At 70.5% G+C, this 49,659-nt stretch carries 49 protein-coding genes and 3 pseudogenes; 27 read left to right on the forward strand and 25 right to left on the reverse strand.

Features of this window, described 5'->3' with window-relative positions:
- Window positions 1-97 precede the first annotated feature (97 nt).
- Window positions 98-211: pseudogene (locus ABD287_RS16010) on the reverse strand (transposase); the annotation flags it as partial.
- 174 nt (window positions 212-385) lie between these two features.
- On the opposite strand from ABD287_RS16010, the gene ABD287_RS16015 reads away from it, so the two are divergent.
- From ABD287_RS16015 to ABD287_RS16035, 5 genes are all read left to right on the forward strand, one after another.
- The gene (locus ABD287_RS16015; RefSeq protein ID WP_344173895.1) at window positions 386-1,336 is read left to right on the forward strand and encodes a helix-turn-helix domain-containing protein; all 951 of its coding nucleotides are present in this window, start codon (window positions 386-388) and stop codon (window positions 1,334-1,336) included.
- 96 nt (window positions 1,337-1,432) lie between these two features.
- Window positions 1,433-1,984 carry a peroxiredoxin gene (locus tag ABD287_RS16020; RefSeq protein ID WP_344173898.1) on the forward strand — a complete coding sequence of 184 codons (552 nt, stop codon included), beginning with the start codon at window positions 1,433-1,435 and terminating at the stop codon, window positions 1,982-1,984.
- Between the two features lies 1 nt (window position 1,985).
- Complete coding sequence (gene ahpD / locus ABD287_RS16025) at window positions 1,986-2,534, forward strand: alkylhydroperoxidase, AhpD family (protein ID WP_344173901.1); 549 nt, start codon at window positions 1,986-1,988, stop codon at window positions 2,532-2,534.
- 168 nt (window positions 2,535-2,702) lie between these two features.
- Window positions 2,703-4,166: a D-glucuronyl C5-epimerase family protein gene (locus ABD287_RS16030; RefSeq protein ID WP_344173903.1), complete on the forward strand. Its 1,464-nt coding sequence runs from the start codon at window positions 2,703-2,705 to the stop codon at window positions 4,164-4,166.
- The gene (locus ABD287_RS16035) at window positions 4,163-5,650 is read left to right on the forward strand and encodes a D-glucuronyl C5-epimerase family protein (RefSeq protein ID WP_344173905.1); all 1,488 of its coding nucleotides are present in this window, start codon (window positions 4,163-4,165) and stop codon (window positions 5,648-5,650) included. Before ABD287_RS16030 ends, ABD287_RS16035 begins: the two co-directional genes overlap by 4 nt.
- 26 nt (window positions 5,651-5,676) lie before the next feature.
- Here the strand turns inward: ABD287_RS16035 and ABD287_RS16040 are convergent, their stop codons facing one another.
- Complete coding sequence (locus ABD287_RS16040; protein WP_344173907.1) at window positions 5,677-6,774, reverse strand: glycosyltransferase family 4 protein; 1,098 nt, start codon at window positions 6,772-6,774, stop codon at window positions 5,677-5,679.
- Window positions 6,775-6,965: 191 nt separating this feature from the next.
- On the opposite strand from ABD287_RS16040, the gene ABD287_RS16045 reads away from it, so the two are divergent.
- Window positions 6,966-8,978, forward strand: coding sequence for an amylo-alpha-1,6-glucosidase (locus ABD287_RS16045; protein ID WP_344173909.1), 2,013 nt, complete (start codon window positions 6,966-6,968; stop codon window positions 8,976-8,978).
- A 3-nt stretch (window positions 8,979-8,981) separates the two neighbouring features.
- On the opposite strand, the gene ABD287_RS16050 is transcribed toward ABD287_RS16045, so the two are convergent.
- Window positions 8,982-9,203 carry a DUF6158 family protein gene (locus ABD287_RS16050; protein WP_344173911.1) on the reverse strand — a complete coding sequence of 74 codons (222 nt, stop codon included), beginning with the start codon at window positions 9,201-9,203 and terminating at the stop codon, window positions 8,982-8,984.
- 134 nt (window positions 9,204-9,337) lie between these two features.
- Here ABD287_RS16050 and ABD287_RS16055 point away from each other — a divergent pair, with 134 nt between their 5' ends.
- The 3 genes from ABD287_RS16055 to ABD287_RS16065 all read left to right on the forward strand — a co-directional run bounded on the left by ABD287_RS16055 (window position 9,338) and on the right by ABD287_RS16065 (window position 11,330).
- On the forward strand, window positions 9,338-9,778 hold the full coding sequence (locus tag ABD287_RS16055) for a hypothetical protein (RefSeq protein ID WP_344173913.1): 441 nt from the start codon (window positions 9,338-9,340) through the stop codon (window positions 9,776-9,778).
- A gap of 28 nt (window positions 9,779-9,806) precedes the next feature.
- On the forward strand, window positions 9,807-10,136 hold the full coding sequence (locus ABD287_RS16060; RefSeq protein ID WP_344173915.1) for a DUF3817 domain-containing protein: 330 nt from the start codon (window positions 9,807-9,809) through the stop codon (window positions 10,134-10,136).
- Between the two features lie 216 nt (window positions 10,137-10,352).
- A complete protein-coding gene (locus ABD287_RS16065; RefSeq protein ID WP_344173990.1) occupies window positions 10,353-11,330 on the forward strand; it encodes a C40 family peptidase in 978 nt (325 codons plus the stop codon).
- A gap of 64 nt (window positions 11,331-11,394) precedes the next feature.
- On the opposite strand, the gene ABD287_RS16070 is transcribed toward ABD287_RS16065, so the two are convergent.
- The 3 genes from ABD287_RS16070 to ABD287_RS16080 form a co-directional block, all read right to left on the reverse strand.
- The gene (locus ABD287_RS16070; RefSeq protein WP_344173917.1) at window positions 11,395-12,393 is read right to left on the reverse strand and encodes a sigma-70 family RNA polymerase sigma factor; all 999 of its coding nucleotides are present in this window, start codon (window positions 12,391-12,393) and stop codon (window positions 11,395-11,397) included.
- A gap of 609 nt (window positions 12,394-13,002) precedes the next feature.
- The gene (locus ABD287_RS16075; RefSeq protein ID WP_344173920.1) at window positions 13,003-13,146 is read right to left on the reverse strand and encodes a GPGG-motif small membrane protein; all 144 of its coding nucleotides are present in this window, start codon (window positions 13,144-13,146) and stop codon (window positions 13,003-13,005) included.
- A gap of 120 nt (window positions 13,147-13,266) precedes the next feature.
- Entirely contained in the window at window positions 13,267-14,049 is a 783-nt protein-coding gene (locus ABD287_RS16080; protein ID WP_425565647.1) for a SigB/SigF/SigG family RNA polymerase sigma factor, read from the reverse strand.
- Between the two features lie 445 nt (window positions 14,050-14,494).
- On the opposite strand from ABD287_RS16080, the gene ABD287_RS16085 reads away from it, so the two are divergent.
- Window positions 14,495-15,343, forward strand: coding sequence for an MHYT domain-containing protein (locus ABD287_RS16085; protein WP_344173924.1), 849 nt, complete (start codon window positions 14,495-14,497; stop codon window positions 15,341-15,343).
- On the opposite strand, the gene ABD287_RS16090 is transcribed toward ABD287_RS16085, so the two are convergent.
- The 11 genes from ABD287_RS16090 to ABD287_RS16140 all read right to left on the reverse strand — a co-directional run bounded on the left by ABD287_RS16090 (window position 15,278) and on the right by ABD287_RS16140 (window position 28,780).
- Window positions 15,278-16,756: an MFS transporter gene (locus tag ABD287_RS16090; protein WP_344173926.1), complete on the reverse strand. Its 1,479-nt coding sequence runs from the start codon at window positions 16,754-16,756 to the stop codon at window positions 15,278-15,280. The two genes, ABD287_RS16085 and ABD287_RS16090, sit on opposite strands and share 66 nt — an antisense overlap.
- Before the next feature lie 58 nt (window positions 16,757-16,814).
- A complete protein-coding gene (locus ABD287_RS16095) occupies window positions 16,815-18,536 on the reverse strand; it encodes a substrate-binding domain-containing protein (protein WP_344173929.1) in 1,722 nt (573 codons plus the stop codon).
- Between the two features lie 113 nt (window positions 18,537-18,649).
- Window positions 18,650-19,252 carry a GTP-binding protein gene (locus ABD287_RS16100; protein WP_344173931.1) on the reverse strand — a complete coding sequence of 201 codons (603 nt, stop codon included), beginning with the start codon at window positions 19,250-19,252 and terminating at the stop codon, window positions 18,650-18,652.
- The gene (locus ABD287_RS16105; RefSeq protein ID WP_344173933.1) at window positions 19,233-19,613 is read right to left on the reverse strand and encodes a DUF742 domain-containing protein; all 381 of its coding nucleotides are present in this window, start codon (window positions 19,611-19,613) and stop codon (window positions 19,233-19,235) included. The genes ABD287_RS16100 and ABD287_RS16105 overlap by 20 nt, the downstream gene beginning before the upstream one ends.
- The gene (locus ABD287_RS16110) at window positions 19,603-19,992 is read right to left on the reverse strand and encodes a roadblock/LC7 domain-containing protein (RefSeq protein ID WP_344173993.1); all 390 of its coding nucleotides are present in this window, start codon (window positions 19,990-19,992) and stop codon (window positions 19,603-19,605) included. The genes ABD287_RS16105 and ABD287_RS16110 overlap by 11 nt, the downstream gene beginning before the upstream one ends.
- Before the next feature lie 23 nt (window positions 19,993-20,015).
- Entirely contained in the window at window positions 20,016-22,337 is a 2,322-nt protein-coding gene (locus tag ABD287_RS16115) for a sensor histidine kinase (protein WP_344173935.1), read from the reverse strand.
- Between the two features lie 109 nt (window positions 22,338-22,446).
- Window positions 22,447-23,790, reverse strand: coding sequence for a M16 family metallopeptidase (locus tag ABD287_RS16120; RefSeq protein WP_344173937.1), 1,344 nt, complete (start codon window positions 23,788-23,790; stop codon window positions 22,447-22,449).
- Window positions 23,787-25,079 carry a M16 family metallopeptidase gene (locus ABD287_RS16125; protein WP_344173939.1) on the reverse strand — a complete coding sequence of 431 codons (1,293 nt, stop codon included), beginning with the start codon at window positions 25,077-25,079 and terminating at the stop codon, window positions 23,787-23,789. Before ABD287_RS16125 ends, ABD287_RS16120 begins: the two co-directional genes overlap by 4 nt.
- 96 nt (window positions 25,080-25,175) lie before the next feature.
- Window positions 25,176-26,510 carry a DUF1501 domain-containing protein gene (locus tag ABD287_RS16130; protein ID WP_344173941.1) on the reverse strand — a complete coding sequence of 445 codons (1,335 nt, stop codon included), beginning with the start codon at window positions 26,508-26,510 and terminating at the stop codon, window positions 25,176-25,178.
- Window positions 26,511-26,518: 8 nt separating this feature from the next.
- Window positions 26,519-28,246, reverse strand: coding sequence for a DUF1800 domain-containing protein (locus tag ABD287_RS16135; RefSeq protein ID WP_344173943.1), 1,728 nt, complete (start codon window positions 28,244-28,246; stop codon window positions 26,519-26,521).
- A gap of 87 nt (window positions 28,247-28,333) precedes the next feature.
- Window positions 28,334-28,780: a DUF4345 domain-containing protein gene (locus ABD287_RS16140; protein ID WP_344173945.1), complete on the reverse strand. Its 447-nt coding sequence runs from the start codon at window positions 28,778-28,780 to the stop codon at window positions 28,334-28,336.
- A gap of 183 nt (window positions 28,781-28,963) precedes the next feature.
- Here ABD287_RS16140 and ABD287_RS16145 point away from each other — a divergent pair, with 183 nt between their 5' ends.
- The 5 genes from ABD287_RS16145 to ABD287_RS16165 all read left to right on the forward strand — a co-directional run bounded on the left by ABD287_RS16145 (window position 28,964) and on the right by ABD287_RS16165 (window position 32,347).
- Window positions 28,964-29,140, forward strand: coding sequence for a hypothetical protein (locus ABD287_RS16145; RefSeq protein ID WP_344173947.1), 177 nt, complete (start codon window positions 28,964-28,966; stop codon window positions 29,138-29,140).
- A 136-nt stretch (window positions 29,141-29,276) separates the two neighbouring features.
- The gene (locus ABD287_RS16150) at window positions 29,277-29,744 is read left to right on the forward strand and encodes a M67 family metallopeptidase (RefSeq protein WP_344173949.1); all 468 of its coding nucleotides are present in this window, start codon (window positions 29,277-29,279) and stop codon (window positions 29,742-29,744) included.
- Between the two features lie 57 nt (window positions 29,745-29,801).
- Window positions 29,802-30,077: a MoaD/ThiS family protein gene (locus tag ABD287_RS16155; protein ID WP_344173951.1), complete on the forward strand. Its 276-nt coding sequence runs from the start codon at window positions 29,802-29,804 to the stop codon at window positions 30,075-30,077.
- A gap of 88 nt (window positions 30,078-30,165) precedes the next feature.
- Window positions 30,166-31,347, forward strand: a complete 1,182-nt coding sequence (gene moeZ, locus ABD287_RS16160; RefSeq protein ID WP_344173953.1) for an adenylyltransferase/sulfurtransferase MoeZ — start codon at window positions 30,166-30,168, stop codon at window positions 31,345-31,347.
- A 34-nt stretch (window positions 31,348-31,381) separates the two neighbouring features.
- Entirely contained in the window at window positions 31,382-32,347 is a 966-nt protein-coding gene (locus tag ABD287_RS16165) for a PLP-dependent cysteine synthase family protein (protein ID WP_344173955.1), read from the forward strand.
- On the opposite strand, the gene ABD287_RS16170 is transcribed toward ABD287_RS16165, so the two are convergent.
- A complete protein-coding gene (locus ABD287_RS16170) occupies window positions 32,316-33,317 on the reverse strand; it encodes a DMT family transporter (RefSeq protein ID WP_344173957.1) in 1,002 nt (333 codons plus the stop codon). The genes ABD287_RS16165 and ABD287_RS16170 overlap by 32 nt on opposite strands.
- A 63-nt stretch (window positions 33,318-33,380) precedes the next feature.
- Here ABD287_RS16170 and ABD287_RS16175 point away from each other — a divergent pair, with 63 nt between their 5' ends.
- A complete protein-coding gene (locus tag ABD287_RS16175) occupies window positions 33,381-33,602 on the forward strand; it encodes a hypothetical protein (protein ID WP_344173959.1) in 222 nt (73 codons plus the stop codon).
- On the opposite strand, the gene ABD287_RS16180 is transcribed toward ABD287_RS16175, so the two are convergent.
- Window positions 33,559-33,885, reverse strand: a complete 327-nt coding sequence (locus ABD287_RS16180) for a YciI family protein (protein WP_344173995.1) — start codon at window positions 33,883-33,885, stop codon at window positions 33,559-33,561. The two genes, ABD287_RS16175 and ABD287_RS16180, sit on opposite strands and share 44 nt — an antisense overlap.
- A 74-nt stretch (window positions 33,886-33,959) precedes the next feature.
- A complete protein-coding gene (locus ABD287_RS16185; RefSeq protein ID WP_344173961.1) occupies window positions 33,960-34,286 on the reverse strand; it encodes a glyoxalase superfamily protein in 327 nt (108 codons plus the stop codon).
- A 656-nt stretch (window positions 34,287-34,942) separates the two neighbouring features.
- Between ABD287_RS16185 and ABD287_RS16190 the strand changes: the two genes are divergently transcribed.
- The 5 genes from ABD287_RS16190 to ABD287_RS16210 all read left to right on the forward strand — a co-directional run bounded on the left by ABD287_RS16190 (window position 34,943) and on the right by ABD287_RS16210 (window position 40,510).
- A complete protein-coding gene (locus ABD287_RS16190) occupies window positions 34,943-36,949 on the forward strand; it encodes a PAS domain-containing sensor histidine kinase (protein ID WP_344173963.1) in 2,007 nt (668 codons plus the stop codon).
- Window positions 36,946-38,118 carry a response regulator gene (locus ABD287_RS16195; protein WP_344173966.1) on the forward strand — a complete coding sequence of 391 codons (1,173 nt, stop codon included), beginning with the start codon at window positions 36,946-36,948 and terminating at the stop codon, window positions 38,116-38,118. Before ABD287_RS16190 ends, ABD287_RS16195 begins: the two co-directional genes overlap by 4 nt.
- The gene (locus tag ABD287_RS16200; protein WP_344173969.1) at window positions 38,115-38,498 is read left to right on the forward strand and encodes a response regulator transcription factor; all 384 of its coding nucleotides are present in this window, start codon (window positions 38,115-38,117) and stop codon (window positions 38,496-38,498) included. The genes ABD287_RS16195 and ABD287_RS16200 overlap by 4 nt, the downstream gene beginning before the upstream one ends.
- A gap of 171 nt (window positions 38,499-38,669) precedes the next feature.
- On the forward strand, window positions 38,670-39,851 hold the full coding sequence (locus ABD287_RS16205; protein ID WP_344173971.1) for a response regulator: 1,182 nt from the start codon (window positions 38,670-38,672) through the stop codon (window positions 39,849-39,851).
- Window positions 39,851-40,510, forward strand: coding sequence for a hypothetical protein (locus ABD287_RS16210; protein WP_344173973.1), 660 nt, complete (start codon window positions 39,851-39,853; stop codon window positions 40,508-40,510). Before ABD287_RS16205 ends, ABD287_RS16210 begins: the two co-directional genes overlap by 1 nt.
- Before the next feature lie 125 nt (window positions 40,511-40,635).
- Here ABD287_RS16210 and ABD287_RS16215 read toward each other — a convergent pair whose 3' ends face one another.
- Window positions 40,636-41,391: a DUF4360 domain-containing protein gene (locus ABD287_RS16215; protein ID WP_344173975.1), complete on the reverse strand. Its 756-nt coding sequence runs from the start codon at window positions 41,389-41,391 to the stop codon at window positions 40,636-40,638.
- Between ABD287_RS16215 and ABD287_RS16220 the strand changes: the two genes are divergently transcribed.
- Together ABD287_RS16220 and ABD287_RS16225 are read left to right on the forward strand one after the other, a co-directional pair.
- Window positions 41,303-42,358, forward strand: a complete 1,056-nt coding sequence (locus ABD287_RS16220; RefSeq protein WP_344173977.1) for a DUF5937 family protein — start codon at window positions 41,303-41,305, stop codon at window positions 42,356-42,358. The genes ABD287_RS16215 and ABD287_RS16220 overlap by 89 nt on opposite strands.
- A gap of 121 nt (window positions 42,359-42,479) precedes the next feature.
- Entirely contained in the window at window positions 42,480-43,301 is an 822-nt protein-coding gene (locus ABD287_RS16225) for an aldo/keto reductase (RefSeq protein WP_344173979.1), read from the forward strand.
- 82 nt (window positions 43,302-43,383) lie between these two features.
- On the opposite strand, the gene ABD287_RS16230 is transcribed toward ABD287_RS16225, so the two are convergent.
- Window positions 43,384-45,054: a solute symporter family protein gene (locus ABD287_RS16230; protein WP_425565645.1), complete on the reverse strand. Its 1,671-nt coding sequence runs from the start codon at window positions 45,052-45,054 to the stop codon at window positions 43,384-43,386.
- Window positions 45,051-45,425 carry a DUF485 domain-containing protein gene (locus ABD287_RS16235; protein ID WP_425565646.1) on the reverse strand — a complete coding sequence of 125 codons (375 nt, stop codon included), beginning with the start codon at window positions 45,423-45,425 and terminating at the stop codon, window positions 45,051-45,053. Before ABD287_RS16235 ends, ABD287_RS16230 begins: the two co-directional genes overlap by 4 nt.
- A 444-nt stretch (window positions 45,426-45,869) precedes the next feature.
- Between ABD287_RS16235 and ABD287_RS16240 the strand changes: the two genes are divergently transcribed.
- The gene (locus ABD287_RS16240; protein WP_344173981.1) at window positions 45,870-46,334 is read left to right on the forward strand and encodes a hypothetical protein; all 465 of its coding nucleotides are present in this window, start codon (window positions 45,870-45,872) and stop codon (window positions 46,332-46,334) included.
- A 409-nt stretch (window positions 46,335-46,743) separates the two neighbouring features.
- On the opposite strand, the pseudogene ABD287_RS18605 reads toward ABD287_RS16240, so the two are convergent.
- Window positions 46,744-46,911 (reverse strand): annotated as a pseudogene (locus tag ABD287_RS18605) (IS3-like element ISMysp3 family transposase); the annotation flags it as partial.
- On the opposite strand from ABD287_RS18605, the pseudogene ABD287_RS16245 reads away from it, so the two are divergent.
- From ABD287_RS16245 to ABD287_RS16255, 3 genes and pseudogenes are all read left to right on the forward strand, one after another.
- Window positions 46,912-46,998: pseudogene (locus ABD287_RS16245) on the forward strand (ion channel); the annotation flags it as partial.
- A 101-nt stretch (window positions 46,999-47,099) separates the two neighbouring features.
- Entirely contained in the window at window positions 47,100-47,465 is a 366-nt protein-coding gene (locus ABD287_RS16250) for a hypothetical protein (protein ID WP_344173983.1), read from the forward strand.
- Window positions 47,466-47,590: 125 nt separating this feature from the next.
- A complete protein-coding gene (locus ABD287_RS16255; RefSeq protein WP_344173985.1) occupies window positions 47,591-48,511 on the forward strand; it encodes a trypsin-like serine peptidase in 921 nt (306 codons plus the stop codon).
- Between the two features lie 274 nt (window positions 48,512-48,785).
- Here ABD287_RS16255 and ABD287_RS16260 read toward each other — a convergent pair whose 3' ends face one another.
- Complete coding sequence (locus tag ABD287_RS16260; protein WP_344173988.1) at window positions 48,786-49,295, reverse strand: alpha/beta fold hydrolase; 510 nt, start codon at window positions 49,293-49,295, stop codon at window positions 48,786-48,788.
- Between the last annotated feature and the right edge of the window lie 364 nt (window positions 49,296-49,659).

Here is a 49,659-nt window from a genome sequence, read left to right on the forward strand (position 1 = left end):
AACCATGCAGTACCGGCCCGGACTGATCAACGGATTCCTCAACGCCACCGGACTAGCGCCACCCTGACCAAGCCGGACCCTGACCCAAGAACCTCAGTAGGCGATCTTCCACCTGTCCGTCGATGACCCGGCGCCGGTACTTCGGGCACCAGACCACGTGGAAGGCGCACTGGAACACGATGTTGCTGTTCGAGCGCAGCGTCACGGACATGCGTTATTCAAATCACGATGACCAGCATCGGCCGCGAAGGCAACGACGTTCACCACCGTCGTGGGACTACCGTGAACGCCGCGAAGGTTTCGGCCGTTCGGGACCCTGTCGCGGAACTCTCCGCCCTTGCCATCATGGGCCCACAGACGCTAAGTATTGTGAATATTCACAATTGTGGAGGACCTCGTGGAACCTGGCCTGGCAGCGGCGCTTCGCACGGGCCCCTTCCACGTCGCCCTTCGCGAGGCGATCAAGGCGCGTGGGCTGCCGTTGCAGCGGCTCCAGCACCGGCTCAACGAGTCCGGCGTGCATGTTGGACTGGGCACGTTGAGCTACTGGCAGTCGGGCCAGCGTCGCCCGGAACGCAGCGAGTCGCTCCGGGCGGTCACCGCGCTTGAGCAGATCCTCGGTCTGCCGCCGCAGTCGTTGCTGGTGCTGCTGGGACCGCGCCGCCCGCGGGGGCAGGGCGCGGGCCTTCCGCGCGGAGCGAAGCGGTACGCCGACATCTTCCAGACCCCGGACGCGTTGGTGAGCCTGCTCTCCTCGCTCGGCGCGCACGACGGCCGGCTGCATCTGCTCAGCTCTCACGACGTGGTGACGGTGGCGGACGACGGCGGAGTCGGATCCGTGGAGTCGACCCATGTGGTCGAGGCCCATCAGCCCACCGACAGGTATGTGGCGATCTACTGGGGCGACCCGGGCTGCGACACGGAGCTGATGAGCATCAGCGCCATGGACGGCTGCCGGGTGGGCCGGTTGCGCCGGGACCAGGAGTCGGGGTTGATCATCGCCGAGTTGGTCTTCGACTTCCTGCTGCAGGTCGGCCAGAGCCACATCATCCGGTACTGCGTCAACGACGCCCGACCGGCGCCCGCCAAGGAGTACTTCCGGTCTGTGCGGTTTCCGGCGCAGCACATGGTGGTGCAGATCAGGTTCCCGGCGACGCGGCTGCCGGTGTTGGTCTGGCGGTTCGAGCGACCGCAGGAGGGTGGCCCGGACCGGTTTCGCGAGGAGATGCCGATCGGTCCGCACCGGAGCGTGCACATCGCCGCGTCGCGGGTCGAGCCGGGCCTCGTCGGGGTGGCCTGGGACTGGGGTGACCAGTCAGGGCGGGCGCACGAGTGATCGCTGTCACAGCCACGGCGTGGCCTGCCGGCGCCCCGGAGACGGCAGGCAATAATCTGGAACGAATCCAGAATACAACCCGCCGAGGAGGCCCCCGTGCTCACTGTTGGTGACCACTTCCCCGAGTACGAACTGACCGCCTGCGTCGCGCTCGACGCGGACAAGGCGTTCGAGACGCTGACGCACAAGTCCCACCAGGGTCAGTGGCGGGTCGTGTTCTTCTGGCCCAAGGACTTCACGTTCATCTGCCCCACCGAGATCGCCGAGTTCGGCCGGCTCAACGGCGAGTTCGCCGACCGCGACGCCCAGGTCCTCGGCGTCTCCGTCGACAACGAGTTCGTCCACCACGCCTGGCGTAAGGCCCACCCCGACCTGCGCGACCTGCCGTTCCCGATGCTCAGCGACATCAAGCGGGAGCTGTCGGAGACCTGCGGCGTCCTCGGCGAGGACGGCGTCTCACAGCGGGCCACGTTCATCGTGGACCCCAACAACGAGATCCAGTTCGCCATGGTCACCGCCGGGTCGGTGGGCCGCAACGTCGCCGAGGTGCTGCGGGTCCTCGACGCCCTCCAGACCGACGAGCTGTGCCCGTGCAACTGGAACAAGGGCGGCGAGACGCTCGACTCAGCCAAGTTGCTGGCCGGCTGAGATGGCCCTGGACGCTCTCAAGGCGGCGCTGCCGGCGTACGCCAGGGACATCAGGCTCAATCTCGGCTCGGTGCTGGACGCCACCACGCTGACCCCCGTCCAGGCGTGGGGGGCGGCGGTGGCGTGCGCGTTCGCGTCCCGCAACGCCGAGGTGCTGCGGCGCCTCTGCGCCGAGGCCGCGACCAAGGTCCCGGCCGAGGTCATCGAGGCCGCGAAGGCGGCCGGCACGATGATGGCGATGAACAACATCTACTACCGGGCCAAGCACCTCATCGGCGACGACGAGTACCTGGCGCTGCCGGCCCGGCTGCGGATGCAGGCCATCGCGACGGCGCCGCGCGAGTCCGGAGTCGACAAGGCCGACTTCGAGCTGTGGTGCGTGGCGGTCTCGGCGGTCACCGGCTGCGGCGCCTGTCTGGAGTCGCACGACAAGACGGTCCGGGCCGCGGGTTTCTCCCGCGACCAGGTGCACGAGTCGCTGCGCATCGCCGCGGTCGTACACGCCGCGGCGGTGACACTGGACGCCGAGGCGGCGCTCAGTCCCGGCTGACACCCGTCCGCAGGGGGTCGAGGCCGTCCCTGCGGACGGGTGAAACCGCTGATCACCGGCGATTTGATCACCAATGTCATGGTTTGACGCCGTTATCATCCCCCGGACGCCGGCTGCCTAGCGCCGGCGGGTCGGGGGTGCGGCGTGTGGCAGTCGATCGTGACAGGCGTGAGTGTCGTCGCTGCCGCGACGCTGCCGGCGACCTCGGCCCCGGGCGCCGAGCCGCCACGCCCCGTCGCCGCCCCAACCCGTACGGCCGCGCCCACCGCGGACGCGCCGGCAGCCGGCGCGGGCCAGCAGCTCATCACCAGCTACCGCCGCAACGGGTACCGGCCCCGGGCCGTCGCGTTCGCGGCGCTGCCGTACCACGACGAGGGCGTGAGCCCCCGACGGCCGTTCGGGCTGGTCGACAGCGCCGGCGTCCGCGTATACCGGGCCCGGGACGGCCGGATCTTCCAACACCCGGTGGCGCAGGCCCAGTACGGGCTGAAGCTGCTCTACACATATCAGGTCACCAACGACCCCTGGTTCCTCGACCGGGCGAAGCGGCAGGCGCGGCGGCTGGTCGCCATCCACCGCAGCTCGCGCGGGGCGTGGTGGCTGCCGTACCGGTATGTGTTCCCGCTCGCGGGCAACCGCGCCGACCTCATGCGGCCGCCGTGGTACTCGGCGATGGCCCAGGGCCAGGCGTTGTCGTTGTTCATCCGGCTGGCCGCCGTCACCGGGGACGCGTCGTGGCGGGCCGCCGCCGATGTCACCTTCCTGTCATTGACCAGGCCGCCGGCGCCGACGACCGCGTGGGTGACCTGGCAGGACGCGAACCGCTACCTGTGGCTGGAGGAGTTCCCCCGGTACCCGGTGGCACAGCGCGAACGCGTCCTCAACGGACACCTGTTCGCCCTCTACGGCCTCTACGACTACTGGCGCCTCACCGCCAACGCCGTCGCGGCGGCGCTGTTCGACGGCGCCGCGACCACCGCCGCCGTCTACGTTCCCCGCTGGTTCCGGGTCCCGGGTGGAGTGTCGGCGTACTCGCTGCGAACCCGCACCCGCAGCGAGCGCTACCACCACATTCACGTCAACCAGCTGAGACACCTGCACGCGTTGACCGGGGTGCGGACCTTCGCCGGCCTCGGGGAGGCGCTACACAGCGACTTCCCGCGCCCTGACGTGCGGCGCGCGGTAACGTTCCGGGCCGGCCGGCAGGTGCCGTTCACCCGGTACGGCGAGACGATGCGACCGACGCGGCCGGTGCGGTTCACCCGCGCCTCGGCCGCCATGGCGGACCAGCGACGCAGGGTCGGCAGCGTCGTCTACTACCGGATGGCGACAGGCGCGTTCCGGGGTCGCTGGGTGCGGGAGCTGACCGGGCACAGCATCATGGTCGGGGTGGTGGGCCGGTTCGACCACCTGGGTTCCCGTCAGGCGCGGCTACGGCCGGGCGTCCACGTCGGCTACCGGTTCGATGGCGCCCACCGGCGGGCCGGCTCGCGCAGCACCCGGCCGGGCGCCACGGTGACGTACCCGGTGTCGGCGCTGGGTTGGTGGCGGGGGCTGCGCTGCGTGCTGGTGTCGTCCGGTCCGCTGGCTGGGCACTGGGTTCCGCTGTCGGCCCGGGCGACGTTGGCGTGAGAGCCAGCACGACGGGCCGCGTCGGCTGGTTGGTGGGCGCCGCCGCCACGGCGCTCGTGGTTGGGGCGGCGGGTCAGGTGAGCTGGGTGCGGCTGCCGGCGGTCACGGCGACGCCGGCGCCGCAGACCGGCCCGCAGCCCACCGGGGCGGGTTCGGCGTCGCCCGGCCCCCGGCAGCTGTTGCTGTTCCGGCGCGCCGGTCACCTGCCGGTGGCGGCGCCGGCGGCGGCGCTGCCGTACCCGCAGACGGTCCCCAGCCGCCGGGACGTCGGCCTGGTCGACGAGGCCGGGGTGCGGGTGTTCCGGGGCGCCGACGGCCGGACCTATGACCACCCGGTCTTCCAGGGCCAGTACGGCATCCAGCTGCTACAGACCTACCTGACGACCGGGGACCGGTGGTTCCTGGACCGGGCGCTGCTCCAGGCCAGGCGGGTCCGGGACACCGGCGTGCCGGACCGGGGGACCCGGTGGCTGCCGTACCGCTTCGGGTTCGACCTGTACGGCGTCCCCGGGGACGCGCTGGCGCCGCCGTGGCACTCGGGCATGGCGCAGGGCCGGGCGCTGTCGTTGTTCGCCCGGTTGGCGCTGGTCACCGGCGATCCCACCTGGCGGCGGTCTGCTGACGACATCTTCGGCTCGTTGACGCTGGGCCCGACCGACGATGGGCCGTGGGCGACCTGGGTGGACGGGTCCGGGCACCTGTGGCTGGAGGAGTACCCGCGCACGCCGCCCGAGCGTAGCGAGCAGGTGCTCAACGGCCACATCGCCGCCGCGTTCGGCCTGTACGACTACTGGAGGCTGACCGGCGATCGGGACGCCGCGGCGCTGTTCGACGGCGCGGCCACCACTGTCGAGCACTGGCTGCCCCGTGGATTCCGGGCTCCCGGGTCGGCGTCGCGGTACTCGCTGCGCGGCCGGCGACCGCACGAGGGCTACCACGCGATCCACGTCCAGCAGTTGCTGCGCCTACATGCGCTGACCGGTCAGCCGACGTTCGCCCGCTGGGCGGACCTGCTCGCGCAGGACTTCCCCACCCCGCAGGTGACGGCGCCGGTGCGGTTCGCTCCCGGCCGCCACCAGCTCTACCACTTGACCGCCGACGGCGTCCAGCCGGCCGGCAGAACCCACATCTTCGACGCGACGACGGCCACCGCGGACCGTCGTCGGCGCAGCGGCGACGGCGTCTACTACCGGATCGCCAAGGGCCCGCTGACGGGCCGGTGGGCCCGGGAGATCACGGGACGGTCCACGATGACGACCGTGGTGGCGATCACCACGTACAGCCTGCCGCGCCGGCTGACCGGGGCCGGCCCGTCGGCGGCCTACTGGATCGCCGACGGGCGGGCCGACCTGGTGGGCGACCCGGGCCGGCTGGCGCTCGTCCGCGCCACGGGCTGGTGGGACGGACGGCGCTTCGGGCAGCTGGCCGCCGGTTCGCTCGCCGGCGCGTGGGTCCGGCTCTCCGGCCCGGACGCGCTGGCCTGAGCCGACCGCTAACGGTCGGCGTCAGCTCAGCCCATGGCGGCCGGGGCTGCGGGCGTCTCGCTGGCGATGACGGGCACGCGGTGGTTGGCCCACCGGTACACCTGCTCGTACCCACGGGCCATGAGGTCCGGCGAGAAGCGTTCCCGGACGTGCGTCACGCAGTCCGCCGGGTCCAGGTCGCCGACCCGGCGCAGCGCGCCCGGCAGGTCCTCGGGACGGTCGCAGATGAAGCCGGTGACCCCGTGGGTGAGGACCTCCGGGACTGCGCCCCGGTTGAGGGCGACCACCGGGGTGCCCTGGGCCATTGCCTCGATGAGCACCATCCCGAACGGCTCCTCCCAGCGGATCGGCATGATGAGAGCCCGGGCCCGCCCGATCAGCTCCTGGGTGACCTGCCGTTCGGCGTTGACAACCAGCTCGACGTCGTCGTCGAGCAACGGCCGGACGACCTCGTCGAGGTGCCGCTTCTCGCCGTCCTCCAGGCATTTGCCCGCGAGCACCAGCGGCACGCCCGCCTCGCGGCAGGCGGTGATCGCCAGCTCGGGCGCCTTGTCGGGGCAGAACCGGGCCAGCCACAGCACCGGCCCGTCGCCGGGGGTGAGTCGGGCTGAGCCCTGGGCCGGGATTCCGTGGTGGACCACCGCCGACCAGGGCAGGTACGGCGCGAGCCGGCGCTGCGCGTACGAGATGGCCACCAGCCCGACCCGGCGGTCCAGCCGGGACAGGTAGGAGCCCAGCTGTCCACGCGGGTTGTTGTGCACGGTGACGACGGTCGGGACGCTGCGCTGCGGCGCGGTGACCGGGCCGACGTTGGTGTGGTCGTGGACGATGTCGAAGCGTCCACGGTCGATCATCTCGTTGACACGCACCACATGGTCCAGTTCCGGCAGCGCCCAGTTCATCGCGTCGTACTGGATCGGCCCGGTGCTCACAAAGGTGGCCCGGGTGCTGGAGCGTTCGCCGGCCCCGAAGAGGGTGACGTGGTGGCCGCGCTCGACGAGCGCGTCGGTGAGGGAGGCGACGACTTGTTCGAGGCCCCCGTATCCGGTCGGCGGAACCTCACACCAGGGTGGGGCGACCATCGCGATTCTCAGCGGGCGTTCGTTTGCGGATTCGATCTCCATCGTTTGACGCACCTCCTGCGCCGCGACCATCCCCCGAGGCGCGGCGATACCACCAAAATATGATGGATTCGAGGCTCGGCTGTATCGCTTCCCCGAATTGGGCACTTGGCCCGGAACCCTTGGCACGGCAAGGTATGAAGTAACCACAGATGGCGCGTACCGCCGGAAACACCCCGCCGGAGGAGGATCCCGTGCCCGACGAGACCATCAGCATTCTGCAGGGAAGCGCGTTCGTGGTCTGCGACCGCCGTGGCGACTTCCGTGCCGGCCGCGACGCCGCGGTGGGTCTGTTCTACCGGGACGTGCGCCACCTCTCCCGGTGGGAGCTGCGCCTCAACGGCCGCGAGTTGGACGTGCTGTCCGCAAAGACGATCGAGTACGACGAAGCCGCGTTCTTCCTCGTCGAGCCGACCGGCACCATCTACCGCAACCCGTCACTTTCAGTGATCAGGCGACGGGAGGTCGCCCGGGGGATGCGGGAGGAGATCGAGCTTCAGAACCATGGCGTGAAGACCCTGCATCTGGAGCTTAGTTTCCTGTTCGGGGCGGACTTCGCCGACATCTTCGAGGTCAAGGACGGACTCAGCAAGAAGGGCAGCCACTACCGGAGCCAACAGGGCGATATCCTTACTCTCGGTTATCGTCGTGACGACTATTGCCGGGAGACCTACCTGCGCGCGCCGGGCGCCTTCTTCACCGAGGAGTCGCTCACCTTCCGGCTCGCCCTGGAGCCCCGGGAGAGCTGGCACGGGCTTATCGAGGTCGATGTCGCGATCGCGGCGGGCGGCCCGTTGCCGAAACGGGCGCACAGCCCGGACATGCCGGCCAGTCTGCCCCAGTGGCTGGCCGCCGCGCCGCGACTGGAGACCGACTGGCACGACCTCAAGGCCACCTACCGGCGCAGCATCGTCGACCTGGCCGCGTTGCGGTTCTACCCGTACCCGACCAGCCCGGCGTCGTTGCCGGCGGCCGGCCTGCCCTGGTTCATGGCGGTCTTCGGCCGCGACAGCCTCATCGCCAGCTACCAGGCGCTGCCGTTCGTCCCAGAGATGGCCCGCACCACGCTGCGGGCGCTGGCGGCGCAGCAGGCCACCGAGATGGACGACATGCGGGACGCCGAACCGGGGAAGATCCTGCATGAGCTGCGGCTCGGCGAGATGGCGCACTTCCGCGAGCGCCCGCAGTCGCCGTACTACGGGGCCGCCGACTCGACGCCACTGTTCCTCATCGTGCTCGACGAGTACGAGCGGTGGACCGGTGACGTCGAGACGGTGCGTGAGCTGGAGCAGTCGGCCCGCGCCGCGGTGACCTGGATGCGCGAGCACGGCGACGCCGACGGTGACAGCTTCATCGAGTACCAGACCCGCAACCCCGGCGTCGGGCTGGAGAACCAGTGTTGGAAGGACTCCTGGAACTCGATCGTGCTGCCCGACGCCACCATGGCGCAGCCGCCGATCGCGACCTGCGAGATCCAGGGCTACGCCTACGACGCGTTGCGGCGTACGGCCAGGCTGGCGCGGGCGGTGTGGGACGACCCGGCCTACGCCGACCAGCTCGACTCCGACGCGGACGAGCTGCAACGCCGGTTCGATGCCGCGTTCTGGCTGGACGATCTGGGCTTCTACGCGCTGGCCCTGGACCGGGACAAGAATCCGGTCCGGACCCTCACCTCGAACATCGGGCACCTGTTGTGGAGCGGCATCGTGCCGGAGGAGCGGGTGGGGGCGCTGGTCACCCACCTGTGCGGGGAGCAGTTGTTCACCGGCTGGGGCGTGCGCACCCTCGCCGACGGGCAGCAGGCGTACAACCCGATCGAGTACCACAACGGCACTGTCTGGCCGCACGACACCGCGCTCATCGCCGCCGGCTTGTACCGGTACAACCGTCGGGTGGAGGCGAACCGACTGGCGGTGGGGCTGCTGGATGCCGCCAGGCACGTCGGCTTCCGGCTGCCGGAGGCGTTCGCCGGATACCCCCGGCGCACCACCGAGGTGCCGGTGGTCTACCCGACGGCGTGCTCGCCGCAGGCGTGGGCGACCGGGGCGCCGCTGCTGTTGCTGCGGGTGCTGTTGGGGTTGGAGCCGACGGCCGAGGGCTTGTCGGTAGACCCTTTCCTGCCGGACCGGATCGGCTATCTGGCGCTGCGTGGGGTGCCGGGGCGGTGGGGCGCCGCCGACGCTGTCGGGGAGCACACCTCCCGCTGAGGGTCAGTCGTGCCGCAGCCGGTGCGGGTCGACTTCGCGGGCCGGGTGCCGGGCACGGTACTCGGTCTCCAGCTCGGCGGTGCGGCGCAGGTGGGTGTCCCAGGCCGGTTCGGAGCCGTGGCGGAGCGTGTCGAGACGGGTACGGTGGAGGCTGCGGATCTCCCGGAGCAGGTCGTCGTGGCTGAGCGCCGCCGGGTCGATGCCGAGCTCGGCCTCGAAGGTCATCGGGTCCTCCGTCGTGTGTTGTGCCGCGTCGTCGGTGTGCCGCGTCCGTTGCTGCGCGTTCAGCGGTTGCCCGTGCCTGGCGGCGCCGAAACCCGCCTGGGTGGCCGCTTCGGCGGCGCCGCTACTCTCGTGCCATGCGTCGGCTGCTGTCCCCAGCCTGGCTGGCCCGGCACGGGCTGGTCCTGCTCGTGGTGCCGGGGTTCCTCGGGCTCGGCTGGTGGCAGTACCAGCGGGCCTCATCCGGTAACGCCCTGAGCTGGGGTTACACCATCCAGTGGCCGGTGTTCGCGGCGTTCGTCGGGTATCTGTGGTGGCGTGAGGTCCGGCAGGAGCTGCGCGGCACGGACCGCGCCGCGGCGCCGACGCCCACGCTCGCCGACGGCTTCCGCGCCCCGGTGGTGACCAGACGCCGGCCCGCGCGTGACCCGGTCGCCCTGCTGGCGCCTGCTGTGACCGCGACCGACGTGACCGCGGCCGGGGCGTCGGAGCCCGACCGCGAGGTCGACGAGTACAACCGCTACCTGGCCTGGTTGGCCGCCAACCCCGGCGCCCGCGCGGCCGACTATCCCGGCTGACCCGCTGCCGGACGAGAGGACGGACCCCGTGGCCGCTGCCCTTACCCGTTACCGGGCGATCGCCTATGTCGTCGGTGTGGTGCTCATTGTGCTCATGGTGGTCGGTATGCCGATGAAGTACCTCGACGTGTTGGGCCGGGACGAGACGGTCGTGACGATCGTCAGCCCGGTGCACGGGTTCCTGTACATGGCCTATCTGGTCGCCACGTTCGACCTGGCCCGGCGTGGGGGCTGGGGTTTGCGGCGGATGGCGTTGGCGATGCTCGCGGGCACCGTTCCGTTCTTCTCCTTCTACGGCGAGCGGGTTGTCACCGGGTGGGTGCGGGAATCAACTCCCGAGCCGGTGCCGGCGGCGTAGGTCAGCGCTCTTCGAACGCACTGTGCAACGGGCCGATAACGCGCTGCCCAGCACATCTGGAAAACTGGTCCCTGGATAACGAATGGAATACGTTCAGCCCCTGTCACCGGGCTTGTGGCGCGGCTAGCTTTGCGGCACCGGCCCGGTTGTCAGTCGCTCCCCGGGGGTGACGCCGGTCCATCGGATGACATTTGTCAAAGGACCTCTGGCGTGACCATGAAGCCCCCGAGACAGCAGCACCTCCATCTCCGCCGCTCGGCCGCTACGGTCCTGCTGGCCAGCCTGGCCCTGGGCGTTGATTCCAGCGTCGCGGTCGCCGAGCCGACCCGTGCCGAGTTGCAGCAACAGATCGCCAGCCAGTCGGCATCCTTGAAGAAGGTCACCGAGGACTTCAACGAGGTCCGCGAGGAGATCAAGGTTTCCGAGGCGAAGATCGATGCGATCAACAAGCAGCTGCCAGCCCTCTCAGCCGAGGTGACGGTCGCCCGCGGCGAGGTCGCCGAGGTCGCGGCCAAGGCGTACAGGGGTGGTGGCCTTCAGGGCCTGAACATGATGCTCGACGACAGCGAGCGTCACACCATGATCGAAAAGCTGAGCGCGATGGACCAGATGGCCCGCAAGCAGCAGACGGCTGTCTCCACCCTCGGCGCCGCCGAACAGCGGCACGCGACCCGGAAACAGGAGCTTGAGGCGACCCTGGCCCGCCAGAACGCCCAGCTCACGGAGGTAACCTCCCGCCGGACGAAGATCAAGAAGGATCTTGACAAGTTCTATGCCCTGCGGCGCAAGGTTTTCGGCAAGGACAACGAGTCCGGCGGCGGCTACCAGGGCAAGATCCCGGCCGTCTCCGGCCAGGCGGGCAAGGTTGTCACCTTCGCCTACAACGCCATCGGCAAGCCGTACAAGTTCGCCGACGACGGCCCCAGCGGCTACGACTGCTCCGGGCTCACGCTGGCGGCCTGGCGTCAGGCTGGCAAGAGCCTGCCGCACAACGCGCGGATGCAGTTCAACAAGGTCGCCAAGATCAAGCGTTCCGAGCTGAAGCCGGGCGACCTGGTCTTCTACTCCGACCTGGGTCACGTCGGTCTCTACGTGGGCAGCAACAAGGTCATCCACGCGCCCACGTTCGGCGAGACGGTGAAGCTGTCCAGCGTTGACATGATGTCGCCCTACGGCTTCGGCCGGGTGCGCTGACCGGTCACCAAGAAGAGGATGGTCGACACCGTGGGAACCGGTGTCGACCATCCTTTTTGTTCGATCAGGCGGCTTGCAACCCCTCGGCCCGGGCCAGCTCCCGGAGCCGACCGAGCGCCTGGATCTCCAGTTGACGGATCCGCTCCCGGGACAACGAGAACCGCGAGGCGACCTCGGTGAGCGAGTGCTCCCGGCCGTCGTCGAGTCCGTACCGGGCCCGCATGATGCCGGCGGAACGGTCGTCGAGATGGTTGAGCAACCCCTCGATACGTTGACGCTCCAGCGCCGACAGGACCAGGTCCTCCGGCGACGGCGCGTTGCTGTCGGCGACCAGGTCGCCGAGGTTGGTGTCGCCGTCGTCGCCTACCGGCGTGTCCAGGGACACAGTGTCCTGGGACCAGCGCTTCAGCTCGGTAATCCGCTCGACGGTGACACCGAGAGCCTTGGCCAGCTGCTCCGGCTCCGGGTCGCCGCCCAGCTCACGGGTGAGCTGCCGGGCGACGCTGCGCATCCGGTTGACGTCCTCGACCAGATGCACCGGAAGCCGGACGGTGCGCTCCTGCTGGGCGATCGCCCGGGAGATCGCCTGCCGGACCCACCACGTCGCGTAGGTGGAGAACTTGAAGCCGCGCTCGTAGTCGAACTTCTCGACGGCACGCACCAGACCGGTGTTGCCCTCCTGGATGAGGTCGAGCATCGGCATGCCGCTGCGCACGTACCGGCGGGCGATCGAAACGACCAGTCGCAGGTTGGCCCGGATGAACAGGTCTTTGGCCCGGTCGCCGGCCTCGGCCAGCTCCTCCAGCTCCTGCTCGGTGGCGCCATGCCGGCTGACGCCACGGTCGAGCAGGTGCTCCGCGTACAGTCCGGCCTCGATGGCCTTGGCCAGGTCGACCTCCTGCACGGCGTCCAGCAGGGCTGTGCGGGAGATCTCGTGCAGGTAGACGCCGACCAGGTCGCGCTCCTCGGCAACCTCGTCGGTACGCAAGGTGGTTTTCACTCGGGTCTCCACGATGTCCTCGCTCACGTTCTTGCTGTTGCGCCTCGCGTTCGCCACGACCATCAGTCCTCCCCCGGTGCCTCGCGGCGCCGTGGCCGCTGACTTACTCAACGGTCACCTCGACGCGGTGATTCCGGTGCTCCTGCATGAAGGTGTCACGCAGACCTGGATGCTCCCTGAGAGCGAGCTGGCTGTTTGCTGCCGCCGACGCTGGACGAAAATACTCAAATCGGATAGCTGATACCTGACTTACCTGACAAATGGCCTTCAGCGTGATGGGCACATCAACTCCCCAGACTGCGGCAATGCGACACGCGTCACTTCCGTTGGTACGGGGGCATCCGGCTAAAAGTTCACTCCGGAGAGGTGTCATACCCACCGGCCCAGCTCGGCGACCATGAATCGGTGACCGAACTGCCGACCACCGGCGGGCGGACGCCTCGTTCGCACTAATGATCGGCGGCCGACCCGGACAGCTGCGGAGTTCCAGAAGCCGCCTGTCGTCGGCCGCCCCCGGACCGCAACGACGGCGCTCCAGGTCGATCACCAGCCAGGCGGCAGTCTGGCCCGCTCCGTCGATCAGTCGTCGCACACCAGGTGCGGCGAAGGGCCTCACAACGCGGCGGGCCGGCGACGGATCATTCTCCGCTGCCGGCCCGCCGTAACCCGTCGCTAGCTGAACATGCTGACCCCGCCCGGCCCGACCAGGAGACCGACCACGATAAGGACGATGCCCCACAGCACCTGACTACGGAACAGGGCGAAGATGCCCGAGACCACCAGAATCACCGCGAGAAGCCAAAGAATCGTATCCATGAATGCCTAATCCCCCAGGCCCCCGGACGCTAAACCGAACATCGAGGGCGACGCGGGCCCGAAACCAGACTCGCGTCGCCCTCGACGTGCCCTCCGATGGCGATCCGCCGGAGGGAGGCTCTAGAACTCGTCCAGCTGGCCGCGAAGCTTGGCGAGGGATCGGGCGAGCAGCCGGGAGACGTGCATCTGGGAGACGCCGATCTCGGCGGCGATCTCGGACTGGGTCATGCCGCTGAAGAAGCGGAGCATGAGGATGCGCTGCTCGCGCTTCTCCAAGGTGCCCAGCGCCGGGCCGAGGGCGACCCGCAGTTCGGTGACCTCGAACTCGGCGTCCTCGCCGCCGAGCATGTCGCCCAGCTCGGTGGCGCGGTCGCCGTCGCTGGTGGGCGTCGACAGGGAGACGGCGTTGTAGGCCCGGGCGCCTTCCAGCCCCTCAAGGATCTCCTCCTCGCTGACCTGGAGGTGGGCCGCCAGATCGGCGACAGTCGGCGAGCGTCCGAGGGTCTGCTGAAGGGCCCCGGTCGCCTCGGTGAGGCGAAGTCGCAGCTCCTGAAGGCGACGGGGCACCCGGATGTCCCAGGTGCGGTCACGGAAGTGCCGTTTGACCTCGCCGAGGATGGTCGGGATCGCGTAGCCGGCGAACTCGACGCCGCGACTCGGGTCGAACTTGTCGACCGCCTTGATGAGGCCGATGTTCGCCGTCTGGATGAGGTCGTCGATCGGCTCTCCCCGTCCGGCGAACCGGTTCGCGAGGTGCTGCGCCAGGGGCAGGTAGGCCTCGATGACCTGATCGCGAAGCGCGGACCGGGAAGGGTGCTGCGGGGGCAGCGAGGCCAGCAGCGCGAGATTCTCGGTGGCGCGGTCCTGGGCGGCCTGCCGGAGGCTGTCCTGGGTCTTGTGCAACGTCTCGGTCGCGGTCACGGTGTTTTCCTCCCATGTCGCGTGCCAGCGCCCCCGCAGTGGCTCGCCTCTCCAACCGCCAGACCGGACCGATGACGCCTGGCCCGCCCGGCAGTAACCGTTTGGCCCCCGAACCATAAACCAATCGGCCCCCAAAAATCTAGCCGAAAGTACGATGCATAAACCTTGCAATATACGAGAAAAGCTGGACGAAAGCCGCAGGAACGCAGCCGAAACAGGCACACGTTTGCTCGTGCGTCATGGAAATTTCACCCCTCGGTCCATCCGGAAGGCCGATGCCGCACCAGATGTGCGACGCCCACATCCACCGCTATGGGTGAATGACTTACTGTCCTATCTGCACGCTGCGCCGGCGGCGCCACGCCCGCCAACGCAGTGCGCCGGCTCCCAGGTCCGCACCGCGCGCGCCCAACCCCCGAGGTGTCCCATGGCTGAGATCCACCACTTCACGTACGGCTGGTTCAACCCTGTCGTCGCCTTCCTGATGGCGTTCCTGGGGTCGTTGCTCGGGCTCGTGTGCACGGCCCGGGCCCGCGACTCCCACAGCCCCGGCCGGCGGGCCCGGTGGCTCGGCATCGCCGCCGTCTCCATCGGCGGCACCGGAATCTGGCTCATGCACTTCATGGCCATGCTCGGCTTCGAGGTCCCCGACGCCGCCATGCGCTTCGACCTCACCATGACCCTCGTCAGCATGGCGCTCGGCGTCATCCCGGTGGCCGTGGGACTGTTCCTGGTCGGCTGGCGCAACGACACCCCACCGTCCCGGATCATCGGCGGCGGCGTCTTCACCGGCCTCGGCGTGCTCGGCATGCACTACACCGGCATGTGGGGGGTACGGCTCGGCGGCGAGATCAGCTTCGACCCCGCCCTCGTGATCGCCTCGGCCATCGTGGCGGTCGTCGCCGCCACCGCCGCGCTGTGGTTCGCCACCACCGTCCGAGGCTGGGGGCCGATCATCGGCGCCGCCACCACGATGGGCGTCGCCGTATGCGGCATGCACTACACCGGCATGGCGGCGATCGAGGTGAAACTCTCGCCGATGGCCGGCCCGGTCGAAGGCATCAACCCGTTCACCATGATCGTGCCGATCACGCTGCTGGCCGCGGCCGCTCTCATTGGCATCTTCTTCAGCGCGCTCCAGGCCATGACCGAGGAGGAGTTCGACCGCGCCCGTCCCGAACAGAAGGACAACCCTGACGCCGCATGGACGCTACGGCAGGTCACGCTCGCCGCCGCCATGGCTGCGCCCACCGCCGAGCACACCCGGGTCCGGTGACGCCGCGGGCGGCATCGCCCGTCGGGCGCGGTCCCGCAACATCGTCCGCACCGACCACGCGTCCGCCCGACACGATCGCGCCGCCCGCAGATACATCCACCCCGTAGGAACGAACAGCAACTGGCAGACCGCCAACGCCGCGGCGATACCCAACGGCCCCGGCGCCACCCCGGCCAGACCTCGGGTCAACGCGGCGACCACGGCGGCGCCCGCCGACCGGCCGACGCCGTTGACCAGATTGCCGAGACTGTAGACCGTGCCTCGGTGCTCAGGCGGGTTCACCTCGACGATCGAGGCGAACCAGTTCGGCGAGTTCGCCGAGGTCAGGCCGACAGCCAACACCGCCAGGCCCCACGTGAGCGCCGCCGTAGGCTCGGTGACCAGGCTCGCCAGGACCTGCCCGGCGACCGCGGTGGCCGACCCCGGGACCACCGTCACCCTCATCGGGAGGAACAGCACGAACAAATAGAGCGGGACCGCGCCGAGCACGCCGATCGCGGCCACCCGCAGCCGCGCCGCCGGGTCCCGCCGCCCCAGCCGGTCCCCGATCGCTCCCCCGACCAGCGACAACGCGCCGCCGAGCTGGAAAGCGGTGGCGAACACGCTGCCGATGACGATCGCGGTCGGCTCGTCGTACCCCTGCTCCTGTGCCCTGGCCTGAAACAGCCGGGGCAGCCACACCATCGAACCCAGCGCCGCCTGCGCCGTCAGACCCTGGGCGATCAGCCAGACGTTCGTCCGTCGGCCGAGGATCGACGGCAGATCCCTGGGCCCGATCCGCTGTTCGTAACTGCCGCCGGCGGCGAACAACGCCGCAAGCTCAGGCTCGGACCCGCCGCGGGGGACCGGCGCGCTAAGGCCATACGCCGCAGCGGCGACCACCCCAGCGACGGCCAGCGCCAGGAACGGCCGGCTCCAGTCGCGAGCGCCGAGCAGGCCGCTCAACAAGGTGCCGGTCAGGGTACCGACTCCCTGGCCCAGGCCCCAGAACGCCAACGCCAGCCCACGCCGGCGGGGCGGCACCAGATCGCTCACGACCGAGAAACCCACCGAGCCGACAGCTCCGAGTCCCACCGCGGTGAGCAGTTGCGCGACGACGAACCACGGCAACGAGTCCGCGCTCGCGGTCGCCGCGGCGCCGCCGGACCACACCAGCGTGCCCACAACCAGCAACCGCCGCCGGTCGAGCCGGTCGCCGGCGTACGCCCAGCCGACCGACGCGACCGCCGTGACCAGGAACGACACCGCGGCCACCACGCCGACGGCGGCCTCGGAGACGCCCAGGCCCACGCTGATCGGCGACAGCAACGGCGGAACCAGCCCGATGGCGACGTTGTCCAGACAGGACAGAGCGACGAAGGCGGCAACCGTGTATGCCCGCCAGGCACGCGGTAGCCAACCAGGCGACGACATGTCGTCAACTGTGACCGCTGGGCAGCGCCGCTGCCAGCGACCCGCCGACACCGGCCGGTCAGCCAGCCGGGCGGGCGCTCGCCCGCTGGGCCATCGCCCGCAGGAAGATCTCCCCGATCTTGGCCGGGTCGTCCGTGACGAAGGTCGAGCCGCCGGTGGCGTCGCTGATACGTCGCAGCGCGCTCTGATCGGCGTCGCGTCCAATGCCGATCATGGTGATCAGCACCGGACGGTCCGGGTCGGCCAGCCGACGCAGCTGCCGCAGCAGCTCCGACAACTCAAGTCCGTTCGCGTCCTCGTCCCGGCCGTCGGTGAACACGACGACGGAGTTGATCCGGCCCGGCTGCCAGTCCTCGATCATCGTTCGGTAGGCCGCCAAGGTCGTGTCATAGAGGCCGGTGCCGCCGCCGTCGTTCGGGCGTAGGCCGTCGATGGCCTTCGCCGCCGCGGCCCGGTGCGCGTCGTCGAGCTGCCGGACGGGCAGCACCGACAGGTAGTCGCGCGAGCCGTCCAGGTTGGTCGAGAACATCCAGGTGCCGATCGACGAGGAGTCGTCGAACAGCGCCAGCCCCCGCCGCGCGGCCTCGGCGGTGACCTCGGACCGGGTCGCCCCGCCCGCGGAGGGAACGGCTTGCAGCATGGAGCCGGACATGTCGAAGACCGTCAACATCCGGGCCGGCTGGGTCACCGCCGTCCAGGTTGCCAAAACACGATCGATCGCCGCAGCCTGCCCGGCCCCGCCGGCAGCCAGGGCCGGTTTGGTGGGCGCTGCGGTCGGGGTGATGAAACCGACCGGGGTGGCCCCGTCGGCCGACCGCAGACCCACCCGACCCAACGCCTTGCTGAAGGTGGCGCCGGCCAGGGCCCGACGCAGGCCCTGGGCCGCGCCGGCCCGGATCGGATCGATGCCCTGCGGCACGACGTACGGGTAGTCGAGCGCGCCGGCAGCCGGCTGCGGGTACACCGCGGCCAGGGGCGTCGAGGGGTTGGCAGCGTTGTAGCCGATCACCTGATGCTCGGCCAACGGCGCTGCCCCGATGCCGGGGCGGGGGTCGCCGGCCGCGGCGGTGAGTCGCTTCAGCAACGTGGCCGGGTCCGACGCCCGGCCCTGCGCCAGCGCGCGCATCGCCCGCGCCATGGCGGGACCGGCGGAGGCGGCGTCACCGCCCGCGCGCGCCAGCGCCAACAGGCCACTGAGACTGGCGGCGTCGCGGCTCGGCTCGACCACGCCGAGGCTCAGCGGGTCGTCGACGGCAAGCTGGCCGACCACCGTCTGCCAATTGATCTGGTTGCCCGGCCAACCGAGCCGGCGGGCTACCGGCTCCGGCATGGCCAGCACGACGGGGCTCTGCGCGACCGGGTCGGCCGTGGGCGGGAAGCCGTCGATCGCGGCGGCGAGACGTGCCGGCCAGGTCGACGAATCGGGAATCCAGACATCGGGGACGGACGCGACGCCGCTCGGCGCCCCGAGGCTGTCGAGGATGACACCGTGCCGGGCGGCGATGGCGCCGGCGACCTCGGCCGGGTCGGCCTGGACGACCTGAACCGCGACACACAGCCCGTTCACCTCGGCCCCGTCGACCGTCCAGCGGTCGGCGGCGGCTTGAACGGCGGGGGCGATCTGCGCGGCGGCGCCGACCCGCAGCCGGGCCTGGCCGCGACAGTCGGGGCCCGGATTGGCCGCCACCACAGCCCAGGTGCCGCCGACCACGACAGCGACCCCCACGACCGCGGCGACAACCGCGGGCGAGTAGGAACGGAGCTGGTGACGGCCTGGCACGAGCCTGATGGTCCGGCCGCCGCCAGCCGGTAGCCAGAGGTGGGCCGCAACAGTTATCGAATAGAGATCTATCTATCTGTTAGTTCGTGATAACACGCCGAAACGGCTGGTCATCAGGGCTGTCGAGCCATTGACGTCACATCCGAGCGGGCCACCTGGTCCATCACATGCTCGACCAGGGTGATGAGCACATCCTTACTCGAACGACGGTCCCGGGCGTCACACAACACCACCGGGACCTCCGGGTCCAGATCCAGCGCGTTGCGGACGGCCTGCGCGGCGAACCGCTGCTCGCCGTCGAAACAGTTCACCGCCACCAGGAACGGCGTCCCGCGACGCTCGAAGTAGTCGACCGACGGGAAGCAGTCCGCCAACCGTCGGGTGTCCGCCAACACCACCGCGCCCAACGCGCCATGCGCCAGCTCGTCCCACAGGAACCAGAACCGGTCCTGCCCCGGGGTGCCGAACAGGTACAGGACGATGTCCGAGCCGACACTGATCCGGCCGAAGTCCATCGCCACCGTGGTCGTCGTCTTCTGCTCGATGCCCGACGTGTCGTCGGTGTCGACCCCCACGCTGGTCAACACCTCCTCGGTGTGCAGCGGACGGATCTCGCTGACCGCGCCGACCAGGGTCGTCTTGCCAACGCCGAAGCCACCCGCGACGAGGATCTTCAACGCCAGCGGAACCCCGTGCTCAGAGCGCCCGAAGCCCATTGACCACCGCCTTGAGAACGTGTTCGTCGGGCAACCGCCCCAACCGGGGAGCCTCGTGCAGCGCGATGAGGCGCTCCGCCGCCAGATCTCCCAGCAAGACCTGGACCACGCCCAACGCCAGATCAAGGTCAGCGGCCAGGTCCGCGACGGTGATCGGCGCCACCGCCGCCGCCAGGATGGCCAGGTGCTCCGGTTGGAGGTCCACCGTCAGCGCCCCGCCCAGCGGGGCCGCCCGCACCACCGACACCACGTCGAAGCGGATCGACTCCGACCGGGTCCGACCACGGGTCAGTGTGTAGGGACGCACCACCGGACCGGCGTCCCGGTCCCAGCAGGTCGCGTCCACGGGTCTACCCGACATCGCCGTCAGCCTCCTCCGGCCGCGTCCGGGTGGGCGCGCTCAGGTCCGCGCCCACCCGCACGACCAGCATCGCCATCTCGTACGCCACCACGCCCATGTCCGCGTCGGCGCCGGCCAACACCGCCAGACAAGCTCCCTGCCCGGCCGCGCTGACGAAGAAGTATGCCTCGTCCATCTCCACGACCGTCTGGCGCACCTCACCGGCGGCGAACTGGCGGCTGGCGCTGCGGGCCAGCCCCTGGAACCCGGCGGCCATAGCGGCCAGGTGCTCGGAATCCTCGCGGGTGAGACCCTTGGAAACGCCGATCGGCAGCCCGTCGGACGACAACACCACGGCGTGTAGGGCCGAAGGCACCCGTTGCGTCAGGTCCTCGACCATCCAGTCCAGCCGCCGTGGTCGCGTCACTGCTCCTCCTCGCCCGGCCCCGCCGGCAATCCCCGAACCGCGTCCGCCCGACCCCGGCGGGTCTGCGACTGTAGCTCTGACATCAGCTGTCGCACCTGCGCCGGGGTGCGTCCACCCGGGAGCGCGAGCGGCTCGGTCGGCTCCGCCGCCGAGCCGGACGCCCCCGTGGGCCCTGACGCTGTGACGTCGGCGCGCAACTGCGGCGCCAAACTCGCCTGCCGGACCCGCTTGGGCAGCCCGTCCGCCGACACCTCCGCCGACACCTCCGCCGGCGCCGACGGCCGCCGCCCGTCCGGCCGGGCCGCGCCGACCGGGAGTGCCGCCGCGCCCGACGGCATGCGCTGGCGCGGCAGCGCCACGTCCGGCACCGCCCACAGCCGGCCGTCCCGGCGCGTCACCTGAGCCGGCGCCCGAGCCGCCACCGCACCGGCCTCATCGGTCACCGCCAACGACGGAGGCAGCAGCGCCACCGCCGTCACCCCGCCGTACGGGGACTGCCGCAACTGCACCGCCACGCCGTGCCGGGCCGCGAGCCGGGCCACCACGAACAGACCCAGCCGCGCGCTGGTGGCGGGCTCGAACTCCGGCGGCGACGCCAACCGCGCGTTGGCGTCCGCCAACGCCTCCGCCGACATGCCCAGGCCCCGGTCCTCGACCTCGATCGCGACCCCCGACGGCACCGCCTGCGCGCTGACCCGGACCCGGCTCTGCGGCGGCGAGTACGACGTGGCGTTCTCCACCAGCTCAGCCAACAGATGGATCACATCTCCGACGGCCCGCCCGACCACCGCCACGGCTGCCCCCGCCCGCACATCGACCCGGGCGTAGTCCTCCACCTCGGACACCGAGCCGCGGATCACATCGACGAGCGGCACCGGCTCCCGCCAGCCCCGGCTCGGGCGCGCTCCGGCGAGGATGACCAGATCCTCCGCGTGCCGGCGCATCCGGGTAGCCAGATGATCGACGCGGAAGAGATCGGCCAGCACGTCCGGGTCGATGGCGTCGCGTTCCATCGCGTCCAGCAGCGCCAGCTGCCGGTACAGCAACGTCTGGTTACGGCGGGCGATGTTGAGGAACACATCGTTGAGGCCTTTGCGGAACGCCGCCTCGTCGACCGCCGCCCGCACCGCCGTGCGCTGCACCTGCGCGAAAGCCCGACCCAGCTCCCCCAACTCGTCCGGCCCGTACGACAGCGCCGGCGCCTCCTCGGCGACGTTCACCTCCTCGCCCCGCCTGAGCCTCGCCACCACCCCGGGCAGGCGCTCGCCGGACAGCTCCAACGCGGCCTGCCGAAGCTGACCGAGCCGGTCGAGCACCGACCGGGCGATCCGCACCGAGATGAGGATCGTGGCCAGCAACGCCAGCAGGCCCAGGATGCCGGCGAGAGCGAGCCTCAGGACGATCCGCACCGCGATCGGCTCGGCCTGCGCGGCCACCGCTCGGGCCTGGCCGACCTCGAAAGCCCGGGCTGCCGCGGCCACGCCGCCCGCCGCCTCGCGCCACTGCCGTGTCTCCACCGGCGGGGCCTCGTTGGGGCGGGCCCTGGCCACCAGAACGTCCTCCATGGCAACCAGGTCGGTGGCCGCACGGCTGGTCGTCAACGCCCGGAAACCCGCGCGACCTGACTCAGGCAGCGCCGCCGCCGCGTCGCCGGCCAGCAGCCGTCGCAGGCCGATCAACTGGCTGACCTTGCTCGCCTCGTCGTCAACGAAACGGCCGGCCCGCAGCGCGCCGGACACCAGGGCGTCCTCCTGAGCCAACAGCTCCCGGGACCGGCTCAGACTGATCAACGACCGGGCCCGGGGGCCCAGCTCCTGGTCCCCGACGGCCGCGATCGCCGGAAGCAGCTGGAACACCGCGTCGATGATCACCGTGTACACCGCCAGGGCGCCGACCCGGTTCACCTCCCGACGGTCGATGAGCGCCCGGCCGGAGGCGAGCGAGTCCAGGACGACGTGCACCTCAGCCAACCGGCCCACCGCGGCGCCGCGCAGCGCATCGCGGGCGTCCGGATCGGACGACAGCCGACGGAACACGGCGGCGGCCCGGTCGGTGTTGTCCCGGTGCTGGTCCATCGACGGCAGCGGACTCTGCCCACCGAGGTAGACCAACGAGAGCTGACGCTCCCGCTGCAGCTCGGTGACCAGGCGCTCGGCCGGCTCGGCGACCTGCTCGGACAGCGTCTCAAAGCGCAGCAGCTGGACCGCCGGCCTGGCCGCCAACGACACCGCGTAACCCCACAGCAGCAGCATCGCCGCCACTGGCGCCACCAGCAGGGCGATCATCTTCGAACGGATCGACCAGTTGCGGGTATTCATCGGACCTCAACAAGCCGTCCACAAAGTATCGACAGAGCCATCGACATCATAGGTTCATCACAGCCCGGTCCGCGAGGCTTGACACCGTGCCGTAGCTTCACGCGCGGCGCTAGCCGACGGCGTCGACCACCTCGCCGAGGCCGGTGGACGCCAGGTCCGCGCGCACCACGGCGGCGTCACCCTCGACCACGATCACCAGGTCGTCGGGGCGTAGGTGCGCCAAGGCCGCCCGCGACGCGTCAGCCACCGAGGTCGACAGCAGACGCTCACGCAGCATGGCGTGGTAGTCATCGGGCAGGTCGTGCGTCACCAGGGTCGCCAGGGCGTCGGTGATGGCGGCCGGGGTCTGCATCTCCACCGACAGCTGCCCGGCCCGCCAGGTCCGGGCGACCGCCAGCTCGTCCTCGGTGACGCCCTCCGCCCTGGTCCGGACGATCTCGGCGACGGTGTCCGCCAGGGCCGGCCCGGTCACCGCCGTCTGCACCGACGTGCTCACGGTGAACCGACCGAACCGGCGGCTGAACACGAACTCGCCCCGGATGCCGTAGGTGTAACCGCGCACCTCGCGGATGAGGTGGTTGAGCCGCGAGGTGAACGCTCCGCCCAGGACCGTGCCGGCGAGTGTCACCGGGACGTGGTCGGGGTGGGCCCGGTGCGGGCCGAGATGGCCCAGCCGCAGCGTCGACTGCACCGCCCCGGGCCGGTCCACGAGGATGATCCGCCGGGAACCGGCCAGCTCGGCGCCGACCAGCCCCGACTCCGGTGTGGTCGGCTCGCCGGTGCCGGCGAACGCCACCGACCCGAGCGAGGACAGGTCGAGCCGGTCCAGATCTCCGGCGACCAGCAGCACGCCGGGTCGGCGGAGCCACCGCTCGTGGAAGGCGCTCAGATCCTCGACGCGGAGACCGGCGACCGAGTCGGGGTCGCCGTGCGCCGGCCGACCGGGCCGCTGGTGGCCGAAGAGCGCGGCCCGCAGCGCCGCGTCGGCCCGCGGTCCCGGGTTGGCCCACTCCATCCGCAGCGCCGACACCTCGTCGTCGCGGACCCGGTTGAGATCGTCCGGGTCCAGCCGAGGCGTACGCACCGCCTCGGCCAGGAGTCCGACGGCGGCCAGCAGCCGGTCGGTCGGCGCCTCGACGCCAGCGGCGGCGCTGTCCCAGTCGACACTGGTGAACAGCGAGGCGCCGAGCCGCTCCATGGCCAGCGCGAACGCGGTGGCGTCCCGGACCGCGGTGCCCTCCTCAATGGCCTTGAGCAACACCGAGGCGGTGCCCTCGCGGCCGTCCGGCTCCCGGCTGGCCCCGGCGTCGAGCAGCAGCGCGGCGACAGCCAGCGGACGGCCGGGCAGGTGGGCGGCCAATACCTGCCCGCCGGCAACCCGCAGCCGGACGATGCGCGGAAACGTGTACGGCCGGGCCTGACCCGGCCCCGGACGTTCGGACACCAGCGTCATCGGTTCTCCTTCGTCTCGGGCAGGTACCGCACGGTGATCCGGCGGTCGGGCGCCAGCGCCTCGGCGGCCAACGCCGAGACGCGTTCGGCCGTCACCGCCTGAAGCGCCGGCAGCCGCTGCCCGGCCAGGGCCGGGTCGCCGAACTGGGTGGCGTAACGGCCGAGCACGTCGGCCCGCCCGGCGACGGTCTGCGTCTGCCGCCACCACGACGAGGTGAGCAGGGCCTGCGCCCGCTCGACCTCCGCGGCGGTGACCCCGTCGGCGAGGACCTCGTCGATCGCGCCCACGAGGCCCGCCTCAAGCTCGTCGCCGTCCACTCCCGGACGGGCGGTGACGGTGGCGATGACCGGGGCGGGCGCGTGGGCCAGGTCGATCCCGTAGGCGGCCACGTAGTCCGGCTGGGCGATCCGGACGCCCTCAGCCAGCCGCTGGTACAGCCGGGCGCCACGACCGGCGCCGAGCACCGCCGCCAGCACCGTGGCCGTGTCGTACTCGGGCCGGCCGAACGGCGCGGTGCGCGCCGACAGGTAGATCCGGGCCGCCGGGACCTCGGCGGTGACGTCCTCGCGGACCGGTCCGGCCAACGGCGCCGGGTCGTGGCCATCCGGCGGCGGCGGGAAGCCGCCCTTGGCGGGAATGCGACCGAAGTACCGCTCAGCGAGCGAGTAGACCCGCTCCGGCTCGGCGTCCCCGGCGACGGTGAGCACGGCGTTGTCCGGGGCGTAGTAGGTGGCGTGGAACGCCTGGAACGTGTCGAGGGTGGCGGCGTTGAGGTCGTCCATCGAGCCGATCGTCGCGTGGTGGTACGGATGCCCGGCGGGGTACATCAGCGGCAGCAGCCGCAGCCAGAAGTCGCCGTACGGGACGTTCTCGTACCGCTGCCGGCGCTCGTTCTTGACGACGTCCCGCTGGTTGTCCAGCGTCTCCTGGGTCAGCGCCGGGACCAGGCCCCCCATCCGGTCGGCCTCCAGCCAGAGCATCAACTCCAGGTGCTCGGACGGCACGCTCTCGAAATAGTTGGTGCGATCCGGGTTGGTGGTGGCGTTGAGGGTGCCGCCGGAACCCTGCACGGCACGCATGTGCTCGGTCTTGGCGACGTTCGCCGAGCCCTCGAACATGAGGTGTTCGAACAGGTGCGCGAACCCGGTCTGCCCGGGGGGCTCGTGCCGCGAGCCGACGTCATACCAGAGGTTGACGCCCACCACCGGGGCGTCGTGGTCGGGGCTGACGACAACCCGGAGCCCGTTGTCGAGGCGGGTGGTCTGGATGGGCCACGGGTAGCCGGTCATGCGCCCATCTTGCCCGGATCCCGGCGGCGACGTCAGCAGGCGGCCAAACCAGGGGCATCGGCTCAGGTGGGAGGGCCCGGCCCGGCGTGTCGCCGGTCACCCGGTGGGGGTGGGCAGGGTGGTGCTCATCGTCGGACCGACGCCGGCCCGGCCCGACAGCGGGGTGACCAGCCCCAGTCCGGCCGCTGTGACGCCCGGAAAGACCGCGTTGATGTCACCGAGCCCGCACCGTCGTTGCAGGATCTCGGCGATAACCGCCCGGTAGTCGGTGGTCCCGGCCAGGTCGCCGCCGACGAGTTGGGCTGGCGCCAGTCCCGGCCAGCGGCCGTGCACCCGGCCGCCCCGGACGCCGCCGCCGAGCAACAGCATCGCGTTGCCGTGCCCGTGGTCGGCGCCCCGCGAGCCGTTCTCGGCGACCCGTCTGCCGAACTCGCTGAGGGTCAGCAGGGTCACCCCGGCCAGCCCGGTCGGCCCGAGATCGGCGGCGAACGCGGCGAGCGCCGCCGCCACGTCGGCCAGGTGGTCGTGGAGACGCTGCCCCTTGACGGGCGTGCCGATGTTCTCGTGGAAGTCCCAGTCGCCAAAGTCCACTGTGGCGGCCATCAGCCCGACCTTGGCCTTGACGAGCCGGGCGACGTCGCGCAGCGCGGCGCCCAGCTCGCTGTCGGGGTAGACGGCGCCGTTGGCCGGGGTGTAGCCGGCGGAGCGCAGCGCGGCGGTGGTGGCCAGGGCGGAGTCGACGGCGGCGGCGGGGGTCGCCATCGCGGGCGGGGCGTCGTCGTAGAGGGCCCGCAGGGTGGCCGCCATCGGGCGCCCCGCAGCCTCGCCGGACAGCGCGAAGTCGTCGAGGGACCGGACACTGAGGTCGGGGGTGGGCCCGGCGAACGCCCGCGGCGTCATCGCCGAGCCGACGGCGACGCCGTTGAACGGGCTGGTGGCGCCGTTCACGCCGAGCATCCGGTCGAGCCATCCGGTCCGCAGCGAGGTGCCGGCGGCGGCCCGTTCCATCTCCTCCATCGCCTGGAAGTGGGACCGGGTGGGGTTCGGCTGTCCGACGGCGTGGACGGCGCCGAGCGTGCCTGCCTGCCAGAACGGCAGCAACGGCGCCATCGCCGGGTGCAGGCCGAACATGACGTCCGCGCCGAGCAGCATCGACCTGGGCACGCCGATCTGCGGGCGGGCCAGGTAGTAGTTCGGGTCGCCGTGCGGGACGACGACGTTGAGCCCGTCAAAGCCGCCGCGCAGCGACAGCACGACCAGGACGTCGCCCTGGTAGCCAGAGTCGGCGAAGGCCAGCGAGGTGGACAGGGTGTCGGCGGCCAGCCCGCCGAACGCGCCGGCGGCGCCGACGGCCAGGGCGCGGCCGAGCAGGCCGCGTCGGGTCATTCCGGTGGCCCGCTCGTGTTCGGGGCAGCCGCAGGGTGTGGTCATCGTGAGGGTCACCTGGCCTGGAAGTAGGGGGAATCGAGGATGAGCGCGACCAGGTACGGGAACGCCCAGGTCGCGGCGGCGTCGGTGGCGCGCAGGGCGCTGCCGGGGGTTTTGCCGTAGAAGGCGGCGAGCGCCGTCCGGTGTCGTTCGGCGACGACCACGCCGAGCAGCCGGCGGGTCAAGGCGTCGACCAGCCCGCCGTAGGTGGCCGGCAGCGGCCCGGCCAGGTGCGCCAGCATCGACGCGGGGCGGGTGAGCTGTTTGGGCCACCAGCCGGCGGCGAGGTTGAGGTTCTCGTTCCATCGGCCCAGGAGTCCGGCCGGTGACGCCCAGGCGGCCGCGACATCGGGGTAGCCGTTTGGCGGGTGCCAGGCCATGGGCGCCTGACCGAGGGAGTCGACCATCCAGTACAGCGAGCGCAGCCCGTGCCAGCCCGGGTTGCTGACGGTCTTCTGCTCGGGGGCCAGCCCGAGGGCGCGGATGGTCGCGATGACGCCTTCGTACGGGGTCCGGACCTTGCCCCCGGCGGCGGCGGCGAACTCGGCGGATCTGAACAGCTCCCGCAGCACCGGCTTGATCGCCGTCCCGTTCGCCAGGTACACGGCCGCGAGCCGGTCGACAAGCGGTTGCGGCGGGTCGTCGGCGACGAACCGCACGCACAGTTTGCGGGCGAGGCGGGCAGCTGTCGCCGGGTGCGACGCGAGGTGATCGAGCATGGCCATCGCGGCGGCCTCGCCGCCGCCGGCGGTGCTGTTGGCGTGGCTGAAGCCGAGCACCTTCACCGCCCCGACCGCGTGGCTGGTGGACGAGTACCGGTACAGCCCGTTGTTGGTGTCGGTGGTGAGTCCGGTGAGGAGCCGGGCGGCGTTCTGCACATCGTCCTCGGTGTGGATGAGGCCGACGGTGTGCAGCTCCATCAGCTCGCGGGCGTAGTTCTCGTTCGGCCGGGTCTTGGTGGACGAGCGGTTGTCCAGGTAGTTGAGCATCGCCGGATGTTTGGCGCTGGCCTTGAGCATGTCCGCGAATCGGCCCAGGGTGTGCGGGCGGATGACGGCGCGGTCGTAGTCGGGCCGGTTGTCCCAGCCCTGGTCGAACGGGCAGGTGACGTTGAGGTGGTTCGACCAGAAGTCGACCATGACCTCGAAGAGCTGTCGTCGGCTCCAGGCGGCGCGGGCGACGGCCGCGTAGCCGACCTGGTACATCGCCTCCCACCCGTACTTGACCATCCGCCCGGCGGTGACCTCGCCACGGACCTGGGTGATCGTCATGCGGGCCATGGGCAGGCGGGTGAGCAGGTCGTCGCAGACCGGGTCGGCGATGGCGGCGGGGTCGAGTTGGCGCTCGATCCAGGCGGCGGCGCCCAGGGTCCGGACCTCGGTGAGGGATTCGGGGGTGGCGCCGTAGGTGGCGCGGCGCAGCAGGTGGGTCAGGGGGTCGGCGTCGACGAGGCCTGACGCGAGCGTCGTTCCGGTGGTGTTCGCGCTGGCCGTGGGCAGTCCGGCGGCCGCCGCTGTGCCGGCCGGCGCCGCGCTGGGAGTCAAAGGCGTCGCGCTGGGAGTCAGCGGCGCGGCGCTGGGGGTCAGGGCGGCGACGCCGGCCGCGCCGTTCATCGCCGCGCCGCCGGCGGGGGCGCCGGTCACGGGCCGGCCCAGCAGTCGGGTGGCGCCGAGGACGCCGAGCCCGGCGGCGGCCGCGCCGGTGAGGACGTTGCGGCGGGACGTGCTGTGCTTGGTCATTGCCCATTGATCGACCGGCGCGGGGGGTGTCCTGATGTTCTGGCGGCGGGCGCCACCCACCCGCAACCGGTCTGCACCCGGTGCGGCCTACTGCCGGGGCTGCTGGGACTGCCACCACACCAGTACCGGCGGCGCCGTCAGCTCCAGAACGGTCGCCGCCTGGAATAGCAGGTGGGGCTGCCCGTGGACCGCCATGGCCAGCAGCCGGGCGAGCCCACCGACGAAGACAGTCGCGCACAGGGCCCGCAACGGCCAGGTAGCGCGCTCGACCCTCGGGATGATCCACACGATGAGCAGTCCAGCTGCCAGCCAGAACGTGGCGAAGTAACGGTAGTTGCTCTCGATGTTCGCGTCGGCCGTCGGCCGCCCCGGAAGAACACCTACCCCCAGAAGCAGGTCCATCAGACCGGTGACGAGCGGAATGCAGGCCAGCGCCCCCAACGTGATTTGCAGGCCGATCCGCGACCTGCCACCGGAGCGCCCGCTGCCCGGCGTCGCGGTCGGCCGACGGTCCGCCGGGTCTGTGACGCTCATTGGACTCCCTCCGTGACCGGCCGCGGGGCCCGGCCGTCTGCCGGCATCCTGTCACCGGCGGGCTCCCGGCGCTGTCCCGAACTCCGCGGGAGGCGCCGCGACATCCGCGGACATTGGCGCCGGGTGGCACGCACGTTGCCCGCTGCCTGGCGCCGGGCGCGATCCTCTGGCACCATCGAGCCCGTGACCGCGCCGACGACCGCCGCCCGGGCCTCCCGGCTCGCTGACGGCTGCGGCCCCGCCGGCCACGTTCTCGCCGGGCCGGCCCTCGTCGGGCCGCACGATGGGGGCGTTCGGCTGGTCAGCCGCCGGCACATCGACCTCGGGCGCTTTCGCAGCGCCATCTGTCCGGCTTCCTGAACCGCCGCCGGGATCCGTTACCGGACGCGACGCGTGAGCGCGCCTTCGCTCCGGCGGCTGGTCAGCCCCGCCGCCCGGCGGCCGCGACCTGACCGGACCTCCGCGACGCGGTCGCGGACCCAGCCCCGAGGACGCCATGCCCAGCTCAGCGCCAACGCCCGAGCAACTTGCCGAGATCTTCGACCACGCCCTGGACGCCTACCCGTCCGAGTGCTGCGGCTTCGTCCGCGTCAGCGGGGCCCGGCGCTGCCGCAACATCCGTGACCAGTGGCACGGGCGGCGGGACGACGCCGGCGACCGCACCACCGCCACCGGATACGCGTTCGACCTCGGCGCGCTCCAGGAGCTGGCTGACTCCTTCGACGGGGACGACCCGGTGCTGGTCGTCTACCACTCCCACCCGGACGTGGGCGCGTACTTCAGCGACGAGGACGCCCGGTTCGCCGTTCTCGACGGTCAGCCTGTGTACCCGGTCGACCACCTGGTCGTCGACGCCACCGCCGACGGGGCGCGCGGCGCCAGGCTGTTCCGGTTCGTGCCGGAGCGGGGCCGCTACGTCGCGGTGGAGACGTTCGGCGCCCCGCGTCCCGAACGCCTGCCGTGACCCCGAACGCCTGCACCGACCCCGAGCGCGTTGGCAAGATCTACGAAGGAGCGACAGATGAGCGTCACCGTCACTATTCCGACCATCCTGCGCCCGGTCACCGGGGGCGAGAAGACCGTCCACGGGGTCGGCTCGACGTTGGCCGGCCTGCTGGCCGACCTCGACGGCCGGCACCCTGGCCTGTCCGGCCGGCTCCTTGACGCCGAGGGCGCGCTGCACCGATTCGTCAACGTCTACGTCAACGACGAGGACGTGCGCTTCACCGGCCAGCTCGACACGCCGGTCGGCGACGGCGACACGGTGACGATCCTGCCCGCGGTCGCCGGCGGCTGACCGGCCGCTGCCGCCCCAACTGGACCCGCCGTCGATGACCCGCTCCGCCCATGACCCGCTGCCGTCCCAATGATTCGTGAGGTCTGACGTGTCACTGCCACCGCTGGTCGAGCCGACCGCCGAACTGTCCATCGACGAGGTCCGCCGCTACTCCCGGCACCTGATCATTCCGGATGTGCGGGTAGAGGGTCAGCGCCGGCTGAAAGCCGCCCGGGTGCTCTGCGTGGGCGCCGGCGGACTGGGTTCGCCCGCGCTTATGTACCTGGCCGCCGCGGGCGTGGGCACGCTCGGGATCGTGGAGTTCGACACGGTCGACGAGTCGAACCTGCAACGGCAGATCATCCACGGCCAGTCGGACATCGGACGTCCGAAGGCCGAGTCCGCCGCCGCGTCGATCAGGGAGATCAACCCGCACGTCGAGGTGGTCCTTCACCCGGTCGCTTTGGATCGGGAGAATGTCCGGGAGATCTTCGCCCAGTACGACCTCATCGTCGACGGCACCGACAACTTCGCCACCCGGTACCTGGTCAATGACGCGGCGGTGCTGCTCGGTAAGCCGTACGTGTGGGGTTCGATCTACCGGTTCGACGGGCAGGCTTCGGTGTTCTGGGCGGAGCACGGCCCCTGCTACCGCTGCCTGTATCCCGAGCCCCCGCCGCCCGGCATGGTCCCCTCGTGCGCCGAGGGCGGGGTGCTCGGCGTGTTGTGCGCGTCGATCGGGTCGATCCAGGTCACCGAGGCGATCAAACTGCTGACCGGGATCGGCGAGCCGCTGGTCGGCTCGCTCATGGTGTACGACGCGCTGGAGATGAGTTACCGCAAGATCAGGGTCCGCAAGGACCCGGCCTGCGACCTGTGCGGCCCCGACGCCACCCAGACGGACCTGCTGGCCGACTACGACGACTTCTGTGGCGCCCTCTCCGCCGAGGCGGCCGACGCCACGGCCACCGCGACCATCACCGCCGTCGAGCTGCGCGAGTGGCGCGACGCCGGCAAGGACTTCCTGCTCATCGACGTGCGGGAGCCGGCCGAGTACGACATCGTCCGGATCCCCGGCAGTCAGCTTGTTCCCAAGGGGGACATCGTCTCCGGGGCCGCTCTGGCGGGGCTGCCGCAGGACCGGCAGCTCGTCCTGCACTGCAAGTCGGGCGTCCGGTCCGCCGAGGCGCTGGCGGCGCTGCACGCTGCCGGGTTCCGCGACGCCGTCCACGTCCACGGCGGCGTCCTGGCCTGGGTGCGCGACGTCGATCCCAGCCTGCCGACCTACTGATCCGCACCGGCCACCCCCACCGAGAGCTGACGACATGGCGCGCTACGACAATCCGCTCGACGCCAGCGGCGATACCCCGCTGGTGCGGCTGCGCTCGCTGGCCCCGCAGACGGCGCCCGGGGCCCCCGAGGTGCGGGTGTGGGCGAAGCTGGAGGACCGCAACCCGACCGGCAGCGTCAAGGACCGGGCGGCGCTGGCCATGGTCGCCGCCGCCGAGGACGACGGCCGGCTCAAGCCCGGCGCGACGCTGCTGGAGCCGACCAGCGGGAACACCGGCATCGCCCTGGCGATGATCGCCGCGGTGCGCGGCTACCGGCTGATCTGCGTCATGCCCGAGAACGTCTCTCCTGAGCGGGTGTCGCTGCTGACCGCCTACGGCGCGCAGATCGAGTTCTCCCCGGCGGCTGGCGGCTCCAACGGGGCGGTCGCCAAAGCCCGTGCGATGGCGGCTGAGAATCCCGAATGGGTCCTGCTGTTCCAGTACGGCAACGAGGCCAACGCCCGCGCCCACTACGAGGGGACCGGCCCGGAGGTGCTCCGCGACCTGCCGACGGTGACCCACTTCGTCGCGGGCCTGGGCACCACCGGCACCCTCATGGGGGTGGGCCGCTACCTGCGTGAACACCAGCCGGGCGTGCAGATCGTCGCCGCCGAGCCCCGGTACGGGGAGCTGGTGTACGGCCTACGCAACATCGACGAAGGCTACGTGCCGGAGCTGTACGACGCGTCGGTGCTCAGCCGACGGTTCAGCGTCGGCGCCGAGGACGCCGTCCGGCGCGCCCGGGAGCTGCTGCGAGGCGAGGGGTTGTTCGTCGGGCTGTCATCCGGGGCGGCGGCGCAGGTGGCCGCGGTCCTGGCCCGGCAGGCGGCGCGGGACGGCAGGGCCGCCGACATCGTCTTCCTGGTGGCCGACGGCGGGTGGAAGTACCTGTCGACTGGCGCCTACACCGGCGACGCCGACGACGCCGTCACCTTGCTGGCCGGGCAGGTCTGGGCGTAGGTCCTCGGCGGGCCAGCGCCACCCCGCCGAGGACCAGGCCGACGCCGATCATCGCGGACGCCGTGAGGGTCTCGCCGAGCACGAACCAGCCCAGCGCGGCGGCCACCAGCGGCAGCAGATAGGTGACTGTCGACGCGACTGCCGGGCCGTCGGCTTCGATGAGACGGTAGTTGAGCAGGTACGCCAGGCCCGTGCCGACGACGCCGAGAATAAGCAGGCTCACCACGGCGTCCGCCCGCCACCGGGGCGGGTCCATCCCGGCGACCGGCATCGCCAGCCCCAGCAGCGCCGAGCCGGCGATGAGCTGGCTGGCCGCCAGGACCATCGGCGGGATGCCGCGACCGGTCAGATACCGACCCATGTAGACGTAGCTGACGCCGTAGCAGAGCGCCGCCCCGACGATGGCCAGGCCACCCCAGCTGGCGAACTCGCCGGCGGACTGCCACGGGGCGAACATCACCACAACTCCGACGAAACCCACGCCGAACCCCGCCGCCTTCCACACCGTCACCTGACGATCGACGCCCGCGAGGAAGGCCAGCGCCAGGGTCCACAGCGGGGTGGTCGCGTTGATCACCCCGGCAGTGTTCGAGCCGATGGTCTGCTCGCCGATGCCGAACAACACGTACGGGATCGCGTTGGCGACCAACGCCGCGACGAACAGATGCCCCCAGACGCCACGCTCGCGTGGCAGGCTCAGCCCGCGCGCGAACACCAGCGGTGTCAGCACGAGGGCGCCGAGCAGCAGCCGGACGAAGACGATCTGCACCGGATTGAACCCGCGCAGGGCCAACTTGATCGCCAGGAAACCGGAGCCCCACACCAACGCGAGACCAATGAGGTCCACCAGGCCGGGCAGACTCAGGCCAGGCAGGCTAAGCCCGGGCCGTCCGGCTGCCGCCGGCCCGGCGATGGGAACCGGCCCGCTTCCGGGACCGGTCCGGCTCGGGCCCGGTCCTGGCGTCGTCATCCGGGACAGCCTAGCCAGCGCGCACGCGAGCTTGCGACGCGTCCAGGCGTCCCACGGAGCGCCGTGCTGCATCGTCGGTTCGTCGGGCACATCCTGAACCCCACCCTCACCGCGGCGCCAACGTTCGCCGGCATCACCACCGAGCCCAAAGGCTGCCTGTCCGTGCCGGGCGTGGGCGCCGACCTCGCCCGGCCGTCGCTGGCTACGGTCGACGGCTTCGATCGCAACGGCGTGCCGCAAGTCAGCCTGACCGGAGCATCGCGTCCTGCTCAGCGTCTGGCATGAGCTCCCGCACCTCCTGTGTGCAGCGGCAAGCCACGGCAATCTTCGCGGCCCAAGCCAGCGCCTCCTCGCGTGAGGCCACGTCGACGATCGAGAACCCGCCGATGACCTCCCTGGTCTCCGGGTAGGGGCCGTCGGTGACCGTCCCGTCCGGGGCCACGACGCTCGCCCGCTGCCGTTCGAGCCCGGCGCCGAACACCCAGACCCCGGCGAGGTGGGCCTCCCGGACAACCGCGTGCGACGCCTCGCCCACGTCGGCCCAGTCCTCGTCGGGGATGTGGTCCATCGCGCCGTCGATGAACGAGATCAAGTACCGGGTCGTCACATGCTCCCTCTTCGAGGCGGCTCCACGACCGCCACTCAGATCGCCGCAACACGCAGGCGGTTACCGTCCGGATCTTTCAGGTGGACCTCCCGCCCCCATGGGGCTTCCTCGATGGGCGCCCTGAACTCGGTCGCCACCGCCTCCAGATCCGTGACATAGAGATAAAGAAGCGTGTCGGGTCGAGCGTCGCCGCGATGCTCGGACAAGAAAATCTGCATCGACCCACGCGAGACGCACAGGAACAACGGGAAGCCCGGCTCGAACCGATGTTCCCACTGCCAGACGAAACCGAGCCGTCCGTACCAGGCGGCAGACGTTCGAGCATCCTCCGCGCGAAGGATGGGCGTGAGGTTCTCATCCATCCCGTCATCGTGGCAGACCGACAGCCGTGGCGGGGGTAGGGATCTCCCCGATGCTGGCGACAACCGCCTCGCTCGAGACTGTCCCGTACCGGGCGGCCTCCCACTGCCCGCCGCCACAAGGGAGGCCTGGTACCAGGTGCGCTGCGAAGAGCTGATGGCAGGACAACGGCGCCCGCCGACCGCGGAGCGCGTGCCACGCCCGTGAAGCCGCCGCCAGAGCGCCGAACGCTGTCGGCAGAATCGGGTGGGACACCGCTGCGGTCGGCGGAGCGGTGTCGTCGTGCCGATGGTGAGGATGGGCGACATCCGGGCGCAGATCGACGCCGCCTTTGAGTCGGTGGCAGCAGCTACCACGATGATGGACATGGCCCCGGCTACGACCGGGTCATGAACCTCGGCCTGCGACTTGGCGCCGGAGAAGACGTCCAGCTACCCGACGGCTGGACACGCTTCGTCGGCCGGTCCTGGCTCAGACCGCATCGCCAGGCCGCCGCTGCGCCGCGGCGCAGCTGAGCGTCCGCCAACTTCGTCCCGGGATGGCGCCCTGAACGCCAACATCACAGGATCGTGGCCACCGCGCCGAGGTCTCAGGTCAGCGCCTGGTGAACCGATGGGCCGGCAGGACGACAGCGCGACGGGACCCCCGGAGGACACTTATGCCCACCAGCGCCAATACCCGGACGGAGTACACCCTCGCCGACGAGGACCTGCGGTTGGTCGCCGATTCTGTCCCACACATCGTGTGGGTGGCCGGGCGGGACGGCCGAACGCTGTACGTCAACCGGTGGGCGCTGGAGTACGGCGGAAGCACCGGCGAAGTCGACCCTGCCGACGACTGGGTCGCGGCGGTGCACCCTGATGACGTCACGGACGTCTCGCGGGCGTGGCTGACGGCGAGCCGGAACGGCGCCGAGTACAGCATCGACTGCCGGTTGCGGCGTGCCGACGGCCAGTACCGCTGGCACCGCTTCCGGAACCTGCCCCTCCACGACGCTGAGGGGCGGATGGTTCGGTGGGTCGCCACCGCCACCGATATCCACGAGCAGAAGGAGCTTGAGGCCGGGCTGCGCCGCGCGCAGCAAGAGACCGCGCATGCGTTGGCTCGGCTTGAGATGCTGCTGTCCGCAGCGCCGGTGGGAATCGGGTTCACTGACTGGGATCTGCGCATCGTCCAGGTCAACGCCACGCTGGCCGCCATGATGGGCAGCGAGGTCGCCGCCGAGCTTGTCGGCCGCCCGCTCACCGAGGTCGCCGACAGGCTCTGGCCGACGGTTGGCCCGCTCTGCCGCCGTGTGCTGTCGGAGGGACGTCCCGCGCTGGGCGTCGAGGTCACCTGGGTGAGCCCCGCCGCCCCGGACGTCGTCCACTCCTGGCTGGCCAACTTCTACCCGTTGACCGACGACGGGCTGGTAATCGGCGTCGCGATGGCGGTCGTGGACATCACCGCGCGGGTCGAGGCGGAGCAGTTCCGGTCCGTGGTCGTGGACCATATGGCCGAAGGGCTGTGCACGGTAGACGAGCACGGCACAGTCCTGTCGGTCAATCCGGCGGCGGCGCAGATCCTGGGCCGCTCGCGGGAGGAGTTGTGCGGCCTGCCGGTGTCGCAGGCCATCCGGACCCTCTCCGGCGCCAGTGAGGATTGTGCGGTGGGAGCCGCGGTCGACGGCACGCAGACCGGCGCCACGACGATCGTGCAGCCCGACGGCGTCACTGTCGCCATCTCGTACTCGGTCGCCCCGCTGCGGCTGGGCGCGAAGGTCGGTGGTCAGGTGATCGTGTTCCGGGACGTGACAGCGGAGCAGGAGCGGCAGCGGCAGGAGATCGAGTCCCGGCATGACCAGAAGCTGGAGTCACTGGGTCGGCTTTCGGCCGGCATCGCCCACGAGATCAATACGCCGATCCAGTTCGTCGGTGACAACACCCGGTTCTTGGCCACCTCCTACCAGCAGATGCTGGACCTGCTGACGGTGTACCGCAAGTGCCTTGGCATCACCGGCGACGCGGTGGAGGGCGCGGCGCCGGTGCCGTGGGAGGACCGGCTTCGCCACGCCGCCGAAGCCGAGGAGGAGGCCGACATCGAGTACCTCACCGACGAGGTGCCGATCGCGGTCGCGCAGAGCCTGGAAGGCATCGACCGGGTGGCATCTCTGGTACGGGCTATGAAGTCGTTCAGCTACAAGGATGACGGCCATCCTGCGTACGCCGACATCAACAAGGCGCTGGAGACGACGCTCACCGTCGCCCGCAACGAGGTGAAGTATGTGGCCGACGTGCATGTCGACCTCGGTGACCTGCCCGAGGTGCTGTGCCACATCGGCGACCTGAACCAGGTATTCCTCAACCTGTTGGTCAACGCCGCCGACGCCATGCGGGGCCGGGATGGCCGCGGGCAGGTCCGGGTGGCGACCCGGCTGGTGGACGGAACGGCCGTGGTGACCATCGCCGACGACGGTTGCGGCATCCCGCCGGAGCTGCATGAGTTGATCTTCGAGCCGTTCTTCACCACCAAGGAGGTGGGCAAGGGAACCGGCCAGGGACTGGCGCTGGCGCGATCGGTGGTCGACAAGCACGGCGGTGCGATCTCGGTGCGCTCGGCGCCCGGCGAGGGCACCGAGATCGTGATCCAGCTGCCTGTCGGCGGCCGGACGGGAGTGCGGTCGTGACAACGCGAGTGCTTTTCGTCGACGACGAGCCGCGCATCCTCGACGGGCTGCGCCGGTCGCTGCGCGCGTACCGGCACAGGTGGGAGATGGCGTTCGCTACCAGCGGCGCCCAGGCCCTCGAAATGCTGGCCGCCACGCCGCACGACATCGTGCTGTCCGACATGCGGATGCCGGGGATGGACGGCGCCGAGCTGCTCACCAGGATCAGCCAAAATCATCCGGAGGTGGCCCGGGTGGTGCTTTCCGGGCACACTGAGCCGGCCGCCGCGATTCGAGTCGCGATCGCGGGGCACCGGTTCCTCAACAAGCCAGCAGACGTCGAGCAGGTGGCTGGCGTGATCACCGAGCTCACTGCCCGCCCGTCCCGTACCGCTGAGGTCGGTGACGAGGGCCAGCGTGTGCGACGGGCGGCCGGCGCCGTCCGCTCGCTGCCCACCCCGCCGGAGCATCTGGAACAGGTGAGGAAGCTGCTAGGCAGGCCCGATGGCGATCTCGCCAGCGCGGCGTACGCGGTGGCTCACAACGTTGGGCTGGCCGCGAAGTTGTTCCAGCTGGCGGCCTCGCCGTTCTTCAGCTCGCGAACGCGGGTCACTTCGTTGGGCAACGCGGTGGCCGCTGTCGGCTCGCCGACCATCCGAAGCCTGGCCGACACCGGAGAACTGCTGTGGCCGGGCCCCACCCCGCGCCTGGCGGAGACGGTACGGCAGGCCGTGGCCACCGCTGATCTGGTGGCCCTGATCGCGTCGCCGGGCAACCGCCCCTACGCGCATGCGGCGGCGCTCCTCCAGGACGTCGGCCGGTTCGCCCGGCAGCCCGCCGGGGATCCGGATGTCTCCACCAGGGCCGTGGGCGTTGAGCTGCTACGGCTGTGGGGCCTGCCGACGCCGGTGGTGGCTGCGGTGGCCCAACGTGACCGCGAGCACACTCCCGACGCGTCTGGGCTAGGCGTGGCGGCGGCCGTACGCGCGGCGTACCTGCTGGTGCAGCAGACCGACGCCCGCGATCCGGACGACGACGCGCACGACGCGGAGCTGGCCTCGCTGCTGGCACACCCGCAGCTCGCCAACGCCCCCACCGACTGGTTACGGGCGGCGGACGACGCAGCGGCCCGGGCCGAGGGCTGGACCGCTGGGCGGGAATCGCGCTCGGGGCGGGAGCGGCGCTCGTGACCGTGATCCTGGTTATCGATGACGACCCCGGAACGTGCCAGCTGCTGACCGACGCCCTGCAACACCAGGGGTACAGCGTTCAGACGGCGGGCGACGGGCTCGCCGGCCTGCGTACGTTCGAGGCCGTCCATCCCGACTTCGTGGTGCTCGACGCGGACATGCCACTCCTGGACGGCCACGCTGTCCTCCGGACCGTCCGCGACCGCGACGGGGACCCCGTGCCGGTGCTCATGCTGACCGCCGCGACACCATTGAACGGCGCCGCCCGGGCATGGCCAGACGGCGTGGACTACTGCCTGACCAAGCCGTTCACCCCAGATGAGGTGACCAAGCTGGTCAATAGCCTGGTAGGTGCTTGGTGGGCCGAAAACGAACAGTAGTGGCGGGAGATACTTCCCTGACCGGTCGCCGACCGTGATGCCTTCACATATGTTCAGGCGAACCACCCACGCGCGATTTGCCACAATAGAACGGTAGTGCGGAACCCGCGCCAAGAGGGGCAGATCGACAAGCACGCATACGGAACGCCGACGCTGGACCTGGAGGTTGCCATGACACAGCCACGCGTGCTGTGCCTCGACGACGAGGCATTCGTTCTGGACGGCCTGCGCCGCAACCTGCGTGGCCACTACGACGCTACGGTGACCACCGGCCAGGAGGAGGCCCTCGCCCTGCTGGCCGCCGAGCCGTTCGCGGTGCTCGTATCCGACATGCGGATGCCGGGCCTTTCCGGCGTGGAGGTGCTCGCCCGGGCCCGCCAGGTGGCGCCGGAGACCACCCGGGTGCTGTTGACTGGCCATGCCGACACCGAGAGCGCGCTGGCTGCGATCAACGAAGGCAGCGTCTTCCGCTTCCTCGTCAAGCCGTGCCCCGGGCCGGAACTACGGAGTGTGGTCGGGGCGGCAGCCGAGCAACACCGGCTGGTGATAGCCGAACGTGAGCTACTGCAAGCGACTCTCAAAGGCTGCGTAGACGCGCTCATGGACACCCTCGGCATGGCCCAGCCGGCGCTGTTCAGCCGCGCCGGCCGGCTACGGCGCCTCGCCGAGCGGCTGTGCTCAGCGTTGGGAGTCGTCGACAGCTGGCAGGTCGAGATGGCGGCACAGATCGGCGAGATCGGAGCCATCACGCTGCCACCATCGGCGCTGGCCTCGCTGGATGCCGGTACCGCCCCAGGCACACCGGCGGAGGCGGCCATGCTGGCCAGCCTGCCGAAGCTCGCCGACAGCGTGCTGGCGAAGATTCCCCGGCTGGAGGCGGTGCGGAAGATCATCCGACACCAGTTGCCCACCGACCGCACACCGTTCACCCCACTGGCCGCCGACGCCCCGGAGGGGGCACGGCTCCTGCAGGCAGTCCGGGAGTACGACGCGCTGGTGTGGCGCGGTATGCCGCCAGACCTGGCCCTGGCAACCCTGTCATTCCGGAAGATCCATGACGCCAAGACCGTGCGGGCGTTCGCCCAGGTGACCGGCATGCGGATACCCAACGAGACCGTGCGAGACATTGGCATCGACGACCTGCGGGTGGGTCATGAACTCGCAGACGAGCTGTACAGCGCTCGTGACGTGTTACTCGTCTCGCGCGGCCAAGTGGTGACGGAGCGGCTGCTACTGCGTGTGCACAACTACGAGACAACGCAGGGGCTGAAGGGCCGGATCCTCATCACCGATTCAGGGGATGAGAAGCCCGCCGAGCCAGTAGTAGAGGTTCAATCAGGGGTTCACATCTGATGCTTGACATACGCGCGGTGTTGGACAAGACCTTCGAGTCCGCCCACTACCGCTTCCACTCGACGAATGCGACTACCGACCCCGGCGGCCCGGTCATTCGCAGCCACGGCTACGTCGACCTGGCCAGCGAGACCGCGGCCGCCGTCACCGAAGCGCCGACCGCGGAAGACCCCAACGGCGCGATCTTCTCCTTCCTGCTCCAGAACCGCCTGTACCTCGACATCGACCTGGTCGAGGGCGACACCGACGGCGTCCCGGTAGACGGCCTGCTGGGCGTCGAGGCGGGCGCCCTGACCTGGCTGTACGGCGCTCGCGACATCCAGGAGCAGGCGGATCCGGCCACCGTGAACTGCACGATCGACGGCACTCTCGCCATCGCCCAGGCACCGGCTCACCTGGCCTCAGCGATGCGCGCCAGCGATCTCAGCAGTGTTCTGACCGGCAGGGCCGGCAGCGGCAGGGTCACCATTACCGACGACCGGATCAGCGCGGTGGAGCTCACCATTCCCACTGAGGATGGGGTCGACCTGCTTGTCAGCCTCTCCCTGGAGCCCACGTCGCCGCGCCGGGTGGACCTCGCCGAGGTGACCGGCAAGCGGTCCCCCCGAGACCTGTTCGAGGAGATCTGCGCCGATCGCGGCGATGAGTCCGACCGGTAGGCATGAACGCCGCCCACCTCACCCATGCCCGCCCAGAGCTCTCCGGTTCCACGCCGCCGCTGCCGGGCAGGTGCCGGCGGAGGGGCGCCGCCGATTCGCAGGCGGCGCCCATCCGGTCGTAGTAGCTACGGACACGGGACGGCGTTGACGCCTCCTTCGTTGGTTTGCAGGCCCATTGTGTGTGCGGTGAGAAGTTCCATTTGTGTCGTGGTCGTTGCGGTTAGGGTGACTCTTGCCTTGGCTTCGATGGTCACGTCACCGCATCGTGCTTCGGCGGGCGTGAGGTCAAGCACCGCGCGGGACGAGGCAAGGTGGTCGGGCTTGGTGATGTTGGTTGTAGAGCTGGCCAGAACGGTGCCACCGACGCTGTAGGTCAGTTGGGCGACCGCTTTGGAGCCAGGCTCACTGATCATCGGAGTTGCCTTGAGGTCAAAGCCCCTCAGCGCGTAGCCGCGACCGTCGGGCGAAATGATCTTGAACTTGACCGCGCACTCGGCAACCAGCCGGTTCGGGCGGTCGCCAGCGTTCTTGACCACCTCGAATCCTTTGAATAGGAGATCGAGCTGGGACCGCAGATCCTGTCCTGGTCCTGGAGCGGTCTCTGTTTGGTGGGCCGGACAACCGTTACCTGCGAAACTCACCAACTTGATCAACGGATCCACCGGTAGTGGGGCGGCCGCGGCAGGTGCCGCGAGGCCCGCGACAGCCGTCGCGACTGCTGCCAGAACGACCGGCAAACGGCGGGTGCGGACATTGACGCCGCGGCCCGGCCGCGTTACGTGTCGTTCGCCTATGCGTGCTGTCGATGTCATGGCGGTCCCTTCCGAGGGCGCCGGAACGGGCGTCCCGGGTTGCCAGGAGCGTCGCTGGCGCCGCCTCATGCTGACGCTGACCTTTGGCGCCACCGACGTCGCGACGATCCGCTTCGCCGTCTCGCCGCTGTGGGAGCTGGTTGCCAGTATCCGGGTGGCCGCCGACCCCGGCGGGCACGCCGTTCACCTGCCATGGGTCCGTCGGCACCGAAGTGCCGCGGCGACCGCGCCGGTCCTGCGCACCCTCGCCTGCGGCGCCCGGCGTCGCACCCCCGGCTTCCTCGCCCCAGCGCCGCGCTCACCGGTGGTCGAACCGGCCGCCGAGATTGACTCGGTGCGGCATACGCCACCAGAGCTGGTACGACAGGACCTTGAGCGGGTGTTCGGCGCCGCCCGACCCCTGGCCCTGGACGCGCTGTACGAGGACCCGGCCGCCCACCTGCCGACGCTTGCCGACGCGCTTCACGGCTACTGGCAAGCCGCGTTGGAACCGCACTGGCCGCGGCTGCGTGGGCTGCTGGAGCACGACGTCGTCCATCGAGCCCGCCAGATCGCCGACGGCGGCCCGGCCGGAGTCTTCGCCGCACTGCACCAGGACGTCGTCTGGTCCGACGGCCAACTGCGGGTCGACCTGCCCGCCTTCGGCGATACCCACCGACTGGCCGGGCGCGGCCTGGTGCTGGTCCCGACCGCATTCGGCTGGCCCCGCGTCCATGTCAAGGCCGCGGAGCCCTGGGCGCCGGTGCTGCGGTATCCGGCCCGTGCTGTCGGAACGCTGTGGGAAGGCACACCGGGCGGCGTCGACCTGGCGGCGAGTCTCGGGAGAACCCGCGCCCATCTGCTGTCGCTACTCGACGAGCCGCTAACCACCACGGCCCTCGCCCGGATAAGCGGGCTCGCGCCGGCCGGTGTCTCGGCCCACCTGCACCGGCTGCGCCGCTCCGGCCTGGTCACCGCCCATCGCATCGGACGGACCGTCGCCTACGCCCGCACCCCTCTGGCCCACGCCTGGTGCTCCCGACAGCCAGATCCCTAACCGGCGCGGCAATCAGCATGATGATTCACCGTGGCGCGAATCCATGGCGGCGGCGCCACGGCGCCAGCGACGCTCCTGGCAACCCGGGACGCCCGTTCCGGCGCCCTCGGAAGGGACCGCCATGACATCGACAGCACGCATACTCACCGGCGGGATGCCGTGGCAGCCGCCACCAGCCCGACGCCTCGCGGAGCGGACCCTGCGCGCGGCCGTGGCCGGTGGCGTCCAGCTGATCGACACCGCTGACAGCTACGCCCTGGGCGCCAACGAGGAGTTCATCGCCGACATCCTGGCCCCGTACCCGCCGGAGCTGCTGATCGCGACCAAGGTCGGCCAGTGTCGGCCAGGTCCGGGCCAGTGGGTGCCGCTGGGGCGGCCGGAGTACCTACGCCAGCAGGCCCAGCTCAGCCTGCGCCGGCTGCGAGTCGACACGCTCGACCTCCTCCAACTGCACCGACTGGATCCGGCCGTGCCACTGGAAGACCAGGTCGGGACCCTCGCCGAGCTGCGCGACCAGGGGTTGGCCCGCGAAGTCGGCCTGTCCCAGGTGACAGTCGAGGAGTTGGAGCGCGCCTGCGCGATCACCCCGATCGCCGCTGTACAGAACAAGTACTCCATCTCCCACCGCGACGACGCCGTGCTCGACTGGTGCGCCCAGCGGGGCATCACGTTCCTGCCCTGGCGGCCCCTGGAGATCTCCGACACGGACGCCCCCGTCCTGGCCGAAGTCGCGGCCCAGTACAACTGCTCAACCACCCGGGTAGCCCTGGCCTGGCTGCTCCACCGATCACCGGCGCTGGCGCCGATCCCCGGAACGAGCCGCCCCGAACACCTGGCCGACAACCTGGGCGCCTCGGTGCTCCACCTCGACCCAGTGCACCTGACCCTGCTCGACGATCAGCACCCGCCGAACAAGCAGTGCGCGCAACCGGCGGCGGCCTGAATCGAAGCAGCGCCGGGTTTTGACGCGCGGCGGCGTCACACCGGGCGGGGGTGACGGTGCGCACCCCCACCCGGTGACCGATTCAGTGCGCCCCGACTCCGGTGAGCGCACGGTGCTCCAGCGCGGTGAACGCGGCATCCTCCTCGGCGTCCCGGCGGCGCCGGCTGGTCAGCGCCCCGAGCGCCGCGAACGCGAACCCGGCCGGAATGGACACCAGGCCCGGGTTCTCCAGCGGGACCGGCGCCACGGCGGTGCAACTGAACAGCGCCGTCGGATTGCCGACCGACCTGGCGCCCGCGTCCACGCCACACGTCGCCGCCTGCTTCGCCGTCAGGGTCACGGCCGGCTTGGTCGCCGACGCCCCGCCCCAGCAGATCGGGCTCAGCAGGACCACGCCGACGGCGGTTACCAGCCCGCCGACGATGCCCCACACCGCGCCGCGGGTGGTGAACCGCCGCCAGAACAGCGTGAACAGGATCACCGGCAGGTTCGCCGACGCCGCGATGGCGAACGCGAGCGCCACCAGGAACGCCACGTTCAGGTCGCGGGCGAACGCCGACAGCCCGATCGACAGCCCGCCGATGACGACGGCGGCGAGCCGCGCCACCCGCATCTCCCCGCGCTCGTCGGAGCGCCCCTTGCGGATCACGTTGGCATACAGGTCGTGGGCCACCGACGAGGACGCCGCCAGGGTCAGCCCCGCGACCACCGCCAGGATCGTCGCGAACGCCACCGCGGCGATGAACGCCAGCATCAGCGCCCCGCCGGTAGTGCCCGCGCCGCCGCCGAGGGTCTCGGCGAGCAGCGTCGCGGCGGTGTTGCCGCTGGGGTCCGACTTCTTGATCGCCGCGCCGCCGACCAGCGCCGCCGCGCCAAACCCGAGCACGAGTGTCATCAGGTAGAACGCCCCGATAATGCCGATCGCCCAGATGACGCTGCGGCGGGCCGCGCGGGCGCTGGGCACGGTGTAGAAGCGGATCAGGATGTGCGGCAGTCCGGCGGTACCGAGCACCAACGCCAGCCCGAGCGAGATCAGGTCCAGTTTGCTCCACGCGTCGGTGGCGCCGTACTTGAGGCCCGGTTCGAGGAACGCCAGCCCCTTGCCCGACTGCGCGGCGGCCGCGCCCAGCAGCTCGGACACGTTGAAATGGTACTTGGCCAGCACCAGGACGGTCATCAGCGCGGCGCCGGCCATCAGCAGCACCGCCTTGACGATCTGCACCCAGGTCGTGCCTTTCATCCCGCCGACGGTGACGTAGAAGATCATGAGGGCGCCGACCCCGGCGATCACCCAGACCTTCGCGGCGTCGCCGGTCACGCCCAGCAGCAGCGACACCACCGAGGCCGCGCCGACCATCTGCGCGACCAGGTAGAACGTCGACACCACGACCGTCGACACACCGGCCGCGGTGCGCACGGGGCGCTCCCGGAGCCGGGCCGCCAGCACGTCGGCCATGGTGTACCGGCCGCTGTTGCGCATCAGTTCCGCGACCAGCAGCAGCGCCACCAGCCAGGCGACGAGGAAGCCGATCGAGTACAGGAATCCGTCGTACCCGTTCAGCGCGATCAGGCCGGCGATGCCCAGGAAGCTCGCGGCGGACATGTAGTCGCCGCCGATGGCGACGCCGTTCTGCATCGGGGAGAACGACCGCCCGCCGGCGTAGAAGTCGGCTGCGCTGCGGGTCTGCCGGCTCGCCCAGACGGTGATAGCGAGCGTGACGGCGACGAAGGCGAGGAACAGGGCGATGGTCATCGGGTGGCCTCCCCGTGGGTGGCGGACAGCTCAGTACCGGCGTCGTCGCAGCCAGCGGGGTCGGCGGTGCCAACGACGCCGGTGTCGTCCGGGTCGGCGTCGGCCGCGCGCAGGCGGTCGGCGAGCGGGTCGAGGCGACGGCGGGCGTAGGCGGCGTACCAGGCCGCGATGCCGAACGTCGACGCGAACTGGCCGATACCCAGCAGAAGCGCGACGTTGACGTTGCCGAACACGCGGACACCCATGAGGTCGCGGGCATACGCCGACAGCAGCACGTAAAGCAGGTACCAGACGAGGAACGCCACGGTCATCGGGAACGCGAACCGACGGAACCGACGGCGCAGGACCTCGATATCGGAATTGGTCGCCACGGCTCCTTCGCGTGATCGTGGCAGCGGCACCGGCCGCCGGCCCGTCCCGGGCTCCGGCGCGGCCGCTGCCGGCTGCCCCTCGGCTGGGGCGACAGCGGGATCTGGGGGGAAATTCATTGTGGAGACACTAGTGCCGGACGGGCGTCGCGGCGGCCGCGAAGGGCGCGACGACGGCGGGTTTCCTCGTCTGGTCCGGGGCCGCACATCGCTACGCCTACGCACAGGCGCGGAACCTGGCCGACGCCGAAACACCTCACGGGCTCGGCTCACCTAGATCAACGTGTCGGAATCGGTCCGTACGGTTGGCCAGTTCTGCCGCCTGTCCATCGGCAGTAGCCGATGGTGGTAATCCGATGCAGCCGGGTGCGCGTACCTCCTGTTATGACAGGCGTACCTGCCCACCGGTATGGACCGGGGTGGTGGGTAGAGGGATGGGAGAACACCATGGGTGGCTATTTCGTCGGGCGATCACAGATGGCACGAGGTGCGCGCCGCCGGAAGCGGGTGGTGGCTCTGGCCGGGGCGGTCGCGCTGCTCGGCGGGATACTCACGCTGACCAACGTGTCGTCCGCGGCTGAGGTGTCTGCTCCCGGCGGCGGCGCCAACGCCGGCAAGAATGCCGGAAAGAATGCCGGCAAGCAGGTTGAGTTCAGCGACGAGCAAGTTGATACGGCTCGCAGGAGGGCCGCCCAACTCGTGCAGAACTCACTCGGCGGGCTCAGCGATGCGGAAATTCTGCAGGTCATCGATGCGGGCATCGAGGCTGAAGGGGACGCCAAGAAGCGAGCGGCAGATGCCGGTGCTGACGGCAACACACAGGCCGTGTTGGCGGCGCAGGCCCGGGCGCGGGGGTCACTCGCGCTGGCGGCGCGGTTCCGCGCGGATGGGCAGGGCGGTGGACGGGGCTAGGTTCTGTCTCGCCGATCATGGCCGTCGGGTACGGCGCTACAGCGGTTGAAAGGCTGAGATCCGTCGGCGTGGCCTTGTGATCGATCTCGATGGTTTCGGTAGGCCGGGGGTATGAGGTACCCGGCTGGTGGTGGCCTGAACGCGGCGGCGCGGGTCCGGCGTGAGGAGATCCGGATCCAGGCCGCGACCATGTTCGAGGAGTCGAAATCGACCTCATAGATTGCTTCTGAACCGCCGGTTTCGGAGACGTCGGTGCCCGATGGCGGCACCAACAACTTAATCCGCTTACGCGCCTCCCGCCGCGCCGCCGACTCGCTGCGGGCCTCCCCCGGCGAGGAGTAACCCAGTACGGCGACTGGAAGCGGCAGCGTTGCTGTCAAATGTCGCAGAAATCGATCAGGCCCGATGCTCAATTGCATTGGGCCTGATCATAGTAGCGGGCCTCTGCGTCGGCAGGCGGGGTGCGGCCGTGGCGCTGCATGAGGCGGTGGTGGTTCTACCAGCCGACCCATTCGGCGGTGATGTGCTCGACTTCGGCGAGGGCGCGTAGCGGCCCTCGCCGGAAGGGCGAGTCGGCGACGCTCTCTGGTGGGCGAGCACCACGGTCACGACGGTCGGCTACGGCGACCGCTACCCCGTCAGCGCTGAGAGCCGGCTCGTGAGTGGGGTTGATCGGTACGAGATCGTCCGTTAAGGGGTAGCGGCCGGGCGGCTCTCGGGTCGGCGGGGTATGAGTGGGCGGCCGATGCTGGTCCGGACGATCGGTTGGCCAGCAACAACCACTGCCGCTTCTCCGTCGGGCAGGGTGACCCGCGACAGTTCTGGGTGGCCGGCTTCACCCAGCGCCGGGTCCTGCTGGAAGGGTGGTCGTACACGCCGCTGGCGAACCGGTACGAGATGGCGAACTCGTCGGTGCCAACAAGGTGCCGCGCTAGAACCCACCGCTGCTGTCGGCCAAACGACGCCCCGTTCACGGCGCCGCCGGTGGCCACGGTGGGCAGACTACGGGCGCGCTATGGCGTGCGGTGGCTGGTCGTGGACATCCGCCGGCCACACGATCCGACGGGCATTGCCAGGGTGGCGGAGCTTCGCCTCGCCACCGGCCAGGTGTCAATCTACCGGCTCCGGTGACCGGGCGGGTCCCGTTTGGTCGCCCGTGGGGGGAAGGCCGACGCCGGGAGCCATTGTGACCACTCCCCTGCATCGACCATAGTAAATGGACTCGTCCGCCTCGCCCCCCACCGAGGAGTTTCCGCATGCGCCTACCGGCCACAGCATCCGTGCTGCTCAGCGCCGCACTCGCCACCCTCAGCCTGTCCGCAGTACCGGTTGCCGCCGGGCCTGCTGGCGAGCACAACCGCACCGCGTCCGTCACCACGCCTGCCCCTACCGGGCCTGGCGCCGCGAAGCCCGGAGTCGACGATCTGGCCGGCATCATCGCCATGAGCGAGTGCTCCGCCGCGCTGGTCAAGTTCCGCAACGCACCCATGACCAACGCCGCGCTCATGCTCACCAACGGGCACTGCACTGGCGCCGACATCGGCCAGCGCTTCCCCAATGCCGGGCAGGTCATCGTGGACCGGTCCGCCAACCGGTCGGTCAAACTACTCAAGGCTGACGGCAGCACCGCCGCGACGCTGCGGGCCAACCGGATCGTGTACGACACGATGACCGACACCGACGCGGCGATCTTCCGTCTCGCCACGACCTATCAGGACATCAAGGCCAGGTACGGCATCGACGCCTTCATCATCGCCGAGCAGGGCCCCAAGCCCCAAGACCGGATCACCGTCTCGTCCGGGTACTGGAAGAAGCGGTACAAATGCAGCATGGACAAGCAGGTCTACCGCATCCGCGAGGACCAGTGGACGTGGAAGGAGTCGGTGCGCTACACCGCCGAGTGCGACACGCCGCACGGCTCGTCCGGCTCGCCGGTATTCGGCGACGCCAGCGGCGAGGTCGTCGCCGTCAACAACACCGGCAACGACGGCGACGCCAGGGCGTGCGCGATGAACAATCCCTGTGAGGTCGACGAGCAGGGCAAGGTCACCAGCGCGCCGAAGGGCATCAGCTATGCCCAGCAGACGTGGTGGTTCACCACCTGCGTCAACAGCGCCTTCGAGCTAGATCTGTCGGTGGCGGGTTGCCAGTTGCCCAAGCCAAAACGCCGCCCGTGATCCGTGGGGTGGGGCGGGGTGACAACCCACCCCGCCCCACGGCCCGTCGCGCATGTCTGAGCGCGCCACCACTGCTCGATACTCCGGTACCAGCGGAACGTCCCCGCCAGGCCCTCGGCCAACGGGCGGCGCGGGACGTACCGGGGTTGAGGAAGATCTCGTAATACCGATCCTCCTCAACCCCGGAAGTCCAGATTCTCAATCCGATGTCGTCGGCCAGCTCTCTGATCTGGGTCTCTGCGTGCGGTGTTATCTCACCAAGATGACGAATTCCTCAGCGGACGCTGACCTCACCGGACAGGTGTTGGGGGATAGCGCTGTTCGCGCCGCCGATGATCAGAGTCGGGACCGCAACATCGATCAAGCCGTCCCACCATGCCGGGTCAGGATCGTTGATCTGGGCGCGGATGGCGTTGACAGCGGTGAAGTCGAAGCGTGTGGGCGTGTCCGGCGGCTCAAGGGGCGGACGTCTCAGCGCGCCTTGCTTGGGTGCGGTCACGTCTTCCAAGACGAGGTGTGTGAGCAGGTGGGGCGCCTTCTGGGCCAGGAGGATCGCCACAGTGCCGCCCATGGAGTGACCGACGAGCACACAACGCGTGACATCGATCGTCTCCAGGAACGCGATCACGTCGTCGCGCATCAGTTCGAAGGAGTACTCGCCAGGGTGGGCGCTGCGGCCGTGACCACGAAAGTCGAGCGCGTATACGCGGTGCCGGGCCGCAAGCGCTGGCAGGACAGGTCCCCAGCCACGCTCATCTTCGCCGAGGCCGTGCAGCAACACCATCGACGCCGCCGTCGGGTCGCCGACAGCACGGTAGCCGAGCGTCGTCCCGTTCACCCTGACCGTTGCAAGCTCTGTCTCGTGAATCTGAGTCACGCAGCCACGGTACCGGCCAGCATCACCCCCGCCCCGGGGTACATTCTCATGCCGCCATGGAGGCGCACGGTCCAGTCACGCCACAGCTCCGGCGCGGCGTGGTCCAGCAACCCTACCCTTACCTCATGCGGGTCACAGGAATCGATGAGCGGAGCCTGATCCAAGAGGGCATCGGTGCGAACTTCGTGGTGTTCATCTACGAGGGTGGTGACGGGGCGAACGAGCCCTGGTCGGTGGACAGCTACTTGCTGACTGACACAGACCTGCCCCA

The organism is Pilimelia columellifera subsp. columellifera (assembly GCF_039532605.1).
Taxonomy (GTDB): Bacteria; Actinomycetota; Actinomycetes; order Mycobacteriales; family Micromonosporaceae; genus Pilimelia; species Pilimelia columellifera.

Bases quoted from the DNA above. Each gene is read 5' to 3' on its own strand.
- ABD287_RS16210 (WP_344173973.1), top strand. From the start codon at position 39,851: ATGCTTGACATACGCGCGGTGTTGGACAAGACCTTCGAGTCCGCCCAC.
- ABD287_RS16215 (WP_344173975.1), bottom strand. From the start codon at position 41,391: ATGAGGCGGCGCCAGCGACGCTCCTGGCAACCCGGGACGCCCGTTCCG.
- ABD287_RS16260 (WP_344173988.1), bottom strand. From the start codon at position 49,295: ATGGTGTTGCTGCACGGCCTCGGCGAAGATGAGCGTGGCTGGGGACCT.
- ABD287_RS16255 (WP_344173985.1), top strand. From the start codon at position 47,591: ATGCGCCTACCGGCCACAGCATCCGTGCTGCTCAGCGCCGCACTCGCC.
- ABD287_RS16070 (WP_344173917.1), bottom strand. From the start codon at position 12,393: ATGGTCGTGGCGAACGCGAGGCGCAACAGCAAGAACGTGAGCGAGGAC.
- ABD287_RS16075 (WP_344173920.1), bottom strand. From the start codon at position 13,146: ATGGATACGATTCTTTGGCTTCTCGCGGTGATTCTGGTGGTCTCGGGC.
- ABD287_RS16065 (WP_344173990.1), top strand. From the start codon at position 10,353: ATGAAGCCCCCGAGACAGCAGCACCTCCATCTCCGCCGCTCGGCCGCT.
- ABD287_RS16125 (WP_344173939.1), bottom strand. From the start codon at position 25,079: ATGACCGGCTACCCGTGGCCCATCCAGACCACCCGCCTCGACAACGGG.
- ABD287_RS16170 (WP_344173957.1), bottom strand. From the start codon at position 33,317: ATGACGACGCCAGGACCGGGCCCGAGCCGGACCGGTCCCGGAAGCGGG.
- ABD287_RS16040 (WP_344173907.1), bottom strand. From the start codon at position 6,774: ATGGAGATCGAATCCGCAAACGAACGCCCGCTGAGAATCGCGATGGTC.
- ABD287_RS16165 (WP_344173955.1), top strand. From the start codon at position 31,382: ATGGCGCGCTACGACAATCCGCTCGACGCCAGCGGCGATACCCCGCTG.
- ahpD (WP_344173901.1), top strand. From the start codon at position 1,986: ATGGCCCTGGACGCTCTCAAGGCGGCGCTGCCGGCGTACGCCAGGGAC.
- ABD287_RS16140 (WP_344173945.1), bottom strand. From the start codon at position 28,780: ATGAGCGTCACAGACCCGGCGGACCGTCGGCCGACCGCGACGCCGGGC.
- ABD287_RS16055 (WP_344173913.1), top strand. From the start codon at position 9,338: ATGCGTCGGCTGCTGTCCCCAGCCTGGCTGGCCCGGCACGGGCTGGTC.
- ABD287_RS16240 (WP_344173981.1), top strand. From the start codon at position 45,870: ATGGGTGGCTATTTCGTCGGGCGATCACAGATGGCACGAGGTGCGCGC.
- ABD287_RS16130 (WP_344173941.1), bottom strand. From the start codon at position 26,510: ATGACCACACCCTGCGGCTGCCCCGAACACGAGCGGGCCACCGGAATG.
- ABD287_RS16105 (WP_344173933.1), bottom strand. From the start codon at position 19,613: ATGTCGGGTAGACCCGTGGACGCGACCTGCTGGGACCGGGACGCCGGT.
- ABD287_RS16100 (WP_344173931.1), bottom strand. From the start codon at position 19,252: ATGGGCTTCGGGCGCTCTGAGCACGGGGTTCCGCTGGCGTTGAAGATC.
- ABD287_RS16225 (WP_344173979.1), top strand. From the start codon at position 42,480: ATGACATCGACAGCACGCATACTCACCGGCGGGATGCCGTGGCAGCCG.
- ABD287_RS16205 (WP_344173971.1), top strand. From the start codon at position 38,670: ATGACACAGCCACGCGTGCTGTGCCTCGACGACGAGGCATTCGTTCTG.
- ABD287_RS16115 (WP_344173935.1), bottom strand. From the start codon at position 22,337: ATGAATACCCGCAACTGGTCGATCCGTTCGAAGATGATCGCCCTGCTG.
- ABD287_RS16050 (WP_344173911.1), bottom strand. From the start codon at position 9,203: ATGACCTTCGAGGCCGAGCTCGGCATCGACCCGGCGGCGCTCAGCCAC.
- ABD287_RS16190 (WP_344173963.1), top strand. From the start codon at position 34,943: ATGCCCACCAGCGCCAATACCCGGACGGAGTACACCCTCGCCGACGAG.
- ABD287_RS16120 (WP_344173937.1), bottom strand. From the start codon at position 23,790: ATGACGCTGGTGTCCGAACGTCCGGGGCCGGGTCAGGCCCGGCCGTAC.
- ABD287_RS16110 (WP_344173993.1), bottom strand. From the start codon at position 19,992: ATGGTCGAGGACCTGACGCAACGGGTGCCTTCGGCCCTACACGCCGTG.
- ABD287_RS16135 (WP_344173943.1), bottom strand. From the start codon at position 28,246: ATGACCAAGCACAGCACGTCCCGCCGCAACGTCCTCACCGGCGCGGCC.
- ABD287_RS16220 (WP_344173977.1), top strand. From the start codon at position 41,303: ATGCGTGCTGTCGATGTCATGGCGGTCCCTTCCGAGGGCGCCGGAACG.
- ABD287_RS16155 (WP_344173951.1), top strand. From the start codon at position 29,802: ATGAGCGTCACCGTCACTATTCCGACCATCCTGCGCCCGGTCACCGGG.
- ABD287_RS16230 (WP_425565645.1), bottom strand. From the start codon at position 45,054: ATGACCATCGCCCTGTTCCTCGCCTTCGTCGCCGTCACGCTCGCTATC.
- ABD287_RS16085 (WP_344173924.1), top strand. From the start codon at position 14,495: ATGGCTGAGATCCACCACTTCACGTACGGCTGGTTCAACCCTGTCGTC.
- ABD287_RS16150 (WP_344173949.1), top strand. From the start codon at position 29,277: ATGCCCAGCTCAGCGCCAACGCCCGAGCAACTTGCCGAGATCTTCGAC.
- ABD287_RS16185 (WP_344173961.1), bottom strand. From the start codon at position 34,286: ATGGATGAGAACCTCACGCCCATCCTTCGCGCGGAGGATGCTCGAACG.
- ABD287_RS16180 (WP_344173995.1), bottom strand. From the start codon at position 33,885: ATGGACCACATCCCCGACGAGGACTGGGCCGACGTGGGCGAGGCGTCG.
- ABD287_RS16090 (WP_344173926.1), bottom strand. From the start codon at position 16,756: ATGTCGTCGCCTGGTTGGCTACCGCGTGCCTGGCGGGCATACACGGTT.